We start from the raw sequence: 56151 nt of genomic DNA on the forward strand, positions 1-56151 counted from the left end.
TTCACTCCAGCCTCGTGCTCACGCAGCACGCCTATGATCTGATCCTCGGTAAAACGGCCTCGCCGCATCGCTCGTCTCCATCTGACCAGCTAACTTACCAATGGCATGATTTCCGGGGAGCAGGTCATGACGAATGCGCGTGCCTTACCGAGTGAGGTCCGCAAGACCTCAGACCAGTTCTTCGGATGGCTCCGCGACTATGATGGCTGGAGAGGTCATTGGACGAATAATCCAGAAGGTTCGGTCGACGTGACCGAACTTAAGCTTTCCTCCCAGCCCTTCAGAATCGAGATCGATGATAGCGCGTCAGGTGAGATCGTCGGCACAATCGAGACTAGAGGCATCTGCGACAAGGTCCCTTACTTCGAAAGCCTCTTGGTGGACGGAAGCATCTCAAGTTCGAAGTGGGCCACAATCCGCGTCTTTAACTTTATCGGGGGCTATCGCCGCGAGTTCGCCGAACTACGTCTTGAGCGCGACGATCAGATCATGCGGGTAACGCCCCTAACTGACTTAGCCGGAACGTTCGCAGGAGAGAATCGTGTCGCGCTCGACCCAGAGGGGATTGGTGGCCCAGACAATCGAGAGGCGATCTGTCCAAATAAGGAAGAAGAATCCTTTGCACGCTTGTTGGAGAGGTCCGTAAAGTAACCTCTTAGCTCCGAAAGCGTCAGAGAAGCGGTGGCATTCATCTGATCCGGTTTCACCAAGTTGCAATTTTGATCGCCGGGAAGTGTCGGTTAGGTCGATTAAGCGACATGCCTACCAACCTGAGCGTAAACTTAATTGCGTGAGTGTGCGTTCTATCTTGAGAGCGCAGGCTGGGCGCCGACGGTCTAGCCAAAGCGATATTGGTTTGATGCGCTCGTCGTTTACGCGACGTCAAAGCAACGTTCAGACGTTTCTCGGTTGAGCACCGCCTCCGGTGCGCCATCGATCTAGCCAGGACCAGCCCGCCGCGGCAAAGCCGCGTCGTCGGACGGGTTCGGCGGGGCCGACCCGCCGGCCGTGCCGGGCGCTGCGCTTTGCGCATCGGCCCGCGGGGCGGGCCTGCGCCCGTCAGTACATATGCTGCCCGCCGTTGATGCTCAGCGTCGAGCCGGTGACGAAGCCGCCCTCCTCCGAGCACAGGAACGCCACGCCGCGCGCGATCTCGTTGGCCTGACCGAGGCGGCCGACCGGGATCTTGGCGACGATCTTGTCGAGCACGTCGGCGGGGACCGCGGCGACCATGTCGGTGTCGATATAGCCCGGCGCAATGGCGTTCACCGTCACGCCGGCGCGCGCGCCCTCCTGCGCCAGCGCCTTGGTGAAGCCGTGGATGCCGCTTTTCGCCGCGGCGTAATTGACCTGTCCGTATTGGCCCGCCTGGCCGTTGATCGAGCCGATGTTGACGATCCGGCCCCAGCCGCGCTCGCGCATGCCGGGGAACACCGCCTTGGCCATGTTGAAACACCCGCCAAGGTTGGTGTCCATGACCTCCTTCCACATCTGGTAGGTCATCTTCAGGATCGTGCCGTCGCGGGTGATGCCGGCATTGTTGACCAGCACGTCGACCGGGCCGAGCTCTTCCGTCACCTTCGCCACGCCGGCGAGGCACGCCTCATGATCGGCGACGTCCCATTTATACGCCTTGATCCCGGTGCGCTCGGTAAAGTCTGCCGCCTTGGCATCGTTGCCGGCATAATTGGCGGCGACGGTGAGGCCCATGTCCTCCAGCGCAAGGCTGATCGCCTCGCCGATCCCGCGCGTGCCGCCCGTGACGATCGCAACCCGTGCCATTCACCGCTCTCCCAGAGGATCAATCCATGGTAACGCTACGAAAGGCGCACCCAGCCTTCAAGCTCACGCGCCAGTAAGGTGCGTAACAAATCGATGCCGACGCGGCTGTCGTTCAGACAGGGCAAATAGGCGAAATGCGTGCCGCCGGCGGCGAGGAACGTTTCGCGCCCCCGGATCGCCAGTTCCTCCAGCGTCTCCAGGCAATCGGCGGAAAAACCGGGGGCGACAATCGCGATCTTGCGCACGCCCTTTGCCGGCAGTGCGGCGAGCACCACGTCGGTGGCGGGCTCCAGCCATTTGGCGCGACCGAAGCGCGACTGGAAGGTGATCGTCACCTCGCGCCCCATTGCTTCGCCGAGCAGGCGCGCCGTCTTCTGGCAGTGGCAATGATAGGGGTCGCCCAGCTGCAAGGTCCGCACCGGCATGCCGTGGAAGCTGGTGATCAAGGCGTCGGGGGTGAAATCGAGCGCGGCCAGGCTCTCCTCGACCGATGACGTGAGCGCCGCGATATAGGCGGGGTCGTCGTGATAGGGCGGGAGCGTGCGCACCGCGGGTTGCCAGCGCATCGTCGCCAGCCGGGCGAAAGCCTTGTCGTTGGCGGTGGCGGTCGTCGCGGCGGAATATTGCGGATAGAGCGGGGCGAGCAGGATGCGCTCGCAGCCGGCATCCTTCAGCGCCTGGATGCGGTCGCCGATCGCCGGGCGGCCGTAGCGCATGGCGTAGTCGACCGTGACGTCGGGGCCGAACGCGCCCTCCAGCGCCTTGGCCTGCGCCTTGGTGATCGCGGCGAGTGGGGAGCCGTCCTCGCGCCACACCTGGGCATAGGCATGCGCCGATTTCTTCGGCCGCGTCGTCAGCACCGCGCCACGCAGGATCGGTTGCCACACGAGCCGCGGGATCTCCACCACGCGCCGATCGGACAGGAATTCCGCGAGATAGCGGCGCACCGCGGGTGGATCGGGCGCATCGGGGGTGCCCAGGTTAATCAGCAGCACGCCGACGCGGCGCGGCGGGATCGGCGGGTGGTCGGCAGGCTTGTTCATCATGATCCAAACGGCAGGCTGCGCGGGCGGTTGCCGGCCGCGGCGGTGAGGGCATTGGCGATGGCGGGCGCGACGGCGGGCACGCCGAGGTCGCTGACGCCACCGGGATCGGCGCGGCTGGGGATCAGCTCCACGGTGATCTCGGGCATGTCGGCGAGGCGCGGCAGGCGCAGGTCGCCGAGCGTTCGGGTGTCCGCCACGCCGGCGTTGAAGTGCGGCGCCCGGCCGGTGGCGAGCGCAATGCCGAAGACGATCCCGCCTTCGATCTGCTGGCGCACCACGTCCGGGTTGATCGCGCGACCGCAATCGACCGCCGCGACGATCCGGTCGACGCGCGGGCGGCCGGCGCCGTCATATTGCGCCTCGGCAAGCACTGCGATCATGCTGCCGGCCATGGCGTGGCAAGCGAGCCCCTGACCGCTGCCGGCACGCCCGCCGTCCCACCCGCCCAGCGACGCGGCGGTGGTGAGGCAACGCGCCAGCCGCGCGTCATGCCCCAGCATGCCGATGCGGAACGACATCGGTTCCGCGCCGGCGCGATGCGCGAGCTCGTCGATGAAGCATTCGGTGAAGAAGGCGTTGACCCGGTCCGCGCCGCCGCGCAGGTGACCAGTCGGAACGGCGATATCCGTGCGGTGGTGGTCGATCGCGAACGCCGGCAAGCGATAGGGCGGGGTGGCGCCGGACATGGCGTAAGCGTCGGCACCACCCGAGATGGCCCGCGCGATACCGGCGAGCGGATCGTCCGCGAGCAGCCGCTGCGTCAGCGCCATGCCCGTCGCGGGAGTGGCGATCTTCGCCTGCCAGCCGAGGATACGTCCGTCGCTGGCCAGCCGCGCGGCCATGTGCGCCCTGGCGGGGGCGCCGAACCGATCGCGAAGCGTCGCCTCGCGTCGCGTCCATATGACGTGCACCGGTCGGCGCAGCGACATGGCGAGGATCGCCGCTTGTTCGGCGGCATCATGCTCCAGCGCCTGGCCGAACGAACCGCCGATCAGCATCGGGTGAATCGTGACCTTGGCTTCGGCAACCCCGATGGCGCGGGCTGCGGCGGCACGAGCGAGGCCGGGGGCTTGGGTCGGCGCCCACAGCTCCAGCCGGTCGCCATGCCACCAGGCGGTGGCGCAGGGCGTTTCCAGTGCGGCGTGAACGCCAAGGCCGACCGCATAATCCGCCCGCGCCACATCGCCGCGAAGCACCTCGGCGATGTCGCCTTGCTCGGCGAAACGGTCGCCGTCGTTGGCGAGGGCGGCATCGAGCGCACCGGTGATCGTCTGGGCGTCGGCCAGCCGGCCGCGAGTTTCGAACCGCGGTTGCAGCGCGGCCATGCCCTCGACCGCTGCCCAACTGGTGTTGCCGATCACTGCCGCCCAGCGTTCGTTCTCCACCACCGCGGTGACACCGCGGACCCGGTCCGCGGCGGCGTTGTCCGTGCGGACCAGGCGGCTTTCGCCACCGACGGGGCCTTGCGCAATCGTTGCGAAAACCATGTCCGGCAGCCGCACGTCGCCGGTGAAGTTCGCCGAGCCATCGACCTTCGCTGGCGCGTCCAGGCGGGGGAGCGACTGACCGACGAGCCGCCCTTCGTCGCCGAAGCGGAGCGGCAGTTCCTCCGGCAGATCGAACCCGGCTGCCGCGGCGGCGAGTTCCCCGAAGCGCAACCGGCGGCCATTGCTGACCACAAGGCCGTCGCGCGTTTCGCATTGCTCCCAATCCACGCCCCAGCGCGCCGCCGCTGCCTTGGCGAGAAGCACGCGGGCGGCCGCGCCCGCCTCACGCAGGGGTGCCTCGAACATGCGCAGCGAGGTGGAGCCGCCGGTCAGCAGCAGTGCCGAACGAACCCAATGTTCGCGCTGGACGGCATCAGGAACGGGGGCGAGCGCGCCGCCGAACAACGTATCGGCGGCGAGCGGATTGGCGTACAAGGGGTTGGGCAGCGCGGCCTCTACCCCGATCGTGCGCCAGTCCGCGCCAAGCTCGTCGGCCAGGATCTGCGGCAGTGTGGTGTGAACGCCCTGACCATGCTCCGCCTGCGGCACGACAACGGTAATGCGGCCGTTTTCCGCGATCTTGAGCCACGCGCCGATCGGCGTTTCACCTTCCGCCGGTGCGAGATCCACGGCATACCGTCGCGGCCAGACCGCCCAGGCGAGCGCGAGGCCGATCCCCGCGCCACCAGTAACTAGCAAGGAGCGACGCGAGATCATCGTCCTCGCTTAGCCGCAGGCGCCGCCGCCGTCATAGCCCACTTCTGGAAAAACGAGACCGGCATCCTGTTAGTTCTTGAAATAGCGGCAGATTTCGATTGCAGTAAGGAACCATTTCGGAAATTGTGCGTCAGATTGCGTTGGTACGGCGATGGAACATGCCGTCGGATTGGGGGGCAGGAGATGGCGGTGAGATCAGACGACAAGCCGATCTTGGAGCGCATCGAAAAGGTGCTCGCGGAGCTTTCCAGGTCGATCTCGCCGACGCCATCGCTGCTCGACACTCCGACGCCGACGGTAGCGCTGGAAAAGAACATCAACGCGCCGGCCGCATCGACCGATGTGTCGGAGGCCGAGCGGCTCAACGTCGCCATTGCCTGGATCCGCGCTCGCGCGAAGCGGGACGAGGCGTTCGGAGACGATCTGTTCTTCGATCCGGCCTGGAGCATCCTGCTCGAGCTTTACGTCCATCACCGTCAACGTACCGCCATGTCGATCACCTCGTTGTGCGTGGCCGCGAAAATTCCTCCGAGCACCGGCCTGCGCTGGATCGCGCTGCTCGAAAAGCGCGGCCTGGTGAATCGGGAGGCTGACCCGTTCGACCGCCGCAAAAGCTACGCGATCCTCACCGACGAAGCGATCGAACGGGTGGAACGAGCGATGGACAATGTGATGGAAAGCAACCGCCAACTAGGAATTGAGCGGGTGCCGCGGATCAATTAGATCGATCGCTTGCTGCACATGGAGGGCGACGAGCGACAGCGATTGCGCGTCAGGCCCATCTTCCGCATGCGCCAGTCCGTCCAGGCAGTTCAGGACGCGACGAAGCAGATCGGCGCAGCCGGCCCCGGTGGAGGTGGAGGGAAGGCGTTCGTCGGTCATCGAGAAAATAGCGGACTAACGGGTATTTCGGTTCCGTGACACGGCTGGCAGGCCCGCTGCCGCCCTATCCGTTTAAAGAACGGGGCAGCGCATAGTGCGCCATGCGTTGACGGATCAGCTTCTTGTCGATCTTTCCAGTTGCGCCGAGTGGGATCTCGTCCACGAACACCACATCGTCGGGCATCCACCATTTGGCGATCTTACCGTCGAGGAAGGTGGTCAAGTCGCCCTTTTCCGCCATCGCACCGGGCTTGAGCTGGCATAGCAGGATCGGGCGTTCATCCCACTTCGGGTGCGCAACGCCGATCACTGCGGCCAACGCGACCGCAGGGTGGCCGGCGGCGATATTCTCGATCTCGATCGAGCTGATCCATTCGCCGCCCGATTTCACCACGTCCTTGGACCGGTCGGTGATCTGCATGTAGCCGCGGCCGTCGATCGTCGCGACGTCGCCGGTGTCGAAATAGCCGTCCTCGTCGAGAATCTCGCCGCCTTCGTTGCCGAAATAGGAGGCGACGATCGTCGGGCCTTTGATCTTCAGGTGGCCGAAGGTGGTGCCGTCGTGCGGCAGCGTCGCGCCTTCGTCGTCGGTGAGCTTGAACTTCAGGCCGCACATCAGCCGGCCCTGCTTGATCTTGTGCGCGACCTGCGCATCGTCGTCCATCGCCGCGACCTCGGCGCTGGGCGAGGAGAGAGTGGCGAGCGGCGAGGTCTCGGTCATGCCCCAACCCTGGACGACCTCCACGCCGAACTCGTCGCGGAACGCGCGCACCAGCACTTCGGGCACCGCCGACCCGCCAATCGTCACGCGTTGCAGCGTATCGAGCTTGCGGCCCGAGGTGCGCAGATATTGCAGCAGGCCCTGCCATACGGTGGGGACCGCGGCGGAATAGGTGACGCCTTCCTGCTCGATCAGGTCGCAAATCGATTCGCCGTCCATCCTGGGGCCGGGCAGCACGAGCTTGGCGCCGACCGCAGGGGCGGAATAGACGACGCCCCAGGCGTTGGCGTGGTACATCGGCACCACCAGCAGCACCGTGTCGCGCGAGGATAGGGCGAGTGCATCGGCCTGAAGCGTCAGCATGGTGTGCAGGTAATTGGAGCGGTGGGAATAGAGCACACCCTTCGGATTGCCGGTCGTTCCGGACGTATAGCAGAGCCCGCAGGCGAGATTCTCGTCGAAGCCGCCCCAGGCGTATTCGGCCGGTTCGCCAGCGATCCATTCGTCAAAGGCGGTGGCGGCGTAATCCGTCTGCGGTAGGTCGGCGGCGGCGCACAGGAAGATGACGCGCTCGATTCCCGGGGCCTGCGGCAGGAGCTGTGCGACGACGTCGGCGCAATTGGGGTCGGCGAGGAGGATGCGATCGCCGGCGTGATTGGCGATGTAGGCGATCTGTTCGAGGAACAGCCGCGGATTGAGCGTATGGAGCACCGCGCCCATGTTGGTTGCGCCGTACCAGGCGGCGACATGGCGATGCGTGTTCCAGCCCATTGTCGCGACCCGATCACCCCGCTTGATACCGGCGCGGGCGAGCGCGGCGGAAACTCGCTTCGCCATCGCATGAACGCCGGCGTAATCGGTGCGGGTAACGGCGCCGGTCCAGTCGCGCGAGACGACCTCGCGGCCGGGCGACCAGGTCGCGGCGTGATCGAGGAAGGTATCGACCGTCAGTTGCCCCGACTGCATCAGGCCCAGCATCGGCATTCTCTCCATCTGCGTCATGCCGAGCTTGTCCCGGCATCCACTGTTCCGCGTACCTCGCGGTCGTTGAGTTTGCGGCACGGTGGGTGCCGGGACAAGCCTGTCCTGAGCTTCGTCGAAGGGTCAGGTGAGACGATTGCCTGTCCCAGTTCGTCCCGAGCATCGTCGAGGGACACGTTGCGCCGCGACCCTATCCCTCGACTTCGCTCGGGACGAACGATGGGGATCACCCCTGCGCCGCCTTCCAATCGCGCTTCACCTTCTTGGCGAGGCTCCATTTGTGCACTTCGGTCGGGCCGTCGTAGATGCGGAACGCCCGGACCTCGCGGAACACCTGCTCGACAATCGTGTCGCCGCTGACGCCAGTGCCGCCCATCACCTGCACGCAGCGGTCGGCGATGCGCATCAGCGCTTCGGACACCGCGACCTTGGCCATCGAGCTTTCCACCGTGCCGAGGTCGCCGGTGTCGAGGACGGACGCACACCAGTCGATCATCAGCTCCGATTGCTTCAGGTCGATGAGGTTCTCGGCCAGCATGAAGCCGACGCCCTCGTGATCGACCAAGGGCTTGCCGAACGCATGGCGACGATTGGCGTAATCGGTCGCGATCTCGTGCGCGCGGACGCAGGCGCCGTGCCAGCGCATGCAATGGGTGAGACGTGCAGGCGCGAGGCGGACCTGCGCGAGCTTGAAACCGTCGCCTGGATTGCCGAGCATCTGGTCGGCCGGAACGCGAAGGTTCTCGATCGTCACCACCGAATGCCCGCCGGGCATCGATGAGTCGATCGTCTCCAGCACGCGATCGATGCGGATCGCGGGATCAGGCAGGTCGACGAGGAACATCGACGCACCTTCATCCGCCTTGGCCATGACGATACCGACCTTGGCGCCGTCCGCACCGGTGATGAAGGTCTTGCGGCCGTTGATCACCCAATGGTTGCCGTCGCGCACCGCGGTGGTGAGCATCATCGACGGGTCGGAGCCGGCGCCCCCGCCATTCGGGCCGTCGCCGGCGGGCTCGGTCATGAAGAACGCCGAGCGCGCGGTTCCGTCGACCAATGGCTTGAGGAAGCGCTCCTTCAGTTCGGGCGACGCCTTCTTGCCGAGGAGGTACATGTTGCCCTCGTCGGGGGCCATGACGTTGACGGCGAGCGGACCCAGCGGGGAGAGGCCCGAGGCGCGCAGCACGTCGGCGGTCTCGCGATGGGTGAGGTGGTCGCCGTCGGGCAGGATGTGCGGAGTGAGCAGGCCGGCGTCGCGGGCCAGGGCACGCATCTCCTGCACCAGTTCGTCGCTGGGGCCGTGCGACGTGGAACGCGGATCGCGCTCATAGGGAACGATCCGCTCGCGCACGAACGCCTCGACCCTGGCGGCGATCTCCTGGCCTCTCGTCATCCTCATGTCCCTGCTGCTTGTTGTCAGTCGGGCGCGGTCTTGTCGTGTTTCGCTGTGTGTCGCCAGTGGAAAGCGTGGCCGTCCGTTCCGAGCGGTATCACTTGCGGCCTGTGCCTCGACTTCGCTCCGCACGAACGGATCGGCGCGCTCCGTTCGTCGCCCCGGCCTTGCGCCGCGATCCAAGGTGCCGCGCGTGCTGCCGCTGGAGGCGAGAACGCAGCGTGCGGGGAGGGTTGGATCCCGGATCAAGTCCGGAATGACGGCGGTGGGCTGGGCGGGTACGCCGCGGCCGTTGGGTTTGCGTAACGGTGGATGCCGGCACGAGGCCGGCATGACGTTGCGGATTAGCCCACGAGCGCCAGCAGCCGCCGCGCGCTTTTCAGATGCGGTGCGTCAATCATCTTGCCGTCGAGCTGGAGCGCGCCGGCGCCCGGGTTCGCGTCGAAAGCGGCGATGACGGCTTTCGCATGGGCGATCTCCGCCTCGCTGGGCGTGAACGCATCGTTGATGACCGAGACCTGCGTCGGATGGATCGCCAGCATCCCCGTGAAGCCGTCGCGCTGTCCACGCGCGGCATAGGCCGCCAGCGCATCTAGATTGCGGAAATCCGGAAACACCGTCTCAATCGCCGGCACGCCCGCGGCATGCGCGCCGAACAGGGTGAGCGCGCGGACGACGCGATAGGGATCGGTGTAGCTGCCGTCATCCTCGCGTGCGGTGGCAGCGCCGATCGATGCGGGCAGATCCTCCGCCCCCCAGGTGACGCCCGCCAGCCGCCCGGCAACGCCCGCAAAGGTGCCGAGCTGGAACACCGCGGCCGGCGTCTCGCTGGCGACCGGCAGCACCAGATAGTCGCCCGGCAACCGATCGAGCAGCATCGCGACCGACTCGGCGCCTTCCGCCTTGGGCAGCACCACGCCGTCGAGCGACAGGCCGGCGAGTGCCTCCAGATCGGCGGCGACCTCGTCGCTGTCGATCGGATTGACCCGCACGAACACCGCCGGCCCATCCTCGCGCGGCGCCTCGATCCACGCGCGCACCGCCGCACGCGCCTCGGGCTTGCGCTCCGGAACCACCGAATCCTCTAGGTCGAGGATCAGCGCGTCGGCGCCGGTCGCGACCGCCTTGGGGAAGCGCTCCGGCCGGTCGCCGGGAACGAACAGCAGCGAGCGCAACTTCACTTGCCCATCTCCGCCAGCTTGCGCTCCCAGGCGAGCGCGTCACGCACGATGCCGTCGAGCTCAGCGCGCTTGGGTTGCCAGTCGAGCGCGGCGAGGATCGCGCTGTTGTCGGCGACCAGCTCGGCCGGGTCGCCGGCGCGGCGGCCCTCGACGCGACGTTCGATCGTCATGTTGGTGACGCGATCGACCGCGTCGAGCACTTCGAGCACCGAGAAGCCGCGGCCATAGCCGCAGTTGAAGGTGAAGCTCTCGGCCGGGGCGGCGATCAGCTGCTTCAATGCGGCGACATGCGCGTCGGCAAGGTCCGAGACGTGGATGTAATCGCGCACGCCAGTGCCGTCGCGGGTCGGGAAGTCGGTGCCAAACACGCCCACAGCGGCGCGCTTGCCGGTCGCGGCCTCGACCGCGATCTTGATGAGGTGGGTGGCGCCGACGGTGGATTGGCCGCTGCGACCCTCGGGGTCGGCGCCAGCGACGTTGAAATAGCGCAGCGCGCCATAATTGAGAGGGTGCGCCGCGGACACGTCGTGCAGCATCGCCTCGGTCATCAGCTTGGACATGCCGTATGGATTGATCGGAGCCTGGGGATCGCTCTCGGTGATCGGCACCTTGGTGGGGTTGCCGTAGGTCGCCGCGGTGGAAGAGAAGATGAAGTGCGGTACGCCTTCCGCCACCGCGCTCTCGATCAGGCTGCGCGTCGCGGCGGTGTTGTTGCGATAATATTTAAGCGGGTTGCTGACCGATTCGGGCACTACGACGGAGCCGGCAAAGTGCATGATCGCGCGCACCTCATGCTCACGAATCACGTTCCGCACGCCCGCGTCCTCGACGGCGATGTTGACGAAGGAGGCGCGTGGATCGACGGCCCAGTCGAAGCCGGTAACGAGATTGTCGATCACCACCACGTCGAACCCGGCATCGAGCAGCGCAAGCACCGCATGGCTGCCGATATAGCCGGCCCCGCCGGTCACCATCACCTTGCCGTCGAATGCTGCCATGCACGTGCTCCTTTGCGCGGGCCTTATCGGCTTCCTACATTGGTCTCCAACACAATCCGTTCGGGCTGAGCTTGTCGAAGCCCTGTCTTTCTTTCCCGCGGCGGGGAGAAGGGCAGCCCTTCGACAAGCTCAGGGCGAACGGGAAAGCGGAGATTGAGATGACCGAATATGCGACGCTGGCCGGTGGCTGCTTCTGGTGCACCGAGGCGGTGTTCAAGGACGTGATCGGCGTCGAGAGCGTCGAGAGCATCTATATCGGCGGCACTGTGCCCAACCCCACCTACAAGCAGGTGTGCGGCGGCGATACCGGCCATGCCGAGGCGATCCGCGTCGGCTTCGATCCCGAACAGGTGACCTATGCCGACTTGCTCGACATCTTCTTCGCCACGCACGATCCGACGCAGCTCAATCGCCAGGGCAATGACGTCGGCACGCAATACCGTTCTGCGATCTTCCCGATGACGGTGATGCAGGAGGAGCAGGCGAACCAGGCGATCGCCCGCGCGCAGGCCGACCAGACCAAGCCGATCGTCACCACCATCGAGCAGGCGGACGAATATTATCCGGCCGAGGATTACCACCAGGGCTATTGGGACGGCGAGGGCCAGCGCAATCCCTATTGCCTCGCGGTAATTCCGCCCAAGCTGCAGAAGCTGCGCAAGAGCTTCGCCGCGCGGTCGAAGGCGGCGGTGACGGCGTAAGTCGCACATTCCTCCTTCTGACGGAGGAGGAAATCTCAGCGATGCGCGGCGCGTCTCAAGCGATCGTTGATCGCCGCACCGATGCCGGCCGGCGGGATCGGCGCGACCGCGATCCTCGTTGCGGGAGACGCATCCGCGCGATGCAGCGCGTCGAACAGCCGCGCGGCGGCTTCGATCGGGTCTCCGGACGGCGACAGGCTTTCGTCACCTCCCACCCCGCCGAAGCCGATCAGCCACTCGTCGTCTTCTCGTGCGGTGACATTGAGGCGCAGCGGCTTGGCGGGCGCATAATGCGTGGCAAGCTGCCCCGGCGCGGTGACCGTTCCGCTCGGCACGGCAGCGGAAAGCCCCAGCTGCTCGGCGGTGATCGGCCCCGGGCGCAGGATCTTGCCGCCACCGACGATCGTCGATTCGAGCCCCGCGCTGGTCGGTCCGTCGTCCACGATTAACGGCACGCGCGCCCCAAGGCTCGCCGCGACATGCGCCGCGCGGGTCGGGCTGATGCCGTTGCTGGCGTTGGCGGATGGCGCGGCGAGCGGGCGGCCACTCGCGGCGAGCACCGCCTGCATCGCGCGATGCGCCGGCACCCGCAGCGCGATCGTGTCGAGCCCGGCGGTGACGAGCGCGGCGATGCCCGCATCAGGTCGCAACGGCAGCACCAAAGTCAGCGGCCCCGGCCACCAGCGCGCCGCCAGCGCACGCGCCGCCTCGTCGAACATCGCGATCCGCTCGGCCGCGGCGGGATCGGGGACGTGAACAATCAACGGGTTGAAGCTCGGCCTGCCTTTGGCAGCATAGATGCGCGCCACCGCCGCCGGGTCGGTCGCATCGGCGGCGAGTCCGTAGACGGTTTCGGTCGGGACCGCGACGATGTCGCCGGCGCGTAGCAGCCTTGCCGCTAGGGCAACCGCGCCTTCGTCAAAAGGCAGGATTTGCGGGAGTTGAGCCGTCATCAGGGGGCGGTATAGCGATCCGGACCAGGAGAAGAACATGCCTTACGCCGCCCCCATTGCCGAACAGCGGTTCGTGCTCGAACAGATCGTCGGGATCGGCGAGCTTGCGGGAACTGAGCGATTTGCTGCCGCCAGCCCCGACGTGATCGACGCGGTGCTGGAAGGGATCGCTCAGCTCGCCGAGGGAGAATGGGCGCCACTGGCGCGCGCTGGCGACACGGTAGGGGCGAAGTGGACGCCGAACGGTGTGGTGATGCCGGAAGGCTACAAGGCCGCCTACAAGGCGTTCGTAGAGGGCGGCTGGGGCACGATCGGAGTCCCGGAGGCGTTTGGCGGACAGGGGCTGCCGTTCGCGGTGCAATGCGCGGTGCTGGAGACGCTGGGGAGCGCCAACATGGGCTTCGCGCTGGCGCCGATCCTGTCGGTTGGGGCGATCGAGGCGTTGCAGCATCACGGCACGCCCGATCAGCAGGCGACCTGGCTCCCCAAGCTCGCCACCGGCGAATGGACCGGCACGATGAACCTCACCGAGCCGCAGGCGGGCAGCGACGTGGGCGCGCTGCGCGCCACCGCGACGCCGCGCGGCGACGGGACGTTCCTGGTCAAGGGGACCAAGATCTTCATCTCGTTCGGCGACCATGACCTCACCGACAATATCGTCCACCTCGTGCTCGCCCGAACGCCCGACGCGCCGGTCGGCACCAAGGGCATTTCGCTGTTCCTGGTCCCCAAGGTGCGCGCCGACGGCACGCCGAACGACGTGCGGGTGGTGTCGATCGAGCACAAGATGGGGCTCCACGCCTCGCCCACCTGCGTGCTGTCGTTCGGCGACAACGACGATTGCGTCGGCGAGCTGATCGGACCGGAGTTCGGCGGCATGCGCGCGATGTTCACGATGATGAATAACGCCCGCCTCAACGTTGGCCTTCAGGGCGTGCAGGTGGCCGAGGCGGCGACGCAGAAGGCGGTGGAATATGCCCGCGAGCGCGTGCAGGGCGCGCGCGCCGGCGCGGCGGCGGCGATCATCGAGCATCCGGACGTGCGCCGCATGCTGATGCGGATGAAGGCGCAGACTCAGGCGGCTCGCGCGTTGGTCTATTATGCCGCGGGCCAAGTGGATCGCGCCGGCCTAGGCGACGCCGCGGCGCGTGACCGGCTGGAAATCACGACGCCGCTCGCCAAGGCGCATGGCACCGATCTGGGCAACGAGGTCGCGAGCCTTGGCGTGCAGGTCCACGGCGGGATGGGCTATATCGAGGAGACCGGCGCAGCGCAGTATTTCCGCGATGCGCGGATCACGCCGATCTACGAAGGCACCAACGGCATCCAGGCCGCCGATCTGGTCGGGCGCAAGCTGTCGCTTTCCACCGGCGCGGCGTTCGCGACGCTGATCGAGGATCTGCGCGGGAGCACACATGAGGCGCTGGGCGACCTGGTGACGGCGTGCGAGGCGGTCGGGCGGCGGCTCCAGACCGCCGACGCCGATGACCGGCTGGCGGCAAGCTATCCCTTCCTGACCATGCTGTCGGTCGCAACCTGTGGCTGGCTGCTCGAGCGCGAGGCGGCAGCAGCGGGTGACGACGCGTTCGGACGGGCCAAGAAGGCGGTGGTCGCTTTCTACCTCGATCAAATCGTGCCGGAGGCGCTTGGCTTGCGCGCAGCGGCGGAGGCGTCCGCCGCTGCGCTCTACGCCCTTGATGCCGAGGCATTTGCGGCATGAGCCTGCCCTTCAACCTGCCCGCCTATCTGGAGCGGATCCGTCTTCCTGCCCGCCCGACGATCGATCACCACGGGCTGGCGGCCGTGCAGCGTGCGCATCGGCTGGCGATCCCGTTCGAGAATCTCGACGTCGCGCTCGGGCGCGGGATCGACATTTCCGCCGATGCGGTGTTCGGCAAGCTGGTGATCGCCGGACGCGGTGGTTATTGTTTCGAGCAGAACCGGCTCTTTCTCGATGCGCTCCACGCGCTTGGCTTCGAGGCAAGGCCCCTGCTTGCGCGGGTGTGGCTCAACGCCGAAAACGTGCCGCCGAAGACGCATACGGTCAGCCTCGTCACCATCGATGGGCAACAATGGATCGCCGATCCGGGGTTCGGCGGCAGCTATGCACCGCCCATGCCGCTGGTCGACGGGGCGGAGGCGGATGCGCCGGACGGGGCGCGCTTCCGGCTGTCGCAGGATGCGACGCATGGCTGGATGCTGTTCCGGCACGGTGAGCTCGGCAGCACCGATGGGCGAGGCGGCGCTGCTGGTGCCGGGTTCCAGCCGCAATATAGCTTCACGACCGACATGGTCTGGCCGGCCGATCTGGCGATGGGTAATCTTTGGACGTCAACGGCACCGGGTACGCGCTTCACCACGTTGAAGGTGGTGAGCACCGTTCTGCCGCACGGCTTCGCAACGCTGACCGACCGGCACTATCGACGCCGCGTGGGTGAGGAAGAGACAGCGACCGAGATCGCCGATCCGCGCGTGTATCGCATGCGGCTGAGCATGATGTTCGGCATCGATCTGTCGAAGGATGAAGTCGCGGCGCTCGGGTTGTTCTAGGCGTCCGCACCCCCTCCCCTTGCCCCGAAGCGGCGGCGAAGGGGGGCGCTTGCGCTCAGACGAACAATTCGGCCAGAAAGTCGCTCATCGCCTTCCAGCTACGGCGATCGGCACGTTCCTCATGGCCGAAGCCTGAGCCCTCAGCCATGGGCATGCCCGCGTCGGTAAAGGCGTGGCCCGCATTGCCATAAGCGTGAATCTGCCAATCGGCCTGACCTTCGGTCAGCTCGCGGCCGAGCGCGACCATCGTATCAGGCGGGCACAGCGGATCTTCCCAGCCGTGGCAGACAAGCAGCTTGGCCGCGATCGGCGAAACGTTGGCGTAATCGGGGCGATCATATACGCCGTGGAAGCTCACCCCGCCCAGAAAGGGCAGGCCAGCGCGGGCCATATCGAACACGCATTTGCCGCCGAAGCAGAAGCCCACCGCGGCCACCTTCGCCGGATCGACGGCGGCGAAGCCGCGTAATGCCGCCAGCGACGCGTCCAATCGATCGCGCAGGAGCATGCGATCGGCGTTCAGCGCATCCATATATTCTGGCACGTTCTCGCTTTCGCGCGTCTTGCGCTTGCCCTGACCGTACACGTCGCAGGCAAGTGCGACATAGCCGAGCTTGGCGAGATCCTCCGCCTTCCGGTTATCCGATTCCTTTTGGCCGAGGATGTTAGGGCAGACCAGCACGCCGGGGCGCGGGGTTTCGACCTCGTCCTCCCAGGCGATCACGCCTTCGAAGGGGCCACCCGGGCCGTCGTAGATCAGGGTCTGTCGGACGATCGCCAATGCCTCTCTCCATTTCGTTCGCCCTGAGCTTGTCGAAGGGCTGCCCTTCTCTCTATCAGCGCGGCGTCAAAGGAAAGTCAGCGCTTCGACAAGCTCAGCGCGAACGGGAGATACCTAACCCATGCCCAAGCTCGTCCTGATCCGCCACGGCCAGTCCGCCTGGAACCTCGAGAATCGCTTCACCGGCTGGTGGGATGTCGACGTGACCGAGAAAGGCGCTGCCGAAGCCAAGGCCGCGGGCGAGCTGATGGCCGCCAAGGGCCTCGATTTCGACCTCACCTTTACCTCGCTGCAAACGCGGGCGATCAAGACGCTGAACCTGGCGCTGGAGGCGATGGGCCGGCTGTGGCTGCCGACCGAAAAGCACTGGCGGCTCAACGAGCGCCATTATGGCGGCCTTACCGGGCTGAACAAGGCGGAGACCGCGGCCAAGCACGGGGATGAGCAAGTCCATATCTGGCGGCGCAGCTTCGACATTCCACCTCCGATCGAGGAAGTTGGCGGCCCCTATGACATGACCTCTGACCGTCGTTACGCGGGCATCGACATTCCCAAGACCGAGAGCCTCAAGGACACGATCGCCCGCGTCCTGCCTTATTGGGAAGAGCGGATCGCGCCCGAGCTGCGCGCCGGCCAGCGCGTGCTGATATCCGCGCACGGCAATTCGCTGCGCGCGCTGGTCAAGCACTTGTCGAACATCCCCGACGACGAGATCACCGGACTGGAGATCCCGACTGGCCAGCCGATCGTCTATGAGCTCGCCGACGATCTGTCCGCGACCGACCGTTACTATCTCAGCGAACGCTGATCCCGACTCCGGAGATACCCGCCGTGACGAACAATGCCGCGCGTGGCGGGCTCCTGCTGGGCCTTGGCGCCTACGCGATGTGGGGCGTGCTGCCGCTCTACTTCCGCTGGCTTGGCGGCGTGCCGGCGCTGGAGGTGCTGGCGCATCGCGTGGTGTGGTCGCTGGCGCTTCTGGTGATCGTGGTCACCGCCATGCGGCGCTGGACCACGATCCGGGCGGCGGTGACCGCGCGGACGCTGGCGATGCTGGCGGCCAGCGCGCTGCTGATCGGCACCAATTGGCTGATCTACATCTGGGCGGTGAACAACCACCAAACGCTGGCGGCGAGCCTTGGTTATTTCATCAATCCGCTGGTCAACGTCGCCCTTGGCGTTGCGGTGCTGGGCGAGCGGCTGCGGCGGTGGCAGGGGGTGGCGATCGGGATCGCCTCGGTCGGCGTCTTGGCGATGGCGCTGGGCGCGGCCGACACCTTGTGGATTTCGCTGATGCTGGCTTTATCGTTCGGCCTGTACGGGCTGGTGCGAAAGACGGTAGCGATCGATTCGCTTGGCGGGTTGATGATCGAGACGTTGCTGCTGGCGCCGCCGTCGCTGATCTATCTTATGCTGGTGGCGCAGGATGGTGGCGGCGCGTTTGGCGGCGACCTGATGCTCAACGCCAAGCTGGTGATGCTGGGCGGGATCACCGCTGCGCCGCTGCTGATGTTCGCCGCGGCGGCGCGGCGGCTTCCCTATTCATCCCTTGCGCTGCTGCAGTATCTCGCGCCGACCTTGCAGTTCATCGTTGCGGTGGCGGTGTTCGGCGAGGCGCTGCGATCGTTGCACTTCCTGGTGTTTGGGCTGATCTGGGCCGGATGTGCGCTGTTCGCGTGGGACAGTGTGCGCGCGGCGCGGGCGCGGCGCTAGCCAGATTCCCCTCGCTCAAGCGGGAGGGATTAAGGGTGGGCTTGTCCGCGAGCGCTGTGGCCGGTGACAGCCCCACCCCCAACCCCTCCCGCAAGCGGGAGGGGAGTTCAGGCCGCAAACAGTTCCAACTGTTGCTTCTTGGGGGCCACCAACGGTTTCAGCTCCGCCTTGTCCGTCAGCGCCACGGGGCGCCAATCCTCTGCAACGATGAACGGGCGGATCTTGGCGATCGACACGGTCAAACGCGCCACGTCGTCGAGGCGCAGCTTGCGCCAGCGACGGCTTGTGAGGATGTTCGCCACCGCCTTGGTTCCGAGCCCGGGCACGCGAAGCAGCAGCTCCTTTGGCGCGCGGTTCACGTCGACGGGGAAGCTGTCACGGAACTTCAGCGCCCAGGCGAGCTTGGGATCAATGTCGAGCGGCAGCATGCCGGTTGCATCATCCGCGGCGGCGACGACTTCCTTCGGCTGAAAGCCGTAAAAGCGCATCAGCCAATCGGATTGGTACAGCCGATGCTCGCGCATCAGCGGCGGGCGTTGGAGCGGGAGCACCGCGGATGCGTCGGGAATCGGGCTAAACGCCGAATAATAGACGCGGCGCAGTTCGAAACGGTCGTAGAGTCGAGCGGCCTTGGTGACGATGTCGCCGTCGGTCGCCGCGTCGGCACCGACAATCATCTGCGTCGATTGGCCGGCGGGCGCAAAGGCGGGCGCGGACTTGTAGCGCGCCTTGGCATCGCGGGTATCGAGAATTGACGTTTTCAGGCCATTCATCGCGCCTTCGATGCGGCCGTTATCCTTTTCGGGGGCGAGCCGCTTCAATCCGCTGACCGTCGGCAGTTCGACGTTGATCGACATGCGATCGGCATAAAGACCCGCTTGGTGGATCAGTTCGGGATCGGCGTCGGGGATGGTTTTGAGGTGGATATAGCCGCGAAATTCATGATCTTCGCGCAAAGAGCGGGCAACTTCGACAATCTGCTCCATCGTATAATTTGACGAGCCGATGATGCCGGAGGAGAGGAACAGGCCTTCGATATAGTTGCGTCGATAGAAGGACAGGGTGAGGTTCACCACCTCCTTGGCGGTGAAGCGCGCACGGCGGACGTTGGAGCTTTTGCGATTGATGCAGTAATGGCAGTCAAAGATGCAGCTGTTGGTCAGCAGGATTTTGAGCAGGCTGATGCAGCGGCCGTCGGGCGCGTAGGCATGGCAGATGCCCATCCCTTCGGTGGAGCCCAGCCCCTTGCCGTCGCGCGAATTGCGCTTCGCCGTGCCAGACGAGGCGCAGGAAGCGTCATATTTCGCTGCATCCGCAAGGATTTCCAGCTTCTGTCGGACGTCTAGCTGCGCCATTTGTTCTATATAAGTTCCCGAGCCGTCATTGTCGACCTTGTCACATCCCGAGGGTACCGACGAACCATGCGCTTACTCCGTTCCGCCGCTGGCCCCTATCTGCTGCTGGCGGTGACGTGTCTCGTCGGCTGGCTGTTCAAGGCGCATTGCGGCGCAGGCTGGACCGGCGACGAGCAATATCTGACGGGCTGCTATTCGGATGCGGTGCCTTTCTGGGGGCTGCGCGAGGTTGCGGCGGGACAGTTGCCCTATGTCGAGGCGCGGATCGAATATCCGGTGCTGACCGGCGCGCTGATCTGGCTGGAAGGGCTGGTTGTGCGCACGATCGGCGGTACGCGCGGCGATGCGATCGACTTCCTGCTGGTGGTATCGATCGTCAATGCTGCGCTCGCCTTTGCGGTGCTGCACATGATGGAGCGCGCGGGCGTGCCGCTGATCCGCCGCTGGTGGTGGGCCGGCGCGCCGCCGCTGGTGCTGTACCTCGGGCATAATTGGGACATGCTGGCGGTGGCGTTCGCGGTGGCGGCGCTGCTCGCGGGGCGACGCGGCGAGGCGCTCGCCGGCGCGGCGCTAGCGGCGATCGGGACGGCGGCGAAACTCTTTCCCGTGCTTCTGCTCCCGCTGCTCGGGCTGGGCGCCTTGTTCCGCCGCGACGCATCGTGGCGCGACCGCCTGATCGGTGCGACGGCGCTGACGGCGACGGCGATTGCCTTTTGGGGCGTGCTCAACCTGCCGATCGCGCTTCGGGCGTTCGAGAATTGGAGCGAGTTCTACACCTTCAGCAGCGCGCGCAGCGGCACGGCCGCGTCGGTTTGGGAAATCATGGCGGTGCAGGGCTGGTGGGCGACCGACATCGCCGCGCGTAACCTGTGGTCTTTCGTTGCCTTCGTTGGTGGCGCGGCGGCGATCGTGCTGCTCGGCTGGCGGCGGCATCGCGATGTGCTCTGGGTGTTGTTCACCCCAGTGCTGGCCTGGTTCCTGCTCACCAACAAGGTCTATTCGCCGCAATTCGACCTGTGGCTTTATCCGTTCCTGTTGCTGACATCTCGGCGGCTGTGGCCCGTGGCTTGGTTCGTGGTCGGGGATCTGGCGGCGTATTGGGCGGAATTCTGGTATTTCGCTTCGCCCGGTGGCGCAGGGATGGGGGTGACCCAGGGGCATATCGCCGTGGCGGCGGCGCTGCGCGCGGGCGCGATGCTGTGGGTGATCGTTGATGGCGTGCGTGGCCCGACGCCGGCGTGGGTCGGCCCTTACTCGGCCGCGAGCAGGGTCTCCGCGGCCTGAAGGTCGACCGACACCAGCCGGCTGACGCCGCGTTCGATCATCGTGACGCCGAACAGGCGGTGCATTCGGCTCATCGTCACCGCATTGTGGGTTACGATCAGATAGCGCGTCTGCGTCTCGCGGCTCATGCGTTCGAGCAGGTCGCAGAACCGCTCGATATTGGCGTCGTCGAGCGGCGCATCGACCTCGTCGAGGACGCAGATCGGCGCTGGATTGGTGAGGAACAGGCCGAAGATCAGCGCCACCGCCGTCAAAGCCTGCTCGCCGCCCGACAGCAATGTCAGCGATTGCAGCCGCTTGCCCGGCGGCTGCGCCATGATCTCCAGCCCGGCTTCCAGCGGATCGTCCGAATCGATCAGTTCGAGGTGTGCCTGCCCGCCGTCGAACAAGGTGGTGAACAGGCGGCGGAAATGGCCGTTCACTGCCTCGAACGCGGCCAGCAGCCGCTGGCGACCCTCGCGGTTCAAGGTGCCGATTGAGCCGCGCAGGCGATTCACCGCTTGCCCCAGTTCCTCGCGCTCGGCGGCATTGCCACGCGCGCCCGCTTCCAGCTCGGCGAGTTCCTGCTCGGCGACGAGATTGACCGGCCCGATCCGCTCGCGCTCGCGGGTCAGCTTGTCGTGCGCTGCCGCTTCCTCTTGCGGGGTGCGCATGTCCGCGCTGGCGAAGCCGATCCGCTCCGGCAGGACGGGAGCCGGACATTCGAAGCGCTCGCCGGAGACGCGGCCGAGCTCGACACGGCGCAGTTCCTGGTTCTCCGCGCGCGCGATCGCACCGGCGCGGGTTTCGCGCGCTTGCGACAGCGTCTCACCGGCTAGCCGCGCCGCCTGCTCGCTCTGCCGCAGCGCGATCTCGGCAGCGCCTTCGGCAGCGGCGAGCGTTTCGTTGGCGATGCGGGCAGCGTGATGTTCGGTCGCAGCGGCTTCAATCGCGGCGGCGAGCGTGGCGGGCCGGTCAGCAAGAGTCGCGATCTCTGCGGCGATCTCTGCTTCCCGCTTGGCCATGTCGGCGATGCGGCGAGCAGCGTCGCCAGCGCGGGCGCGCCAGCTCTTCACCTCAGCCTGTGCGGCGGCGAGGCGAGTTCGAGCGTCTTGGCCGGCGCGCTCGGTCGTGCTGCGGGCTGCGCGTGCGTCGGCAACGGCGGCGCGGCGCGTTTCCGCCTCGCGCTGGAGCGTCGTAACGGTGGCGGCCGTGGCACTGGTGTCCGGAAGGGCGATGAGCGCCGCGTGCGCGTCGGCCTGTTCCCGCGCGGCCTCGTCGTGCTCGGTCGCAATGCGCGCCGCACGGGCATCGAGATCGGCGCGCAGGCCGGCAAGGCGCTCGATCTGCGCGGCGGCGCGGTCCTGCCGGGTGCGGGCGTCGCGAGCGGCGGCATCCGCATGGGTCAGCTGATCGCGCGCCGCTCTGGCCGCGCTTCGGGCGGCAACGATCCTGCTCTCCTCGGCAGCGAGGTCCTGCTCGGCGGCGCCGACTGCCGCCGTTGCACGCGGGAGCTGAGCGTCGATCGCGGCTAGGCGATTGCGCCGTTCGAGCCGCTCGGCTGCGGCGGCCCCGCTCTGCCTGGCGACAAAGCCGTCCCAGCGGCGCAGGAAGCCGGCGCGCGTGACGAGGCGCTCGCCCGGGGCGAGTGGGCGGCTGTCATCCGCGTCAACGACGATGACATGGGCGAGGCGAAGGGCAAGGAAGGGCGGGGCGGTGACATGGCCGCCCAGGCGATCCGCTTGTTTGGTTCGGCCTAAGCTGGTCGTGGGCTTTGTTGAGGGGCAGGTGTCCGGCTCACGCACTTCGACAAGCTCAGCGCGAGCGGGGTCAGGGGTGTGGTCCTCGCGCGCTGAATCCGACCAATAGGCGTTCGCGCTGGGGTCGAGCCCCACCTCAAGATCGTCGCCGAGCGCGGCGGCGAGCGCGCGTTCGTAGCCCGGAGCAGCGCTGACGTGGTCGAGCAGGCGGTCGCGGCCCTTGCGCTCGGTGGCCTTGCGCAAGGCGGCGGCTTCGCTTTCCAGCGCGGCGAGTTCGGCGCGCGCCGCCGCGCGGGTGGCCTGCGCGGTGTCGCGGGCGGCCACGGCGGCGCGTTCATCGTTCTCTGCGCTTACCTGCGCGGTTCGAGCAGCATCGGCTTCGTCAAGCGCCGCTGCGAGTGCCTGTTCCGCGGTGGCGCGCTCCGCGTGGATCGGCGCTGCCTCGCCAAGCGCGCTGATCTGCGCGGTGATCTGCGCCACGTCGCGCGCCGCGCGGTCGAGCCGCGCACGTGCGGCGGCGGCGGCGGCTTGGGCGACGCGGGCGTCGGCTGCTTCGCTCGCCTGACGTGCCAGTGCTTGCGCCAGTGTCACCTCGGCATCGCGCGCAAGCCGCTCGGCTTCGCCCAGCGCGGCCTCACGCGCGGGTAGTTCCTCGACGGCGCGGGTGATCGCCGCTTCCAGCGGCTTGCGTTCGCCGTCCAGCCGGGCGAGCGCTTCCGCCGCGTCATTGGCTAGCGCGCCCTCGCGCGTGCGGTCGTCGGCGATCCGTGTCGCGGCCTGGGCCAGCTCGGCGAGCCGGCGCTGCACGCCGCGTTGCTTGCCGTGCAAACCTTCGAGCCGGTGCGCGATCTCGCCGCTGCGATCCCGCGCGGCGAGCGCCTGGGCGCGCGCCCTCGCCAATGCTTCGGTCGCCTGCGCCTGATCGGCCGCCGCGACGCGCTGAGCCTCCGCCGCTTGGGTAACACGCGCCTCGGCAGCCGCGGCTTCGGCCTTGGCGGCATCGGCAGCGGCGGCCGCCTCGCGCCAGCGGGCGAAGATCATGCGCGCCTCTGCAACGCGGATCTGCGTGGAAAGTGAACGGTACTTTTCCGCTTGGCGCGCCTGCCTCCGGAGTGCCGCGGCGCGCGCGCCCTGTTCCGCGATCACCTCGTCGAGCCGCGCGAGATTTGCCTCGGTCGCGCGCAATTTCTGCTCGGCATCGCGGCGTCGCACATGCAGCCCTGCGATCCCCGCGGCTTCCTCCAGCATCGCCCGGCGATCGGCGGGTTTGGCGGCGATCACCGCGCTGATCCGCCCCTGGCTGACGAGCGCCGGGGAGTGCGCGCCCGTCGCGGCATCGGCGAACAGCAGCGACACGTCCTTGGCGCGCACGTCCTTGCCGTCGATGCGATAGGCGCTGCCCGCGCCACGCTCGATGCGGCGGACCACTTCCGTTTCCGCGCCGCCGATCTCGGCCAGGATCGACACTTCCGCGAAGTCGCGCGATGGGCGGGTCGCGGTACCGGCGAAGATCACGTCCTCCATGCCCGCGCCGCGCAGCGATTTGGCGCTGTTCTCGCCCATCGTCCAACGCAGCGCTTCGAGCAGGTTGGATTTGCCGCAGCCATTGGGGCCGACGACGCCGGTCAGCCCTGGCTCGATGCGCAGATCGGCCGGGTCGACGAAGCTCTTGAAGCCGGAAAGGCGCAGCCGCTTGATCTGCACGATCCGCGCGTCTTGGCGCGATCAGCGACAGGTGTGCAAGAGGAACGAAGTCCTGAACATCGCTACCGTCGTCACCCCGGGCTTGACCCGGGGCCCCGCTGCCTTGCTGCGCCAGACGAAGAATCGGGACCCCGGATCAAGTCCGGGGTGACGAAGGGAGGCTCAATTTCGCGCCGACACCAGCCCGCGCGCGATCACCTGCGCCTGGATCTCCGCTGCCCCCTCAAAGATGTTGAGGATGCGCGCGTCGCACAGCACGCGGCTGATCTCGAATTCCAGCGCATAGCCGTTGCCGCCGTGGATCTGCAGCGAGGCATCGGCATTGCTCCATGCCGCGCGTGCGGCGAGGAGCTTCGCCATCCCCGCCTCGATGTCGCAGCGCTTGCCCGAATCCTTGGCGCGTGCCGCGGCATAGGTGAGCTCGCGCGCGGTGATCAGATCGACCAGGCTCATCGCGAGCTTGTCGGACACGCGCGGGAAGCCGATGATCGCGCGGCCGAACTGCTTGCGGTCGAGCGCATAGGCGAGCCCCAGCTCAAGCGCCCGCCGCGCCACGCCGACGGCGCGCGCCGCGGTCTGGATCCGCGCGCCCTCGAAGGTGCGCATCAGCTGCTTGAAGCCCTGGCCCTCCTCGCCGCCGAGCAGCGCGTCGTCGGGCGCCGCCATGCCATCGAACGACAGCGCATATTCGCGCATCCCGCGATAGCCGAGAACTTCAATCTCGCTCCCCGACATGCCGGGGGCGGGAAAGGGGTCGCCCTCCGTTCCGCGTGGCTTCGGCACCAGCAGCATCGAAAGGCCCGCATAGCCCTTGGCGTCGGGGAGCGTGCGGGCGAGCAGCGTCATCAGGTCCGACCGGGCGGCATGGGTGATCCACGTCTTGGCGCCGTCAATCCGCCAGCCGTCACCTTCGAGTCGCGCTCGCGTCTGCAGCGAGCCAAGGTCGCTGCCCACATCAGGCTCGGTGAACACCGCCGTCGGCAGCACCTCGCCGCTCGCGATGCGCGGCAGCCAGGCGGCCTTTTGCGCTTCCGTCCCCGACCCCGCGATCAGCTCACCCGCGATCTCGGACCGCGTGCCGAGCGACCCGGCCCCGATCCACCCGCGCGACAGTTCCTCGGTGACGATGCACATCACCAGCTTGGACAGGCCCAGCCCGCCATAGCTCTCCGGAATGCACACCCCGAACGTGCCGAGATCCGCCATCTTCGCCACCGTCGTGTCGGGGATCAGAGCGTTGGCGAGGTGCCAGCTATGCGCATGCGGGACGATCTCGGCGGCGGTGAAGCGGCGGAACTGGTCGCGAATCGCGTCGAGTTCTGGGTCGTGCAGCGTCTCGCTCGGCCATTCGCCAGCCGCGAGCCGATCGGCCAGCGCACGACGATCGGCCGCGGAATCGCGATCGAGCAGGTCCGCGCAGGCATCGGCGAGCGTGCGCGCCTCGGCGCCCAGCCCCAAGTCGGCCGGCCGGAACAGCTCGTTCTGCCCCATCGGCAGTCCGCCGACGAGCTGCGCCACGCCCTCCTGAAACGCCAGCCGCGCCACCAGCGTGTCGATCGGGCTGTCACTCGCCCATCCGTGCACCGCCTCCAGCGCCGCCACGGTGGTCGCGACCCAGGCGAAGCCATGGCCGGCGCGCTGCTCGGCATCGATCGGTGCCGCCTCCAGCCGCGCCGCCAGCGCCGCGCGGGCGTCGTCGCGATAGCGCTGCGCCGCCGCCAGCGCCGCCTGCAGCATCACGCGCGCTCGAAGATCGCGGCGATCCCCTGGCCGCCGCCGATGCACATCGTCTCGAGGCCATAGCGGCCGTCGCGGCGCACCAACTCGCGCGTCAGGTTGGCAAGGATCCGCCCGCCGGTCGCACCGATCGGGTGGCCGAGCGAAATGCCCGAGCCGTTGACGTTGAGGATGTCGTTGCGGCTGTCGTCCTTGCTCCAGCCCCAGCCCTTGAGCACCGCGAGAACCTGCGGCGCGAAGGCCTCGTTGAGCTCGACGAGGTCGATATCGTCCCAGCCGAGGCCGTTGCGCGAGAACAGCCGCTCGACCGCCGGCACCGGCCCGATCCCCATGCGCGACGGGTCGCACCCCGCCGCCGCCCAGGAATGGAACCACGCGATCGGCTCCAGCCCAAGTTCCTCCAGCTTGTCCTCGGCAACGACGAGGCAGGCGGCGGCGGCGTCGTTCTGCTGGCTGGCGTTGCCGGCGGTCACCACGCCGCCCTCCAGCGCGCGCAGCTTGCCCAGCGACTCCATCGTCGCGTCCGGGCGATAGCCCTCGTCGCGGTCGAAGATGATCGCCTCGCCCTTCTTCTGCGGCACCGCGACCGGCACCAGCTCGTCGGCGAACAGCCCCTTCTCCCACGCTGCGGTGGCGCGCTGGTGCGAGCGGACGGCATAGGCGTCGGCTTCCTCGCGGGTGATTTCGTAATCCTTGGCGAGATTCTCTGCCGTCTCGATCATGCCCGAGATGACGCCGAACCGCTCGACCGGCTGGCTCATCAGCCGCCCGCGCGTCAGGCGATCGTGCAGCGTCAGATTGCCGGCGCGCATGCCCTTGCGCACATCGGTGGTGTAATGTTCGACGTTGCTCATGCTCTCGCAGCCGCCAGCGACCACCACGTCGGACGCGCCGGTCTGCACCATCATCGCCGCATCGATCACCGCCTGAAGCCCGGAGCCGCAGCGGCGGTCGAGCTGATAGCCCGGCACCTCCAGCGGCAGCCCCGCGGCGAGCCACGACCAATGCCCGATCGCCGGCGCCTCGGCATTGCCATAGCCCTGCGCGAAGACGACGTCGTCGACGCGCGTCGGATCAATCTTCGTCCGCTCGATCAGCGCCTTGATGATCGTCGCGCCCAGCTGCCCCGCGCCGAGTGAGGACAGGCTGCCGCCGAACTTGCCGACGGCGGTGCGGATGGGCGCGACAATGGCGGCGCGGCGCAGTCCGGTGCTGGGGGTCATGGGCGTTAACTCCTGCAAGGCGGAGATGCGGCCGGGGATGGTGTTCCGCTCTCCTTGTTGGCGGCGGGCCTATCGGATGCCCCACCCGCTTTCAACAGCGAGGATTGGTTTTCAACGGGCTGAACTTCCCACCATTCCCGTCACCCCGGGCTTGCCCCGGGAGCCCGCTACCTTTCGCCCCGCCGAAAGAAGAAGCGGGACCCCGGATCAAGTCCGTGGTGACGAAGAAGGGAGGGCAAGCGCTCCCTCACCAACACCGCACGAAAGCACCACTTTCGTGCGCCAGGCTATTCCGCCGCCACTTTCGTCGCTTCGCCTGCAGCCTCAAGCTCCGCCGCCTTGGCCTCGACCAGCCGGACGATATGGTCGATCATCCCCTCGTCCTGCACGACATGGTCGGTCACACCCGACAGATACACCATATGCTTGCCATTGCCGCCGCCGGTGAGGCCAATGTCGGTCTCGCGCGCCTCGCCTGGCCCGTTGACAACGCAGCCGAGCACCGACAGCGACATCGGCGTGCGGATGTGCTGCAACCGTTCCTCCAGCGTCTGCACGGTGCGGATCACGTCAAAGCCCTGTCGCGCGCAGCTTGGGCAGCTCACCACGCGCACGCCGCGATTGCGGATTCCGAGCGCCTTCAGGATCTCGAACCCGACGCGCACTTCCTCTTCGGGCTCGGCCGAGAGCGAGACGCGGATCGTGTCACCGATGCCGTACCACAGCAGCGAGCCGATCCCGATCGCGCTCTTCACCGTGCCGCCGACGAACCCGCCCGCCTCGGTAATGCCCAGGTGAAGGGGGCAGTCCACCGCTTCGGCGAGCTGCTGGTACGCCGCGACCGCCAGGAAGATGTCGGACGCCTTTACCGCCACCTTGAACTCGTGGAAGTCGCGATCCTGCAACAGCTTGATATGGTCGAGCGCCGACTCGACCAAGGCTTCGGGGCAGGGCTCGCCATATTTCTCGAGCAGGTCCTTCTCGAGGCTCCCGGCGTTCACCCCGATGCGAATCGAGCAGCCATTGGCCTTGGCGGCGTTGACCACTTCGTTCACGCGATCGGCCGATCCGATGTTGCCCGGATTGATCCGCAGGCAGGCCGCGCCAGCGTCCGCCGCCTCCAGCGCGCGCTTGTAGTGGAAATGGATGTCCGCGACGATCGGCACGCGCGAGGCGCGCACGATCTGCTTCAGCGCAGCGGTCGAGGGCACGTCGGGGCAGCTGACGCGGATGATGTCGACGCCGGCGTCCTCGCAGCGCCGAATCTGGTCGATTGTGGCGCGCACGTCGTCGGTCGGCGTGTTGGTCATCGTCTGCACGGTGACGGGCGCATCGCCGCCGACGGGAACATTGCCGACCATGATCTGGCGGCTTTGGCGGCGGTGAATATCACGCCAGGGGCGGATCGACATCTAGGCTTCCTATCGGCTTTGCCGGGGATATAGCGTTGCGCGACCATAAACGGAAATTGGGGGCAGGACGATGACGCTTTCGCTTTATGACGCAGTGATCCCGTCGAATTTGCAGATCCTGGGTGCCGTCGATGCGCTGCTCGACAAGGCTGAGTCGTTTGCGGGCGATTGCGGGATGCTGCCGGCGGAGCTGATCGACGCGCGGTTGGCGTCCGACATGCTGCCCTTCGGCTATCAGGTGAAATCGTGTGCGGACCATTCGATCGGCGGCATCGAAGGGGTGCGCGGTGGAAACTTTTCGCCGAGCATGAAGCCTTGGCCGACTGGTTTCGCCGAACTTCACGCGCTGATCGGCGATGCGATCGCCACTTTGCAGGCCGTCGACCGTGCCGAATTCGACGCGCTGGCTGAACGCGAGACGCAGTTCTCGATGGGCGACCTGAAGCTGCCGTTCACCGGCGGACAGTTCCTGCTCTCCTTTTCGCAGCCCAACTTCTATTTCCACGCCACCACCGCCTATGCGATCCTGCGGGCGCAGGGCGTGCCGCTCGGCAAGAAGGATTTCCTGGGGAAGCTGCGCATCAAGCGATGAGCCGATCACCGGTTCGCACGCCAGAGTTCGGGCCGAGATCCATCGCGCTGCAGGCGCTGATCGCCAAGCCTACCGTGGGTGACAGGGGCGGCTTGGTAGATTCGCGCAGGAAAGACAGCGGAGGTGGCGGAGACGGAGGGATTCGAACCCTCGGTACGGTTTCCCGTACGACGCTTTAGCAAAGCGTTGGTTTCAGCCACTCACCCACGTCTCCGGGCCTGGCGGAAGCGCGGCTATAGCGAGGCGTGCGGGGTCGATCAACACTTGCCGGCATCATGCACGACGATTCACTCCGGCGCATGGTCGACTCCGCCCGCCGCGCCGTTCATTGCCGTGCAAGCTGGCACTTGTTTATAGTGCGCTGAAACGGGGCCTGCCCGGGGGAATGTACGATGCGCAAGTTCATGATCGCCATGGGGCTGATCGCCACAATGGTGAGCGGGGCCGCACCCGCGCAGGTCCGCACCATCGATCCCAATCAGTCGATCGACGGCGATCTCGATGGGCCGCGTGTCCCGCCGGCGCCGACACGCGCGCAGACGCCGGCCGAGACGTACCGCGAACCAACCTACACGCAGGACACGCCCGATCAGGACGCGCCGCCGCTGGAGGCGCCATTGCCCGCGCCTGTGCCCGCCCCGGCGCCCCGCACGCCCGGCGCGGAGGCACGCGCGGAAGCGACCACTGATGCCGCCACCACCTTCAAGCGCGACGATCTGATCGGTGCGGGCGAAGGCGTGTTCGGCAAGGGCGCCGAAGGCTTCGCCTCGATCATCGAAAAGATCCTGTCCGAACAGGGCGAGCCCAACGCCTATATCGCCGGCCGCGAGGCGGCAGGCGCGTTCGTCGTGGGGCTGCGCTACGGCTCGGGCATCATGACGCACAAGGTCGAGGGGCAAATGCCGGTCTATTGGACCGGGCCGTCGATCGGCTTCGACGTGGGCGGCGATGCCAACAAGGTGTTCGTGCTGGTGTACAACCTGTACGATACCGCCGATCTTTACCGCCGGTTCCCAGCTGCAGAGGGCCGGCTGTATTTCGTCGGCGGGTTTGCCGCGACCTACCTGCGGCGTGGCAATGTCGTGCTGATCCCGGTGCGGCTCGGTGTCGGTTATCGGGCGGGCGTCAACGTCGGCTATATGAAGTTCACCCAGAAATCGAACTGGCTGCCGTTCTGACGCGTCGACCGGCGGCAGGGCGGCGGTACGAAACGCAGCGTCTCCGTTCGCCGACTTGGTGCGGCGCGGCCGTCGCCCATATCATCCCCGAGATAGCTTGGCGCACCGGCGCCGGCACGAGGATGATTCCATGAAGAAGATCGGTTTTCTGTCCTTCGGCCACTGGTCGAACAGCGCGCATTCGGCGACGCGCTCGGCCAGCGACGTGCTGCTCCAGTCGATCGACCTAGCGGTGGCGGCGGAGGAATTGGGCGTGGATGGCGCCTATTTTCGGGTCCACCATTTCGCGCAGCAGCTCGCCTCGCCCTTTCCGCTGCTCGCCGCGGTGGGTGCGCGCACCAAGCGGATCGAGATCGGCACGGGCGTGATCGACATGCGCTACGAGAATCCGTTCTACATGGCGGAGGATGCCGGCGCCGCGGACCTGATCAGCGGCGGGCGGCTGCAGCTCGGCATCAGCCGCGGCTCGCCCGAGCAGGTGATCGAGGGCTGGCGCCACTTCGGCTATGTGCCCGCTGGGGGCGAAAGCGACGCCGACATGGGGCGGCGGCATGGCGAAGTGTTCTTCGAGCTGCTCAAGGGCCAAGGCTTCGCCCGGCCCAACCCGCGGCCGATGTTCCCCAACCCCCCAGGGCTGCTTAGGCTGGAGCCGTTCTCCGAAGGGCTGCGCGAGCGGATCTGGTGGGGCTCCGGCGCGGATGCCACCGCCGTGTGGGCGGCGAAGAAGGGCATGAACCTGCAAAGCTCCACGCTGAAGGCCGACGAGAGCGGCGAGCCGTTTCACGTTCAGCAGGCGAAACAGATCCGGGCCTATCGTGCCGCGTGGCAGGAAGCGGGGCACAAGCGCGAGCCCCGGGTGTCGGTGTCGCGGTCGATCTTTGCGTTGGTGAACGATCAGGATCGCGCCTATTTCGGGCGTGGCGACGACAGCGACCAGATCGGCGTGATCGACAATATGCGGGCGGTGTTCGGGCGTTCCTACGCCGCGGAGCCGGACCGGCTGATCGAGCAGTTGCGCGCTGATGAGGGGATTGCGGAGGCGGATACGTTGCTGCTGACGGTGCCCAACCAGCTCGGCGTGGATTACAATGCGCATGTGCTGGAGAGCATCCTGACGCAGGTGGCGCCGGCGCTCGGGTGGCGGTGACGGAACCACGCCCGTCATGCCAGGCTGGCCCCGGCATCCAGCCGTTTGCGAACCCTCCCGCCGGTGAATAGACGGCACCCTGGGTGCCGGCACAAGGCCGGCATGCGATAGGGACGCACCTTCGCTCAACACACCATCGTCATCCCGGGCTTGACCCGGGATCCATGGCTCCCGCGGGCGCTGGTGCTCGACAATGAGCGCCAGCGTTCGCGGCACGTCGGATCCCGGCGCGAGGCCGGAATGACTGACGGCCTTAGGCCGCCGCCGCGGCCTCCGTGGCCGCCAAGGCGCGGTACTTCGTCCGCAGGCTCACCTTGTCGATCTTCTCCGTACCCAGCCGGGGTAGCGCCTCATCGGCCAGCCAGATGCGCTGCGGCACCTTGAAGGCGGCGATATGCTGGGTCAGGAAGGCGCAGATATCGTCCACCGTCACAGCGCCCGGCGTTGACAGATGTACTACCGCGCCAGGCACTTCGCCGTAGCGCTCGTCCGGCAGGCCGAAGACAGCGGCTTCGGCGACGTCGGGATGCTGGTACAGCGCATCCTCCACCTCCTGACAGCTAATGTTTTCGCCGCCACGGATGATGATGTCCTTTTTGCGATCGACGATGAAGAGATAACCATCCTCATCGAGATAGCCGATGTCCCCGGTGCGGAAGTAACCATCGGCAGTGTAAGCCTCCGCGGTCGCTTCCGGCTTGCCCCAATATTCCTGGAAGCAGGCTACCGAACGAATCGCCACTTCGCCGCGCTCGCCCTGCGGCACGGGCGCCCCGGCATCGTCGAGGATCGCAAGATCGACCAGCGGCATCGAGGGACGCCCCGCGGAGTTCGGCTTGGCGAGGTAGTTGGTGCGCCAATTTCCGGTGCCGACGCCATTCGTCTCGGTCAGGCCATAGCCGATCAGCGGCTTGCCCTCCATTTCCTGCTCAATACGGTTGACGTGCTCGACCGGCCGTGGCGCGCCGCCGGCGGCGAAATCGGCGACGCTCGACAGGTCATACTGATGCCGGTTGGGGTGGTTGAGGATCTCGAAGCTCATCAGCGGCACGCCGACGAAATAGGTGATCTTCTCCCGATCCATCAGCCGCATCGCCTCTTCGGCGTTCCACTTGGGCATCAGCACCAGCTTGCGGCCAATGGCAAACGACTGGAGGAACACCGGCACTTCGGCAGTGACGTGGAACAGCGGCAGGTTGAGCAGCGTCGAGGGTTGATACTGGTTGGTCACCACGCCTTCCTGCGCACCGATCGCCATCATCATCAGCGCGGAGCCGAGATAGTTGAACACACCCTGCGTTACCTGGCGGTGGGTCGACAACGCGCCCTTCGACTGGCCGGTCGAGCCCGAGGTGAAGAGGATGGTGGCGTGATCGTCCGGGCCGACCTGCGGCAGATCGGCAGCGCCATCACCCACCTTGGCGAGGATCGGCGCAAGTGCGGCGTCGATCGGCTGGAGGTCGTCGAACTCGACCACCGTCGCCTTGAGTCCGGCAAGATCCGCGAGCCGCTTGCAGCGCGGCGGATCGGCGAAGACCAGGGTGCAGCCGACATCGTCGACGCCCGCCTGAAGCTCCTCCGACTGCCACCAGCCGTTGAGCAGCGTCGCAACGCCGCCGGCCATCAGGATGCCCATGTAGAGGACGATCCACGAGGTGGAGTTGCGTGCGGCGATGCCGACGCGGTCGCCCTTCTTCACGCCGAAACCGCCGACCAGCGCGGCCGCAACCTTCTCGGCACGAGCATAGACATCGGCGTAGGTCAGCCGCTCGTCGCCCGAGACCAGGAATTCGGTAGCGGCATGCTGCTGCGAATAATGCGCGAAATAGGCCGGCAGCGTCGGCGGCGCGCCCGCGATCATCGGCAGCGTCTGGCCGAACCGTTCGGTCGTACCGAGCGCAAGCGGACCGCCCTCTCCCGTCAACGCGGCCATGGTCGCGTCCATCTTGAGGTCCAGTTCGGTCTTCATTCTTCTCTCCGCTTGGTCTTGGTCTTGGTCTTGGCCTTTGGCACCCTTATGGAGGCGTGACGCCGAAGGGAAAAGCCTTGATCCTGCCTCAAATGATTGCTGCCGCGGCAGCCGCTGGCCACATTCGCTTCGAGGACCTGGGGCTGCACCCGGATGTCTTCTCGATCGGCTTCTTTACGCTGCGCTGGTACAGCCTGGCCTATATCGCCGGCATCGTCATCGGTTGGTGGTATCTGCTCAAATTGCTCGACCAGCCAGGCGCGCCGATGGCGCGGCGGCATGCTGACGATCTGGTCTTCTATGCCACGCTCGGCATCATCCTGGGCGGGCGGGTCGGCTATGTGCTGTTCTACGCGCCCGACATGATCCTGCACCCGTTGCGGATCTTCAGGCTGTGGGATGGCGGCATGAGTTTCCACGGTGGGGTGATCGGCACCAGCCTGGCGATCATCCTGTTCGCGCGAAAGAACGGGCTCAACTGGCTGCGCATCCACGATTACGTCGCCTGTGTGGTGCCGTTCGGCCTGTTCTTCGGTCGGCTGGCGAATTTCGTGAACGGCGAATTGTGGGGCAAGCCCGCGAACCTTCCCTGGGCCATTGTGTTCGACCGTACGGTGCCGACGGGCGTGCCCGAGCCGGCGCGCCACCCGAGCCAGCTCTATGAGGCGGGGCTGGAAGGGATCGCCCTGTTCACGTTGCTGTGGTTCTTCTTCTGGCGGACCAATGCGCGGTATCAGCCCGGCAAGCTGACCGGGCTGTTCCTGCTCGGTTACGGCCTGGCGCGGTTCACCGTGGAATTCTTCCGCGAGCCGGATTCGCAATTCGCCGGCACGATCTTCGCGACGACGATCCATATGGGGCAAGTGCTGTGCCTGCCGATGATCGCGGGCGGCCTGTACCTGATCGCCACCGCGCCGCGGCGGCGCGAGCGGGTAGAGCCGATCGCGGGCGGCACCAGCGTGGCGTAGCGAGCGGCAGGCACTTCGCCCGGACTGGCTGGGCAGTAGGGTGCGGTCTGAAGGGCACAGTGGTGCACAAAATCGTGCGGTGATGGGTCTTCTGCGCGCTTCCGTCGTTACACCGGCGCGTCGCACGGGCGACGCTGGTGGATTGGAGACTGGGAATGGTTCCAAAATTTCTTAGTGGGCTGGCGGCAAGCGCGCTTGTCCTTGCGCCGGTCGCGGCATCGGCGGCACCGGCGGCCTCGCCGGCCTCGAAGCTGTCGGTCGCCAAGTCGGTGCGCGCCGGGACGCCCACCAACAAGGCCGATCGGCTCGCAGGCGGTGCGATTCTGCCGGCCCTGCTGGCCGCCGTGATTGTCGCTGGTGGCATCTATCTCGTCGTTGATGACAATGACGATGATTCCGACAGCAACTGACCGGTAGCGGCGGGCTCCCGGCCGCCGCCCGCGCGCCGTCTGCCTCTACGGGGGTAAACGCCGGACGAGCGGATGGTTGGCGCTGGTCAGGCACCGACCGGAGGCGCTTGCGCAGGCGGCGCGTCATGTGGCGCTTTCAGCCTGTCTGCTCGCGCCTACCGTGCCGCGCTACACCAGCTACCCCGCCGCGGCCGGGTTCTGCCCTTCGGGCAGTGACAGGGACATGGCGGCGGCCCTCGATGTGATCGAGCCGGACGCCGCAGCTAACGCGTCGCCGTTCGGTGGATTGCTGTTCTGCCAGTCCGTTCCCGTCAATCGCCTTGCGCGAGGATGGCGGCGATGTCGTCGACCGGCACGTCGAATGCTGCGGCGATGCCGGCGGGCGAGGCGCCGCGCTGCGCGAGGGCGCGAACGCGATCGGGGTTGAGGATCATCGCGTAGCCGCTCGTATCGCGTTGTTCGCGCACGATGTCCTTGCGCCCGGAGCCGCGACAGCGTTGCGCGGCGGCGCGATGTGGATCGCTGGCAGCCAGCTCGGCATCGGCCTGCCGCTTGGCCTGGCGCGCGGCTTCGCGTTCACGTGCCTGTGCCTCGCGGGCCGCGGCGCGCGCTTCCAGGCGGGTAAAGGTGGCGTCGGTGCGCGTCGGCGGCGCGGAGGGAAGTGGTGGGGGGCTGCCCCAGCTTTTGTGGACCATGTGTTATCAGGCTTCGAGGCGGGTGAGGCGCGCTTCGACGAGGTCGAGATCGCGGCCGAGCTGGTCGGCGAGGCTTAGGCCGACCTCGCGCCGCTGCGCAAGGTCGAGCAACGTGCGGCGCTCGGCGCGGACGCCTGCCAAGTGCAACTTGCGTTCGATGACACGCGCTTGCGCCTGTTCGTCCCGATGTCCCTGGTCGGCGCCGATGCTGTCGATCCGTTCGCGATATTGCGCCATCAGCCGGGCGGCGACATCGGTGTACCGATCGGCATCGTCGCCGTCTCCGCACAATTCGTGCTGAGCGCGTTCGATTTCGGCGATCGCCGCCTTGGCGGTCAGCGTGCGTACTCGGTCGCGCTCTGCCGCTGCGCCTTCCTCGGGTGGCAGGCGCAGGTTGCGGAGCGACAGCGGCAGGCCGACGGCGGCGATGATCAGCGAAGCGAGGATCACGCCCGAAGCGAGCAGGATGACGAGATCGCGCGCCGGAAAGGGCGTGCCGTCGGGCATCGCAAGCGGCAGCGTCAGGGCGCCGGCGAGAGTGATCGCGCCGCGCGCGCCGGCGACCGACATGGCGGCGACCACCCGGCGCGGAGGGCTGGCCGCCGCGTCATTCCCCTGCCGGCGTGCGCGAAAAAGCGTGAGTTTCAGCGAAACCCATACCCACAAGTAACGAAGCGCGGCGAGCACGGCGACGATGGCGGCGACATAAACGAGCAACCACCAGCGATTGTCGTGCCCGGTGCCGGCCAGCGCTGCGGCCGCGCCTTCGAACAGGCTGGGCAATTGTTCGCCGAGCAGCACGAAGATGACGCCGTTCAGGGTGAATTGCAGCATGTCCCACACCGCGCGGCGGCGGATGCGGGTGGCGGCACCAACGGCGGTGCTGGTGCCGACGAACGTCATGGCGATGCCGGCCGCGGCGGCGGCGAGCACGCCCGAGGCATGGACATGTTCGGCCGCCAGATAAGCGCCGAACGGGATCAGCAGGCTGACCAGCACGTTGGACCCGACATCGTCGCCGAAATGGCGTGCCACCAGGAACTTGCCGTTGATCGCCAGCCAGGTGACGCCGACACCAGCGGCGACGCCGCCCAGCGCCATCCAGGCAAAGGTGCCAAGCGCCGCAGGGAGCGAGAAGACCCCGCTCAACGCAGCGGCGATCGCGAAGCGGAGGCAGACCAGGCCCGACGCATCGTTGAGCAACGATTCCCCCTCCAAGATATGCATCATTCGGTTGGGAATCGACACCTTTTGCGCAACGGCGCCGACCGCGATCGGATCGGTGGGCGAGACCACGGCGGCGAGCGCAAAGGCGACGGCCAGCGGCATGGCGGGGATCAGCCAGTGGATGAACAGGCCGAGCCCAAGCACCGTGAGGAAGACCAGGCCGAGCGCCAGGCCAAGCACAGCCCCGGCATCGCGGAACAACTCGTCCTTGGGAATGCGCCAGCCGTCGAGGAACAGGAGCGGCGGGACCAGCAGAAGGAAGAAGAGTTCGGGATCGAGCTCAACCTTGATGCCTGCCGCCGTGCCGATCAGCGCGCCGAGCCCAATCTGGACCAGCGGGCGCGGCAGCGCGGCGGGCAACACACGCGACAGCACGCCACTGACCACCACTGCGAGCAGCAGAAACAGGCAAAGGGTGACGATCTCCAAACGTGCTTCTCCTCCTGCGTGCCCCGGATGGGGGTGAGCCGCGTGCCACGACAAATCGGATCGGGGTGCGGCCAAGTGGCTGCGTCGTGGCGGCTCATTGCCGCGGGCACGGTCCCGCCGGGGCACGTGTGGTCGAGAACGCGCCGGATGACCACCCTATTTGACGCGCGATTTAGCTGTGCGCGATCACCGGTCCTGCCCGCCGTCGACAGGCAGGATTGCGCCGGTGATGAAGCTGGCTATCGGGCTGAGCAGGAACGCCGCCGCGCGGCCGATTTCCTCGGGGCGGCCGAAGCGCTGCATCGGGACTTCGCGACGAATCCAGCGCCACCAGGACTCGGCACGCGCGCCAGTCGATCGTTCTTCCCAGTCGCCCCCGGGGAAGATGATGTTGCCAGGTGCGATCGTGTTGACGCGCACGCCGCTCGGCCCGGCAATCACCGCCAGTTCCTTGGCGAGATGCCCCATCGCGGCCTTGGCGGTGCCGTAGGTGAGCGGCGTGCCCTTGGCAGCAAGGCCGGCGATCGAACCGATCATCAGCACCGATCCTTCGCCACGCGCCGTCATGCGGCGCAACGCCGAGCGGGCGAGGAAGAAGGCGGAATCGAGGTTTTGCGCCATACCGCCCCGCCATGCTGAATCGGATACGTCGAAGCCGGGCGGGCAGGGGTGAAGACCGACGTTGGCGACGGCGCCCCACAATGGACCAAGCGCGGCCTCGGCGGTGGCCATTGTTTCCTCCACCACAGCCGGATCAGTCATGTCTCCCGCGGTGCTCCACACCGCTTCGGCGCCGAAGCGATGGGCGAGATCGGCGTGTGTCGCGGCCAGCGCCGGCGCCCCGCGGGCGGTGAGCGCGACTCGTGCCCCTTCGGCCAAGCATGCCTCGACGATTCCGAGCCCGATGCCGCGGCTACCGCCGGCAACGAAAATCGTTTTTCCCGCAAGTTCGAGGTCCATGGTTCATCCGCTCCCGACAAGGCTTTGTTGTTACCCGGCTTTATGCTGCAACCACACGTGAGGCGCTTCTTTTGCGCCACGCGAGCATAAGAACTGGGGAACCGAGACAGCGCAAGCCGAACTGCTCGCCTGCTGTCTGGCGGGTCAGGGTGACCCATCATCACTCCGCGATGACATCTTCTGCCACCGGTTGGGCGCAAGCGGCGCGAGATCGCCGGCAGCCATCTGCTTGACCTGACGCACCCGCTAGACCGGCGGCTGAACGGCGTTCTGCCTAGTTGGCGGCGAAAGGCGGCGGCGCCTTGTCGATCACCAAGCATGTGCTGATCGTGACGTTGGATCTTGAAGGAGGGGCTCAAACTACGGCCTACTTTCGCAAGCCGCGGCCGGGCACGGCACCCTAGCGGCGCTGACGACGGATGCGCAGGCCGACGAACAGCACGACCGGCCAGAACAAAGTGTTGGCCGTATCCCCGATCGTGTCCGGCCAGCGCCATGATCCATGATTGTACCGATCGATACATTCGTTGAGCAACTGAAGCGCAATGACGCAGGCGAGCGGGACGGGGGTGGCGAGCGAGCGACGGGTGATCAGCCGTGCGAGAAGAAGCACCGCCATGCCGCCATGGACATGAGCGAGCGCATCGGTGTTCGCCGGCGTGATCAGCGAAGCGACGAAATTCTTCAGGGCCACATAGTCCATGCCGCGCTTCTGGGCCGGACATACGGCATCTGCAACAAGCGAGCGTGGCAAGCGACCGCCTGTGCGCTGCCGTTCTACACAGTGCGTGCCGACGGAGGGCTGGGCGCTCCGGGTGCTTACGCGATGCCTGCGCCTGGGAAGATCATGCGATGACGCCTGAATGCGGGTGAAGAAACGCGGGCGATGACGCGAACAGGCATGGTCGCATGCGGTGTGTGCACATGAAGTAGATCAATTCAGAGAGATATGTGAACGGATAGTTCATGCAGTTGGATTGGAACCTACCTGTTACGCGCGCCGTTTTGAGAACCTGTAGAAATGGTAAGCGGAGTAAGGCGTATGAAAACCATGGCTGCACTGGCCATCGCCGGCCTGACGATTGTGGTTGCGGCACCGGCATCGGCCGACCGCATTGGTGGATCTCGCGCGGAGATCTATAGCGATAGCAACTCGCACTATCTCGACTATAAGACTGACCTGAGTGAGGCGCGGCGCGAATTGCGGAAGGATCTGGCGCGGGCCGACGATCCCGCCGATCGAATCGATGCCTGGGCCGAATATAGGCGCGAGGTCGCCGACGCGCGTCATGACTTCCGGAAGGAGATGGCGGAGCGTGGCGTGATCGTCCGCGGGCGGCCTAGCGTGAGTGTGGAGCCTTATTGATCGGGCGCGGCTGCTAGCAAGCGCCGCGACGCGTCCAGAGACGCTTTACGCCGGTAGATTCCGGCAACCGGACGGGGCGAGGCACGGTGGCGTGTGCCCGTCCTCGTCGGTTGCTTCGGGCCCGAGCGTCACGACGTGCTCAAGCCTCACCGTTGCCGACCCGCCAGCCGTCCCAGGCGAGCAGGACGGCGCGGCCCTCGGCATACCCGTCCTCGTGGGTGTCGAGCGCTTCTAGATCGGCGCGGCGGCGGTCGATCATCGCCAGCCATTTGGCGCGTACTGCCGGCACGCGATCGGGCAGTAGATAGCGATGCCACAGCCGTGCCACCCGCCGATCGCGCCACAGTCGCTCTAGCGCCGGCCGGATTGCCTCGGCGGGCACGCTCGGCGCGCGGCGGCGCAGCTCGCCGACTAGGTGAGAAGGATAGATTTCGGTGCGCTCGGCCAGCACGCCGAGGATTGCGAGTTCAGTCAGGGCGTCACGCATGCGTTGTTGCTGAGTGTGAGGTGCGACGGAAACGGTCATGAGTCTGTCTCATTTGGTAAGAGCGATAAGTTGAGCGAGGCCGTTGGCGCCGGTCTTGGCGAGCACGGCCGCGCGATGGTCCTCCACCGTCTTGGGGGACAAGCCGAGCCGGTCGGCCACCACCTTGTTGGGATGGCCCTGCACCAGCAGATCGAACACCTGACGCTCGCGCGGCGTAAGGTTGGCGGTCCGCGCATGAGCGGTGCGCCGCGCCTTGCTCCAAGCGACGCCCTCCGTCACCGCAGCGAGTAGGCGATCCTCGTCGATCGGTTTTTCCAGATAATCTAGCCCACCGTAGCGGCGCACGGAATCGACCGCGTTGGCAGTGGTCGGCCAGGCCGTCATGAACACGATCGCCACGCCATCGTCGATTGCGCGTACCCGATCGGCAAAGGCGAAGCCGTCCAAATCGCCCATCATCACGTCGGTCACGATGCAATGCGCCGGCGCGATGTCATAGACGGCGAGCAGCGCGGCGGGATCGACGAAGGGCTCGGCGGCAAAGCCGTGGCGGCGAAGAAGGCGCGCGACGCTGGCCCCGAGATCGGGATCGTCATCCACCACATGGACGATCGGGTCGTTCATGGTCGGTCTCCGATAAGCGGAAGGGCAATGGTCGCGCGCACCGTGCCGGCTGGATCGGTGATGCGCGCCAGCGTGCCGCCATGTGCTTCCACGATCGCACGTGCCACCAGGGTGCCGACGCCCATGCCAGGCTGAGGCGGCTGATCCGGCGCGCAGTGGTTGAGCACGGTAAGCGTCGCGTTCGTGCCCTCCCGCGCAGCAGTCAGCGTGACTTCGCTACCCGCCCCGCACGCCTGCGCGGCGTTGCGAAGGAGGTTCATCAGCGCCTGGGCGAGTTCGACCTCCTGCCCTAGCACGACGAGATCGCCGTCCACGGTCCCCACCGCCAGCCCGACCCCCGCGGCGGACAGTTCGGGGCGGGCGAGCGCGAGCACGCTTTCCATCAGGATGCTGATCGGCAGCGGCGTCGGTTCATCCACCGCGCGCCCGCCATAGCGGCGCAGGCGGCGGACCAGATCCGACAGCTGCGTTGCCTTGGCGTGGATCAGCGCGGCAGTGGCGGCGACCTCAGGCGGGGTGTCACGCGCGGATTCGTGCAAGTGGCGCGCTTCGATCGACAGCGTCGAGAGCGGCTGCGAAATCTCATGGATTACTGCGACCGACATGGCGCGCAATGTCTTGAGCCGTTCGGCCTGGAACAGCAGCCGGTCGCGCCGGGCAAGATCGTCGCGGGCGCGCGCCTGCGCGTCGGCGAAGCTGCCGGCGAGATAGCCGGTGACGACGATCGTCGCGAGGCCAAGATGCAGCTGGAGCCGGGCGGGCGTAGTCATGTCGTTGGCCGAAATCGGCAGAACGATCGCGGCGACCAGCAGCAGCGCGCTCCAGGCGCCGACCCGGCCTGAACGCAGCCCGATCCAGGCGATCGCGACCAGCACCGGCGCGGGTTGCAGGCCAAGGTCGATCCAAGCGAGCCCGGCGCCGATCGCTAGCCCAACGGCGAGCACCCCGGCAGCCTCCATCAACAGCGCCATGCGCGGGGCGCGGAGCGGCGCGCGCTGGCGGCCGCTCAGCCGGTCCACCGCCCACAACAGCGGCGGGGCAACCAACAGCACGCCGAGCAGATCGCCGATCGCAAAGGCGTTGAGCGACAGCACCATGGCCTGCACATCGGTGATGCCGGTGAGATCGGGCCGCAGCAGCGCCTGCGGAACGGCAGCAAGCGCGGCAGCGACCGGCGCCAGCACGCTGGCGAGCGCGAACGGCATGGGCGCGGTGAACAGCGCGCCACCGCGACCGGCACGGCGCGACAGTTGTTGGCGGATTGCGAACACGGTGACACCATAGGCGATCACCGGGCGAACCGCGCCAAACACCGCCAGCGGCCAATCGGGCGTGGTCACCACCACCGCACCGGTGGCGAGATCGACGGCGAGCTCGACCAGCGCGATCGGCAAGGTGAACCGCGCGCCCACGCGCCACAGCAGCGCAAGGCGAAGGCCGGCGGCAGGAAACCATAAGGAATAATAGCCGTGGCCGCCCCAGGCAGCCGCAAGCCGGTGCGTCAGGACGAAGCCAAGCGCGTAGAGCGCCAGCAGCATCGCCGCGCGTGCATAGCGTTCCGCCGTGCGCGACGTGGGTGCCTGTCGCGATAGCGCGTGATCGAGCGAATGGCTGGCCATCGTGTTATCGGTGTCTGCGGGCCGGCGGCGGGGCCGACAAGCCGGGAAATACCCGGTGATGGCGGTGGCTACCGGGTTTTTCCCGGATGGCGCGCAAGCCCGGGAACGGCTGGAGCAGGCCTCGCGCGCTGGCGAAATGCCAAGCGGGGCGCGGATGGGCGGGCTGTTCAAGGGAGTCGGTTTCGCCACCCGCGGCGCGGTGCCGGGCGAACGGGGGGCGGCACCGTGCCAAGCGGTCGCTCTGAGCACATGCGACGAGGACGAATGATCGGTTCCGCTGTCAGGGAAGGGGGCGCGCCTCTGCGGTCGCCCGTGTTGTCGCTCTTCCCGCTGAGCGATCCCCAATCCTTCCCGTCGATCGATGAAGGCTATTGTCGTCGTCCTTTTGCCGACATAGCCGCCGCCGGCCTTCTATACTCGGTTGCAGCAAGCTGCCCCGCGCGGGCGAACATTCGCCCTTGCGCCCGCCTTGGTGTCGGCGGTGGCCTCGGCCTTCACCTTTTCACACACAGCTTGGGATCGTCATGTTCGGCGGTGTCGCTCATCGGTCGATTCTAAGGGGCGGGGCGCTCTGCCTGTGCCTGGGCGAGGTAAACCGCGAACAGGCCCTTGGGGTCGGTCCATTCGGCGATGGGTGTCCACCCACCGGCGCGCAACAGGATGCGAGCATCGCGGGGGCCATATTTGTGGCTGTTCTCGGTGTGGATCGTTTCCCCTGCGACGAGGGTGAACGGCTGACCTTCGACGGTGAAGGAGACGTCGCGCGTCGCCTCCAGGTGCATTTCGATGCGGGCGCGCTCGTCGTTCCAGATCGCGCGATGGCGGAAGGCTTCGATCGGAATCGTGCCGTCAAGCTCGCGGTTGATCCGGGCAAGAAGGTTGCTGTTGAACGCCGCAGTGACGCCGGCCGCATCGTCATAGGCGCGTTCGAGGACGGCGACGTCCTTGATCCGGTCCATGCCGATCAGGAGGTGCGCGCCCAGGCCCAGCGAGGCGCGCATGGCGCGAAGCAGATCCACCGCGGCGTGGGGAATGAGGTTGCCGATCGTCGAGCCGGGAAAGAAACCGAGCTTCGGAGCGGCCGCTATCGTCCTGGGCAGGCTCAGCGCGCGGGTGAAATCGGCTTCAAAGGGGAGGACGAACAGATCGGGGTATCGCGCTGACAGCGCGCGCGACGAATCGCGCAGGAAATCGCCGGAGATATCGATCGGGACATAAGCGGACGGTTTGATCGCATCGAGGACGAGCGGGGTTTTGGTGGAGGAGCCGGAGCCGAATTCGACCAGTGCCGATCCTGCGGCAACGAGCGCCGCAAGCTCGGGGGCGATCTGCGCAAGGATGCCGGTTTCGGCACGAGTGGGGTAATATTCGGGCAGGCCGGTGATCTGTTCGAACAGTTCGGAGCCGCAGCGATCGTAGAACCAGCGCGCAGGGATCGCGCGCGGGCGCCGATCAAGGCCGTTCAGCACGTCAGCGCGGAATCGTGGATCGGCGAGCGATGCCTGGCCACCTTTGACCTCCTGCTTCAGCATCGTGGCTCTTTCATGCTCGTCATGCGGCGTCGTCACACATCCTTGGCCAGCCGGACGCCGGTGAACTGCCAGCGCTGATGCGGGTAGAAGAAGTTGCGGTATGAGGCCCGAACGTGGCCGCGCGGGGTGACGCAGGAACCACCGCGCAGCACGAACTGCCCGCTCATGAACTTGCCGTTATACTCGCCGACCGCGCCGTCGGCCGGCACGAAGCCGGGATAGGGGCGATAGGCGCTGCCGGTCCATTCCCAGACGTCGCCGAAGAAAGCCGGGCCGCCGGGTGAGGGGCGCGGCTCGACCGGACCCGCGGCGTCCATCTGGTTGCCAGTGGCGGGATCGTGCGCGGTGGCGGCCGATTCCCATTCCGCCTCGGTCGGCAGGCGAGCGCCGGCCCAGCTGGCATAGGCGTCCGCCTCGTAAAAGCTGACATGCGTGACGGGTGCGGCGGGATCGATGGCGCGGCGCCCGTCGAGGCCGAAGCGTGTCCAGGTGTCGCCCTGCTGCTCCCAATAGAGCGGCGCGGCGATCCGCTCGCGCTGTAGCCAGGCCCAGCCGTCCGACAGCCAGTGGCGCGGATCGCGATAGCCGCCATCGGCGATGAACTGCTGCCACTCGCCATTGGTGACCGTGCGATCGGCGATGGCGTGGGGCGCCAGCAGGGTGCGATGGCGCGGGCCCTCGCAATCAAACGCGAAACCCGCGCCGGCGTGGCCGATCTCCGCGATCTGCTCAGGCCGTTCGATCCAGCCGATCGGGCCGGGCATGGCGACCGGAACCTTGGGCGGGGCGGGCCAGATCGCCGGTTCGAGCGGATTTTCGGAAAATAGGTGGAGGATGTCGGTAACGAGCAGTTCCTGGTGCTGCTGTTCGTGATGGCAACCGAGCTCCACCAAGGCACGCGCGTCGCTGGAGAGCAAGGGGAACGCGGCAAGCAGCGCGGCATCGACCGCTGCGCGGTAATCGCGCACCTCGTCCAGCGTTGGACGGGTAATCATGCCACGGCGTGCGCGCGCGTGGCGGCGGCCTTCCGCCTCGTAATAGCTGTTGAACAGGAAGGGGAAGCGTTCGTCGTGCAGCTGATAACCGGAGACGTGATCACGCAAAACGAAGGTTTCAAAGAACCAGCTGGTGTGCGCGAGATGCCATTTTACGGGCGACGCATCTTCCATCGATTGGACGGTGGCGTCAGCGTCGCTGAGCGGCGTCGTCAGCGCGGTTGTGAGGGCGCGTACGTCCTGAAAGCGGGTGGCGCGAAAATCGCGCCCGGTTGCCTGATACAGTCGCATGCCGTCCTCTCTTCCGGCAGGCGTGGGCGATCGACATGACCGTCATCAGACGCACGCTGGATGCAGCGAAGGACATGATCCCCCGACGGCCGGTCGAACGCACCGGCCATCCTGTTTGTTTCAACCCAGGTTAAACGTCAGGTGCGGCCGGCCGCGAACAGCAGCACGACAACGATCAGCACGGCCAGCGCCTGGAACAAGATGCGCTGCTGCATCATGCGGTTCGACTTGAGCTGGCTGTCGGTAGGACCGGTGCCCGTCCCACGCGCCTCCGCGCTGGCGTTCTGCAAAAAGGCGACGATGCCGCGCACCAGCGCGACGAGCGTCGCAATCAGCGCCGCGACCAGAAGGATGACGAGGAACGTCTGCATGCCTCCCATCTAGGTACTCGCGGGGTGATTGGGAAGGCGTCCCGCACGAAGCTCCGCGGCGATCTTGCGGCCCTCCACGCCTGCCTCGCGCAAGGCGGCTAGTGTGGGGGCGTTGTGCCGCTTGGCGAGGCGAACTCCGTCCGGTCCGGTGAGCAGATAGTGATGGTGGTAATGCGGCGTGGGCAGGCCGAGCAGCGCCTGGAGCAAGCGATGGACATGGGTGGCCGCGAACAGATCGCGCCCGCGCACCACATCTGTGACGCTTTGCCACGCATCGTCGATCGTCACCGCGAGGTGATAGCTGGCGGGCGCATCCTTGCGCGCGAGGACGACGTCGCCGGTGGCGAGTGGATCAGCGGGGATCGCCCTCCCATGGTCTTGCCACGTCAGCGCGCCCGCGCGAGCGACCGCCGCCGCCATGTCGAGCCGCCAGCAATAGAGGCGATCGGGCTCGTCACTGCGGCCGCGACAGGTGCCGGGGTAGAGCGGCTCGGCGCCGTGCGGGGCGGACAGGCTGGCAGCAGCGATTTCAGCGCGGGTGCAATAGCAGCGGTAGAGCAGGCCCATGCCGCGCAGCTGGTCGAGCGCGGCAGCATAAGCGGGCAAGCGCTGCGACTGGTGGATCACGGCGCTGTCCCACGCCAGGCCGAGCCAGGCGAGATCGTCACGGATCGTCTCAATGTGTTCAGGCCGGCTTCGAGTACCGTCGATATCCTCGATCCGCAGGAGGAATTTGCCGTCGCGGGCGCGGGCGAAATCGTGCGCGAGGATGGCGCTGTAGGCGTGGCCGAGGTGGAGGCGGCCGGTGGGGGAGGGGGCAAAGCGAGTGACGGTCACGCGTGCGGATGTGCGGGGTGCAGGCGTGGTGGGCAAGGGCGGCGACTCGATCTCACTTCGCGTCATTCCCGCGGAGGCCGGAATCCATACGCGCAGGTTCCTCGATCGAGCCGCAGCGGTCGCGTCTATGGATTCCCGCCTCCGCGGGAGTGACGGGGGAAGCGACGAAGAGCGCTACTCTACCGCCCGCTGAACACCGGCTCCCGCTTTTCCATGAACGCCGCCACCCCTTCCTTATGGTCCTCCGTTGTCATCAGGCGACGGATCGTCTCGATCGCCCAGCCGCCGAGCTCGCGCGCGTCGCCATACGCCGCCTTGCGCAACCCTTCCTTCATGTACCGCAGCGCGAGCGGCGGATTGGCGGCGATACGCCCAGCCAACGCGCGGGCCGCGGGGAGCAGATCGCCGTGCGGCACCACTTCGCGCACCAGCCCGATGCGCGCGGCCTCGGCCGCATCGATCACATCGCCGGTGAAGAGCAGCTCCGCCGCCTTCGCCGGCCCGACGATCGAGGGCAGGCGATAGAATCCGCCGACGTCGCAGACCAGCCCGCGCTTGATGAACAGCTCCGCAAATTTCGCCTTGTCGCTGGCGATGCGAATGTCAGCATAGAGCGCCAGCTCCATGCCCCAGCCGACCGCTGCGCCGTTCACCGCCGCGATCACCGGTTTGTCGCATTCCAGCGCGGCAATGGCGGCAGGGGTGGGCTGGTGGCGCACCACCGGCGGTGCCTTGCGCTTGGCGAAGGCATCCGGCCCGGCCATGATCTCGCCCACGTCGTCGCCTGAGCAGAAAGCGGGATCGGCGCCCGTCACGATCACGCAGCGCGCGTCTTCGTCCGTCACCGCGCGGCGGAACGCCGCCTCCAGCTTGGCATAGGCATCCCAGTTGAGCGCATTGCGCCGTTCCGGCCGGTTTAGCGTGATCGTGGCAATGTGATCGGCGACTTCATAGGTGACGGTTTCGCTCATTCATCCTCTCCCCTTGACCCGGCGTTTTGCCGGCTGTCATCATGACGTCATCGCTTGGCGCATAACGACCGGCGACACGGTATCGAAGGGGAGCGCGCTTGTTCCATCCCGATCTGATCCGGCACCCGGATTCGTGCCCGACGTTGGTCCTCAACGCGGATTACACGCCGCTTTCCTATTATCCGCTCAGCATCTGGCCATGGCAGACCGCGGTCAAGGCAGTGTTTCTCGATCGCGTCGACATCGTCGCCCATTACGAGCGCGAGGTGCGCAGCCCTAACCACTCGATCCGGTTGCCGTCCGTGATCGCGCTGAAGCAATATGTGCGGCCGTCGCAATTCCCGGCCTTCACCCGCTTCAATCTGTTCCTGCGCGATCGCTTCGCCTGCCAATATTGTGGCACGCACGAGCGCGATCTGACGTTTGACCATGTCGTGCCGCGGGCGCAGGGTGGGCGGACGACCTGGGAAAACGTCGTCACCGCCTGTTCGCCGTGCAACCTCAAAAAGGGCGGACGGACCCCGAAACAGGCTGCGATGCCGCTGCATGTGGAGCCGATTCGACCGACCAGCTGGCACCTGCAGGAGCATGGCCGCAGCTTCCCTCCCAACTATCTCCATGAGACATGGCACGATTGGCTCTATTGGGACGTTGAGCTCGAAGCTTGATCTTGAGGGAGGTTAAACGGGGATGCGATCGTTGATCGTGCTGGCGGCGCTCGTGCCGCTGCTGGCAGCGTGCGGCACGTCTGAAGAAGACCATGACGAAACGGCTGCGGCGGCTAATTACATGCCGCCTACCGTCACTTCACGGCTGGACTTCGGCAGCGAAATCGAACGTCGTTTTCATGCCTTCGACACCAACCGTGACGACAAGATCACCGCCGACGAATTGCCTGAGCGGCTGAAGCCAATGATCGCGCGCGGCGACGAGAACGGCGACCGCGCGCTCAGTTCGCAGGAGTGGAGCGAGTTGCTGCTCGACTGGTTCGACCGCAACGACCTTAACAAGGATGGCACGCTGACCAGCGAGGAACGCGAGACCTATCGCGAGCGCCACCCGCGCCCTGTCCAGACTGCGCGTTGACGCGGACGGCTGGTGCGGTGCAGCATGGCGGGATGAGCACCCTTCCTCCGATCACCAACAACGATGACATTCGCTATCTCGGCCGTGTGCTGGGAGACGTGATCCGCGAAATGGGCGGGACGCGGCTGTTTGCCGCGACGGAGGCGATCCGTTCCGCCTCGGTCGAGCGGCATCGCGACGGTGGCGCGCCGGTGGATCATCACCTGGAGGCCTTGTCGCTTGACGAGACACTGGATTTCGTGCGCGGCTTTATGCTGTTCTCGATGCTGGCCAATCTCGCGGAGGACCGCCACGGCATCGCCGCGGAGGAAGGCGCCGATGTCGCCTCCGCGCTGGAGCGGTTGGCGGGCGAGGGCATAGACCAGGACGCGGTTTGTGCGTTGCTTGAGCATGCGCTGATTGCCCCCGTGCTCACCGCCCACCCAACGGAGGTGCGGCGCAAGAGCATGATCGACCATCGGAATCGTATCGCCGAGCTGATGGCGATGCGCGACATGGGGGCGGAGGAGACACCGGACGGCGACCGGATCGACGAGGCCATCGTGCGGCAGGTCGCCCTTTTGTGGCAGACGCGGGTGCTGCGACGCGAGCGATTGTACGTCACCGACGAGGTGGAGACTGCGCTTTCATATTTGCGCGACGTATTTCTGCCCGTGATTCCAGCGCTGTACCAGCGGTGGGATCGGGCCATGGGGCGGCGGTTGCCTGCTTTCCTGCGGCCGGGAAGCTGGATCGGCGGCGATCGCGACGGCAATCCCTTCGTGACGGCGGATTCGCTGCGCGCGGCACTCGCCAAGGCGGCGGCGGCGGCGATCGGTTATTACCTCGACCAATTGCATGCGCTTGGATCGGAACTATCGATTTCGGCCGATCACGCGCCGGTCGATGCGGCGGTGCTCGCGCTTGCCGAGGCGAGCGGCGATAATGCCGAAAGCCGGATCGACGAGCCGTACCGCCGGGCGCTATCGGGCATTTATGCGCGGCTTGCGGCCACTTACGAGGCACTTGTGGGCACGCAGCCGCCACGGCCGGGGGCGCGGCGGGCAGAGCCCTACCCGGATCCGCATGCGCTGCGCGCCGATCTGGTGGCGCTTGCCAAGCCGCTGGCGGCGGCGGCGGGCGGGCTGCTCGCCAGCGGCGGGGCGATCGGGCGGTTGATCCGCGCGGTGGAGGTGTTCGGCTTCCATCTCGCCACGCTCGACTTGCGGCAGAACAGCGCGGTGCATGAGCGGGTAGTGGCCGAGCTGCTGAAGACGGCGGGCGTGTGCGAGGATTACCTGGGACTTGATGAGGATGAGCGGGTCGCGTTGCTCAATCGCGAGCTCGCCAGCGCGCGGCCACTGACCAGCCGATACATCGATTATTCGCAGGAGACCGCGGGCGAACTGGCCATCGTCGCTGCAGTGGCTGAGGCCCATGCCGCCTACGGCCCGGCGTGCATTCGGCAGTATATCGTGTCGATGTGCCAGTCGGTCAGCGATCTGCTCGAAGTGCATCTGCTGCTCAAGGAAGTGGGGCTCTACGTGCCCGGCGATCCGCCCCAGGCCGCGGTGATGGCCGTGCCGCTATTCGAGACGATCGGCGATCTGGAGGCGGCGCCCGGCATCATGCAGGCGTGGTTCGCGCTGCCCGAGGTTGCCGCCATTGCCACCGCGCGCGGCCATCAGGAAGTGATGATCGGCTATTCCGATTCCAACAAGGACGGCGGCTATCTCACCTCGGGCTGGCAATTGTCCAAGGCCTCGACCGCGCTGAAGCCGGTGTTCGAGGCGGCGGGTGTCGGCATGCAACTGTTCCACGGCCGCGGCGGCGCGGTGGGGCGCGGCGGCGGATCGGCCTTTGCGGCGATCCGCGCGCAGCCACCAGGCACGGTGCAGGGCCGCATCCGAATCACCGAACAGGGCGAGGTGATCGCCGGCAAATATGGCACGCGCGAAAGCGCGATCACCAATCTGGAGGCAATGACCTCCGCGACGCTGCTGACCAGCCTGTCGCCGGCGCCGCTGTCCAATGCCGAGAACGAGTCCTTCGCCAAGGCGATGGACCGGCTGTCGGACACCGCGTTCCACGCCTACCGCGATCTTGTGTACGGCACCGAGGGGTTCAACGCCTTTTTCCGGCAGATGACGCCGATCGCGGAGATCTCCGGGCTGAAGATCGGCAGCCGGCCAGCGAGCCGCAAGAAATCGGCCAAGATCGAGGATCTGCGCGCGATCCCCTGGGTGTTCAGCTGGGCGCAGGCGCGAGTGATGCTGCCGGGTTGGTATGGTGTCGGCCATGCCATCGCGGCGTTCGAGGACAAGGCGCTGCTCGCCGAGATGGCGGAGGGCTGGCCGCTGTTCGCCGCGACGCTGGCGAACATGGAGATGGTGCTGGCGAAATCCGACATGGGGATCGCGGAGCGCTACGCGGGTCTTGTCGAGGACGACAAGCTGGGCGCGCGGATCTTCGGGCGGATCAAGGACGATTGGCAAGCGACCTGCGACGGCTTGCTTGAGGTGACCGGGCAATCACGGTTGCTGGACAAGCATCCGGCGCTGGATGCCTCTATCCGGTTGCGGCTGCCGTATATCGAGCCGCTCAACCTGTTGCAGATCGAGCTGATGCGGCGCCATCGTGCGGGCGAGGATGATCCGCGGATCGCCGAGGGCATTCTGCTGTCGATCAATGCGATTGCGACGGCGTTGCGCAATTCGGGTTGAGGCTTGATGGAAGCAGGCGCTGTTTGGCACGTGCTTCGACAGGCTCAGCACAAACGGGGTTGGGCGATTGTGGTCTTCATCGGGCCGTTCGTGCTGAGCTTGTCGAAGGACGTGTTCCACGCGCTCCTCTCGCAAGCCAAATGCCGTATATGCTGTTGCGAATTATTCGCGATTGATTTAGCTGCCGTTGCACGAGGCGTGATTGGTCGCGCGGGGGTGGTGCATGCAGGCGAGCGAGGTGGAAGCGGTACGCGAGCGGCGAGTGTCTAGCGACACGCCGGCCCCGCGTCGCGCCGCCGCGCCCAAGCCGAAGAAGAAGGTCCGCGCCTTCTGGCTGAAGCAGTTGCACACCTGGCATTGGGTGAGCGCGGCAGTGTCGCTGGCGGGCATGTTCCTGTTCGCCATCACCGGCATCACGCTCAACCACGCCGCGTCGATCGGGGCGGAGCCGCAGGTGACTCGCGCCGAGGCGACACTGCCGCCGCCGCGGCTGGCCGAGTTACGCGGCGATCATGCCGAAGGGGCGCCGCTGCCGCCGCGCGTGGCGCAGGCGGTCGCCGGGGCGGTTGCGCTCGATCCGGCGGGGCGCGCCGGCGAATGGACCGACAAGGAAGTCTATGTTGCCATGCCCGGGCCGGGGCGCGATTCCTGGATCAGCATCGACCGCGACACTGGCGCGATCAGCGCAGAGACGACGTGGCGCGGCTGGATTTCCTACCTCAACGACCTGCACAAGGGGCGCAACACCGGTGACCCCTGGTTCTGGTTCATTGATGTCTTTGCGGTTGCCTGCATCGTCTTCACGCTGACCGGGCTGGTGCTGCTCCAACTTCACGCGCGGCATCGCCCGTCCACCTGGCCATTGGTCGCCACGAGCCTGATCGTGCCGCTGCTGCTGGCCGTGTTCCTGATCCACTAGAGAGGTTTCATGCGCCCAGCCTATCTGCTCGTTGCCGGTGCGATCAGCGCGCCAATTGCTGCCGACAGGGCCGCCGCCCACACCGTCAGCGTTACCGTGCCGCAGCTGAAGGTGGCCGAATATCACCGGCCGTACGTGGCGGGCTGGCTGGAGCCGGCGGCGGGCGGGCCCGCGCGCACCGTGTTCGTGTGGTATGACGTAAAGAAGGGCGGGGCGGAGCCGGGCACCAAATGGCTTGCGGATCTGCGCAGCTGGTGGCGCAAGGGTGGGCGGACCATGAAGCTGCCCGCCGATGGCGTTAGCGGCGCGACCCGCGCACCCGGCACGTACCAGATCCCGCTGCCCAAGGGGCTGCCCGCCGGCCAATATGTGCTGAACGTCGAGGCTGCCCGCGAAACCGGCGGGCGCGAACTCGTCCGCGTTCCCATCACCGTTCCCGGCCGCGGGGGCTCTGCCAAAGGCGGCGCCGAGCTCGGCACCGTTATCGTTCGTTGAGGATCATGCCCATGCGCTTGAAAACCGTCCTGCTCGCCGCGATCGGTGCCGCTACCCTCGCCGCGCCAGCGCTGGCGCATCGCCAGTGGCTGTTGCCGTCAACGACGACGCTGTCGGACACCAACCAATATGTGACGATCGACGCCGCCATCTCCAACGACCTGTTCTACCCTGATCACGTCGCGATGAGCCCGGAGATGATCAAGGTGTGGGCGCCGGACGGCAGCGCCGGGACGATGGAGAATGCCGCGAAGGGGCGGCACCGCACCACCTTCGACGTCAAGGTCGACAAGCCGGGCACGTGGAAGATCGGCACGGAGATGTCTTCCGTGATGGGCAGCTTCACGCTGAACGGTGAACAATGGCGTGTGGGTGGCCGCCGAGGGCCGCCGCCCGCCGCGGGAGCCCCGGCGCGGCCGATGCCAAAGTTCGTCGCCACGCCCGCCGACATCCCGGCGGGCGCCACTGACGTGAAGCTGACCGAGGTGATGGGCCGCAATGCGATCTTCGTCACGGCAGGTGCGCCGAGCGAGGATGTGTTCAAGCCGACTGGCAAGGGGCTGGAGTTCCAGCCGATCACGCATCCGGGCGCGCTGGTGTCTGACGAGGAGGGGCAATTCCGCTTCCTGGTGGACGGCAAGCCGGCCGCGGGCGTGAAGGTGACGGTGGTGCCCGGTTCCAAGAAGTTTCGCGAGACGGAGGGCGCGCAGGAGCTGACCACCGGCGCGGATGGCGTGCTGCGGGTCAATTGGCCTGTCGCGGGCATGTACTGGATGAGTGCTTCGCTTACCGACGCGAAGGTGACGGCACCGCGGGCCACCGAGCGGCGGATGAGTTTCACCACCACGCTGGAGGTTCCGGCGCCCTGATGGGCGTCGCGTGTTCGCACCGTCCCGCCAAGTCGATGCGGCTGGCCGTGCCAGCGATCGATCCGGCGGCGCTGGCGGGATGGGACCCACATGCGGCAGTGATGGAGTTCGACGGCGCGACGATGGGCACGCGCTGGCGGGCGCGCTTCGCCGCGCCGGCGCAGCTCGACCTGCCGAGGCTCACGCGGGCGATCGACGCGATGCTTGGCGAAATCGTCGCCGAGATGAGCCACTGGGCGCCCGATTCGCTAATCAGCCGCTTCAATCGTGCGCCGGCGGGGCGCTGGCTGGCGCTGCCGCCGGACTTCGCCACGGTGATGGCGGCCGCGCTGGACGTGGCGGCGAAATCGGATGGCGCGTTCGATCCGGCGATCGGCGCGCTGGTCGATTTGTGGGGCTATGGCCCGGTGTCGCGGCCTCAACCCCCGGATGCGGCAGCGATCGATGTCGCCGCAGCGCAGGGCGGGTGCCGGCAGCTGCGCTTCGATCCGCATGCGCGCCGGTTGCAGCGGCTGGGCGAGGTGCAGCTCGACCTGTCCGGCATTGCCAAGGGCTATGCGGTCGATCGCTTGTCGGCGGTGCTGGCGGCGCATGACGTGCGGCACAGTCTGGTCGAGATCGGTGGCGAATATGTCGGGCGTGGCCTGCGGCCCGATGGCGACCCGTGGTGGGTCGAGTTGGAGACGCCGGGCGCGCTGGCTGCGCCGATCCGGGTGGCGCTGCACCAGCACGCGGTGGCGACATCGGGCGATTATGTGCGTGGGCGGCATACGATCGATCCGCGTACCGGGCGGCCGGTGGCGCACGCGCTGGCGGTGAGCGTGGTGCACGCCTCGGCGATGCTGGCGGATGCCTGGGCGACGGCGCTGGGCGTGGCGGAGCCGGACGAAATGATGGCGCTGGCGGAGGCACACAGCCTGATGGTGCGCGCGCTGCTGCGGCGGCGTGATGGGGTGAGCGAATGGATCAGCCCGGCGTTGGCGGCGCTGGTGGCGGGCTGAGGCTCACCGTTCGTCCCGAGCATCGTCGAGGAACAGCCGCTAGCGCTACGGCTGTGGCGTGTGCCTCGACTTCGCTCGGCACGAACGGGTGGGATGGTTCGTGACCTCCCGACACCCAAGGATGCGGACCCCTTGGGCCTGTCGTCGCGTTGAGCAGCGATGATCGGCCGCCTAGCCTCTGCCCTCGATTCGCGTGCGGCCTGCCGCATGGCCTTCGCCGATGTGCTTGCGGCGTTCGATGCGGCGCGACCGATTGCCATTCTCTCGCATTTCGATGCCGATGGGCTTGCCGCGGCGGCGGTCCTGTCGCGCGCGCTGGAGCAGGCTGGTTGCCGCGTTGTCGTGCACCTCACCGGCAAGGGCGAGACGCCGTGGGACGACAGCGTTGCCGCGCGCCTGTCGGCGGAACAGCCTGGTGGGTTGATCCTTGCCGATCTCGGCACGCGCGCCGAGCCGGTATTACCGGGCTGCCCGACCTTGGTGATCGATCATCATGTGCCGACCGGTGAGCCGAAAGGCGCGATCACGCTGAGCGGCAATGGCCTGGCGCCGGAGCCGACGACGGCGCTGCTGGCGTGGTGGGCGGCGGGAGCGGTGGGCGATGTGGATGATCTGCTGTGGCTGGCGGCGATCGGGCTGATCGGCGACATGGAGGAGGGGCGCGACTTTCCGGAGCTTGCGGAGGCGCAAGCGCGCTGGGGCAAGACGGCGTTGCGCGACGCCGTGTCGCTGATCAACGCACCGCGCCGGACGGCGGCGGCGGATGCGGGACCGGCGCTTCGCCTGCTGCTGCGCGTCGACGGGCCGAAAGCAATCACCAAGGGGACGGACGCTGATGCGGAGGCGCTGCGTGCCGCCAAGGCGGAGGTGCGCGCGGCGATGGATGTCGCCAAGCGCGCCGCGCCGATCGTCACTGGCGACGTGGCGCTGATCCCGCTCGATACGCCGTGCCAGATTCACCCGCTGATCGCGCAGCAATGGCGCGGGCGGCTGAAGGACAAGATCGTGATCGCCGCCAACCGCGGATATCGCCCGGGCTGGGTCCATTTCGCGGCGCGGTCAGCGAGCGGGCGTGACCTCATCCGCTTTCTTGCCGAGCACCGGCCGCCCAACGCGGATTCCCGCTACGGCAATGGCCATGCGCAGGCGACCGGCGGCGCGCTTCGCGTTTCAGACTGGAACGGCTTCATCAGCGATCTTGGCATTCCTCAGGCGCAGGTGCTTTCATGACCGACAACAACCGCCCTCTGCGGCTGGGTTTTCCCGTCAAGGTGATGGGCAAGCCGGGGCTGAAATCCGGCGATACGCGGCGCTGGCAGAACAACCCGCACCTCAAACATTCGCTTGAGCTGCTCGATGAGGTACTGGAGTATCTCAAGAGCGAGAAGCTCGACATGTACCGGCTGTCGTCGGACATTGCGCCTTACGCAACTCACCCGGATATGCCGCAATTCCACAACATGGTGGCGGAAAGCGATGCGGAGCTGCGCGCGTTCGGGGCCAAGGCGCGCGGTTATGACATTCGCCTGTCGTTCCATCCGTCGCAATACGTGCTGCTCAACGCGCCCAATCCGGAGCTGACCAGGAAGAGCATCTGGGATCTGTCGAGCCAGGCCGAGATGTTGGACCGGATGGAGCTGAACGACGAAGCGGTGATGATCACCCATGTCGGCGGGGTCTATGACGATCACGAAGCGAGCCGTGCGCGCTGGATCGCGGGCTGGGAGCAATGCCCCGAACACGTCCGGCGGCGGCTGGTGCTGGAGAATGACGACATCCGCTTTTCCGCCGCCGACGTCTTGTGGATTCACGAGCGAACCGGCGTTCGCTGCGTGTTCGATTATCAGCATTTCTGGTGCCTCAACCCCGAGCGGCTCGACATGCGCGAGACGCTGGAGAAGTTTCTTGCCACCTGGCCGGCGGGCGTCCGGCCCAAGATCCATTTCTCCTCGCCCCGCACCGAGTTGCGCGAGATCAAGCAGAAGATCACGCCTAAGCAGCGCGCTGCCGCACAGGCCGGCACCGCCAAGGCTAAAAAGGGCGAGTTGCTGAAGGCACCAGTCAAGGC

General features: G+C 66.9%; 51 protein-coding genes and 1 tRNA gene (1 of these 52 only partly in view). 23 read left to right on the forward strand and 29 right to left on the reverse strand.

All coding sequences use genetic code 11. From position 1 onward, the window contains the following. Window positions 1–126 precede the first annotated feature (126 nt). Window positions 127–651, forward strand: coding sequence for a hypothetical protein (locus SPHI_RS10220; RefSeq protein ID WP_076744841.1), 525 nt, complete (start codon window positions 127–129; stop codon window positions 649–651). A 408-nt stretch (window positions 652–1059) separates the two neighbouring features. On the opposite strand, the gene phbB is transcribed toward SPHI_RS10220, so the two are convergent. Genes phbB through SPHI_RS10235 form a run of 3 tightly spaced genes read right to left on the reverse strand, consistent with a single transcriptional unit; the run spans window position 1060 to window position 5032 of the window. Further along, entirely contained in the window at window positions 1060–1782 is a 723-nt protein-coding gene (gene phbB, locus SPHI_RS10225; RefSeq protein WP_076744842.1) for an acetoacetyl-CoA reductase, read from the reverse strand. A 35-nt stretch (window positions 1783–1817) separates the two neighbouring features. Then, window positions 1818–2825 carry a ferrochelatase gene (hemH, locus tag SPHI_RS10230; RefSeq protein ID WP_076744843.1) on the reverse strand — a complete coding sequence of 336 codons (1008 nt, stop codon included), beginning with the start codon at window positions 2823–2825 and terminating at the stop codon, window positions 1818–1820. Next, window positions 2825–5032 carry a xanthine dehydrogenase family protein molybdopterin-binding subunit gene (locus SPHI_RS10235; protein ID WP_076744844.1) on the reverse strand — a complete coding sequence of 736 codons (2208 nt, stop codon included), beginning with the start codon at window positions 5030–5032 and terminating at the stop codon, window positions 2825–2827. The genes hemH and SPHI_RS10235 overlap by 1 nt, the downstream gene beginning before the upstream one ends. 189 nt (window positions 5033–5221) lie before the next feature. Here SPHI_RS10235 and SPHI_RS10240 point away from each other — a divergent pair, with 189 nt between their 5' ends. Then, window positions 5222–5755 carry a MarR family transcriptional regulator gene (locus tag SPHI_RS10240; protein WP_158049683.1) on the forward strand — a complete coding sequence of 178 codons (534 nt, stop codon included), beginning with the start codon at window positions 5222–5224 and terminating at the stop codon, window positions 5753–5755. Here SPHI_RS10240 and SPHI_RS10245 read toward each other — a convergent pair. From SPHI_RS10245 to galE, 5 genes are all read right to left on the reverse strand, one after another. Beyond that, a complete protein-coding gene (locus SPHI_RS10245) occupies window positions 5723–5914 on the reverse strand; it encodes a hypothetical protein (protein ID WP_076744846.1) in 192 nt (63 codons plus the stop codon). The genes SPHI_RS10240 and SPHI_RS10245 overlap by 33 nt on opposite strands. Window positions 5915–5978: 64 nt before the next feature. Next, window positions 5979–7613, reverse strand: a complete 1635-nt coding sequence (locus SPHI_RS10250; RefSeq protein WP_076744950.1) for a long-chain-fatty-acid--CoA ligase — start codon at window positions 7611–7613, stop codon at window positions 5979–5981. Window positions 7614–7842: 229 nt separating this feature from the next. Next, window positions 7843–9012 (reverse strand): acyl-CoA dehydrogenase family protein, encoded by a 1170-nt coding sequence (locus tag SPHI_RS10255; RefSeq protein ID WP_076744847.1) that lies wholly within the window; start codon window positions 9010–9012, stop codon window positions 7843–7845. Window positions 9013–9356: 344 nt separating this feature from the next. Then, window positions 9357–10193, reverse strand: a complete 837-nt coding sequence (locus tag SPHI_RS10260; RefSeq protein WP_076744848.1) for an HpcH/HpaI aldolase/citrate lyase family protein — start codon at window positions 10191–10193, stop codon at window positions 9357–9359. Then, window positions 10190–11191, reverse strand: coding sequence for a UDP-glucose 4-epimerase GalE (galE, locus tag SPHI_RS10265; protein WP_076744849.1), 1002 nt, complete (start codon window positions 11189–11191; stop codon window positions 10190–10192). Before galE ends, SPHI_RS10260 begins: the two co-directional genes overlap by 4 nt. 158 nt (window positions 11192–11349) lie before the next feature. Here galE and msrA point away from each other — a divergent pair, with 158 nt between their 5' ends. Beyond that, window positions 11350–11892, forward strand: coding sequence for a peptide-methionine (S)-S-oxide reductase MsrA (msrA, locus tag SPHI_RS10270; RefSeq protein WP_076744850.1), 543 nt, complete (start codon window positions 11350–11352; stop codon window positions 11890–11892). Between the two features lie 35 nt (window positions 11893–11927). Here msrA and SPHI_RS10275 read toward each other — a convergent pair whose 3' ends face one another. Next, window positions 11928–12845, reverse strand: coding sequence for an L-threonylcarbamoyladenylate synthase (locus SPHI_RS10275; RefSeq protein ID WP_096348754.1), 918 nt, complete (start codon window positions 12843–12845; stop codon window positions 11928–11930). A 37-nt stretch (window positions 12846–12882) separates the two neighbouring features. Between SPHI_RS10275 and SPHI_RS10280 the strand changes: the two genes are divergently transcribed. Beyond that, window positions 12883–14565 carry an acyl-CoA dehydrogenase gene (locus SPHI_RS10280; RefSeq protein ID WP_076744851.1) on the forward strand — a complete coding sequence of 561 codons (1683 nt, stop codon included), beginning with the start codon at window positions 12883–12885 and terminating at the stop codon, window positions 14563–14565. Further along, window positions 14562–15395: an arylamine N-acetyltransferase family protein gene (locus SPHI_RS10285; RefSeq protein WP_076744852.1), complete on the forward strand. Its 834-nt coding sequence runs from the start codon at window positions 14562–14564 to the stop codon at window positions 15393–15395. Before SPHI_RS10280 ends, SPHI_RS10285 begins: the two co-directional genes overlap by 4 nt. 55 nt (window positions 15396–15450) lie before the next feature. Here the strand turns inward: SPHI_RS10285 and SPHI_RS10290 are convergent, their stop codons facing one another. Continuing rightward, the gene (locus SPHI_RS10290; RefSeq protein WP_076744853.1) at window positions 15451–16176 is read right to left on the reverse strand and encodes a dienelactone hydrolase family protein; all 726 of its coding nucleotides are present in this window, start codon (window positions 16174–16176) and stop codon (window positions 15451–15453) included. A 121-nt stretch (window positions 16177–16297) separates the two neighbouring features. On the opposite strand from SPHI_RS10290, the gene gpmA reads away from it, so the two are divergent. Then, window positions 16298–16984 carry a 2,3-diphosphoglycerate-dependent phosphoglycerate mutase gene (gene gpmA / locus SPHI_RS10295; protein WP_076744854.1) on the forward strand — a complete coding sequence of 229 codons (687 nt, stop codon included), beginning with the start codon at window positions 16298–16300 and terminating at the stop codon, window positions 16982–16984. Between the two features lie 23 nt (window positions 16985–17007). Continuing rightward, window positions 17008–17889 carry an EamA family transporter RarD gene (gene rarD, locus SPHI_RS10300; protein WP_076744855.1) on the forward strand — a complete coding sequence of 294 codons (882 nt, stop codon included), beginning with the start codon at window positions 17008–17010 and terminating at the stop codon, window positions 17887–17889. A 107-nt stretch (window positions 17890–17996) separates the two neighbouring features. Here rarD and SPHI_RS10305 read toward each other — a convergent pair whose 3' ends face one another. Further along, a complete protein-coding gene (locus SPHI_RS10305; RefSeq protein ID WP_076744856.1) occupies window positions 17997–19244 on the reverse strand; it encodes a putative DNA modification/repair radical SAM protein in 1248 nt (415 codons plus the stop codon). 66 nt (window positions 19245–19310) lie between these two features. Between SPHI_RS10305 and SPHI_RS10310 the strand changes: the two genes are divergently transcribed. Further along, window positions 19311–20528, forward strand: coding sequence for a hypothetical protein (locus SPHI_RS10310; RefSeq protein WP_076744857.1), 1218 nt, complete (start codon window positions 19311–19313; stop codon window positions 20526–20528). Here SPHI_RS10310 and smc read toward each other — a convergent pair. The 4 genes from smc to ispG form a co-directional block, all read right to left on the reverse strand. Then, window positions 20495–23971 carry a chromosome segregation protein SMC gene (smc, locus tag SPHI_RS10315; RefSeq protein WP_076744858.1) on the reverse strand — a complete coding sequence of 1159 codons (3477 nt, stop codon included), beginning with the start codon at window positions 23969–23971 and terminating at the stop codon, window positions 20495–20497. The genes SPHI_RS10310 and smc overlap by 34 nt on opposite strands. 162 nt (window positions 23972–24133) lie before the next feature. Further along, window positions 24134–25708 (reverse strand): acyl-CoA dehydrogenase family protein, encoded by a 1575-nt coding sequence (locus SPHI_RS10320; protein ID WP_076744859.1) that lies wholly within the window; start codon window positions 25706–25708, stop codon window positions 24134–24136. Further along, entirely contained in the window at window positions 25708–26931 is a 1224-nt protein-coding gene (locus tag SPHI_RS10325; protein WP_076744860.1) for an acetyl-CoA C-acetyltransferase, read from the reverse strand. The genes SPHI_RS10320 and SPHI_RS10325 overlap by 1 nt, the downstream gene beginning before the upstream one ends. 287 nt (window positions 26932–27218) lie before the next feature. Next, window positions 27219–28343 (reverse strand): flavodoxin-dependent (E)-4-hydroxy-3-methylbut-2-enyl-diphosphate synthase, encoded by a 1125-nt coding sequence (gene ispG, locus SPHI_RS10330; protein ID WP_076744861.1) that lies wholly within the window; start codon window positions 28341–28343, stop codon window positions 27219–27221. A 70-nt stretch (window positions 28344–28413) separates the two neighbouring features. On the opposite strand from ispG, the gene SPHI_RS10335 reads away from it, so the two are divergent. After that, window positions 28414–28935 carry a DUF1993 domain-containing protein gene (locus SPHI_RS10335; protein ID WP_076744862.1) on the forward strand — a complete coding sequence of 174 codons (522 nt, stop codon included), beginning with the start codon at window positions 28414–28416 and terminating at the stop codon, window positions 28933–28935. A gap of 124 nt (window positions 28936–29059) precedes the next feature. Here the strand turns inward: SPHI_RS10335 and SPHI_RS10340 are convergent. Then, window positions 29060–29149 (reverse strand) — tRNA-Ser (locus SPHI_RS10340). Window positions 29150–29327: 178 nt separating this feature from the next. Here SPHI_RS10340 and SPHI_RS10345 point away from each other — a divergent pair. Then, complete coding sequence (locus tag SPHI_RS10345) at window positions 29328–30113, forward strand: DUF1134 domain-containing protein (RefSeq protein WP_076744863.1); 786 nt, start codon at window positions 29328–29330, stop codon at window positions 30111–30113. Between the two features lie 130 nt (window positions 30114–30243). Continuing rightward, window positions 30244–31260 (forward strand): LLM class flavin-dependent oxidoreductase, encoded by a 1017-nt coding sequence (locus SPHI_RS10350; RefSeq protein ID WP_076744864.1) that lies wholly within the window; start codon window positions 30244–30246, stop codon window positions 31258–31260. A gap of 253 nt (window positions 31261–31513) precedes the next feature. Here the strand turns inward: SPHI_RS10350 and SPHI_RS10355 are convergent, their stop codons facing one another. Then, on the reverse strand, window positions 31514–33229 hold the full coding sequence (locus SPHI_RS10355) for a class I adenylate-forming enzyme family protein (protein ID WP_076744865.1): 1716 nt from the start codon (window positions 33227–33229) through the stop codon (window positions 31514–31516). A gap of 92 nt (window positions 33230–33321) precedes the next feature. On the opposite strand from SPHI_RS10355, the gene lgt reads away from it, so the two are divergent. Both lgt and SPHI_RS10365 read left to right on the forward strand, forming a co-directional pair. Beyond that, window positions 33322–34197, forward strand: a complete 876-nt coding sequence (lgt, locus tag SPHI_RS10360; protein ID WP_076744866.1) for a prolipoprotein diacylglyceryl transferase — start codon at window positions 33322–33324, stop codon at window positions 34195–34197. Window positions 34198–34352: 155 nt separating this feature from the next. Further along, window positions 34353–34607 (forward strand): hypothetical protein, encoded by a 255-nt coding sequence (locus SPHI_RS10365; RefSeq protein ID WP_076744867.1) that lies wholly within the window; start codon window positions 34353–34355, stop codon window positions 34605–34607. A 311-nt stretch (window positions 34608–34918) separates the two neighbouring features. Here SPHI_RS10365 and SPHI_RS10370 read toward each other — a convergent pair whose 3' ends face one another. The 4 genes from SPHI_RS10370 to SPHI_RS10385 all read right to left on the reverse strand — a co-directional run bounded on the left by SPHI_RS10370 (window position 34919) and on the right by SPHI_RS10385 (window position 38621). Further along, window positions 34919–35302 (reverse strand): hypothetical protein, encoded by a 384-nt coding sequence (locus tag SPHI_RS10370; RefSeq protein WP_076744868.1) that lies wholly within the window; start codon window positions 35300–35302, stop codon window positions 34919–34921. 6 nt (window positions 35303–35308) lie between these two features. Then, the gene (locus tag SPHI_RS10375) at window positions 35309–36958 is read right to left on the reverse strand and encodes a Na+/H+ antiporter (RefSeq protein WP_198927858.1); all 1650 of its coding nucleotides are present in this window, start codon (window positions 36956–36958) and stop codon (window positions 35309–35311) included. Window positions 36959–37144: 186 nt separating this feature from the next. Then, window positions 37145–37918: an SDR family NAD(P)-dependent oxidoreductase gene (locus tag SPHI_RS10380; protein WP_076744869.1), complete on the reverse strand. Its 774-nt coding sequence runs from the start codon at window positions 37916–37918 to the stop codon at window positions 37145–37147. A 400-nt stretch (window positions 37919–38318) separates the two neighbouring features. Continuing rightward, the gene (locus SPHI_RS10385) at window positions 38319–38621 is read right to left on the reverse strand and encodes a hypothetical protein (protein WP_076744870.1); all 303 of its coding nucleotides are present in this window, start codon (window positions 38619–38621) and stop codon (window positions 38319–38321) included. A gap of 348 nt (window positions 38622–38969) precedes the next feature. Between SPHI_RS10385 and SPHI_RS10390 the strand changes: the two genes are divergently transcribed. Further along, on the forward strand, window positions 38970–39284 hold the full coding sequence (locus SPHI_RS10390; protein ID WP_144036187.1) for a hypothetical protein: 315 nt from the start codon (window positions 38970–38972) through the stop codon (window positions 39282–39284). A 139-nt stretch (window positions 39285–39423) separates the two neighbouring features. Here SPHI_RS10390 and SPHI_RS10395 read toward each other — a convergent pair whose 3' ends face one another. The 8 genes from SPHI_RS10395 to SPHI_RS10435 all read right to left on the reverse strand — a co-directional run bounded on the left by SPHI_RS10395 (window position 39424) and on the right by SPHI_RS10435 (window position 47011). Continuing rightward, the gene (locus SPHI_RS10395) at window positions 39424–39771 is read right to left on the reverse strand and encodes a hypothetical protein (RefSeq protein WP_076744872.1); all 348 of its coding nucleotides are present in this window, start codon (window positions 39769–39771) and stop codon (window positions 39424–39426) included. 48 nt (window positions 39772–39819) lie between these two features. After that, entirely contained in the window at window positions 39820–40395 is a 576-nt protein-coding gene (locus tag SPHI_RS10400; RefSeq protein WP_076744873.1) for a response regulator transcription factor, read from the reverse strand. Beyond that, entirely contained in the window at window positions 40392–42014 is a 1623-nt protein-coding gene (locus SPHI_RS10405; RefSeq protein ID WP_083719933.1) for a sensor histidine kinase, read from the reverse strand. The genes SPHI_RS10400 and SPHI_RS10405 overlap by 4 nt, the downstream gene beginning before the upstream one ends. 554 nt (window positions 42015–42568) lie before the next feature. Next, window positions 42569–43546 (reverse strand): L-histidine N(alpha)-methyltransferase, encoded by a 978-nt coding sequence (gene egtD / locus SPHI_RS10415; protein WP_076744875.1) that lies wholly within the window; start codon window positions 43544–43546, stop codon window positions 42569–42571. Window positions 43547–43578: 32 nt separating this feature from the next. After that, a complete protein-coding gene (egtB, locus tag SPHI_RS10420; protein WP_076744876.1) occupies window positions 43579–44832 on the reverse strand; it encodes an ergothioneine biosynthesis protein EgtB in 1254 nt (417 codons plus the stop codon). A 137-nt stretch (window positions 44833–44969) separates the two neighbouring features. Beyond that, a complete protein-coding gene (locus tag SPHI_RS10425; RefSeq protein WP_076744954.1) occupies window positions 44970–45203 on the reverse strand; it encodes a twin transmembrane helix small protein in 234 nt (77 codons plus the stop codon). Between the two features lie 9 nt (window positions 45204–45212). Next, complete coding sequence (gene gluQRS, locus SPHI_RS10430) at window positions 45213–46106, reverse strand: tRNA glutamyl-Q(34) synthetase GluQRS (RefSeq protein WP_083719934.1); 894 nt, start codon at window positions 46104–46106, stop codon at window positions 45213–45215. Window positions 46107–46219: 113 nt separating this feature from the next. Next, window positions 46220–47011 (reverse strand): enoyl-CoA hydratase/isomerase family protein, encoded by a 792-nt coding sequence (locus SPHI_RS10435; RefSeq protein WP_076744877.1) that lies wholly within the window; start codon window positions 47009–47011, stop codon window positions 46220–46222. A 98-nt stretch (window positions 47012–47109) separates the two neighbouring features. Here SPHI_RS10435 and SPHI_RS10440 point away from each other — a divergent pair, with 98 nt between their 5' ends. The 9 genes from SPHI_RS10440 to uvsE form a co-directional block, all read left to right on the forward strand. Next, window positions 47110–47679: an HNH endonuclease gene (locus SPHI_RS10440; RefSeq protein ID WP_076744878.1), complete on the forward strand. Its 570-nt coding sequence runs from the start codon at window positions 47110–47112 to the stop codon at window positions 47677–47679. A gap of 22 nt (window positions 47680–47701) precedes the next feature. Beyond that, a complete protein-coding gene (locus SPHI_RS10445; RefSeq protein WP_076744879.1) occupies window positions 47702–48097 on the forward strand; it encodes an EF-hand domain-containing protein in 396 nt (131 codons plus the stop codon). 32 nt (window positions 48098–48129) lie between these two features. Then, a complete protein-coding gene (gene ppc / locus SPHI_RS10450) occupies window positions 48130–50799 on the forward strand; it encodes a phosphoenolpyruvate carboxylase (protein ID WP_076744881.1) in 2670 nt (889 codons plus the stop codon). 223 nt (window positions 50800–51022) lie between these two features. After that, on the forward strand, window positions 51023–51718 hold the full coding sequence (locus SPHI_RS10455) for a PepSY-associated TM helix domain-containing protein (RefSeq protein WP_076744882.1): 696 nt from the start codon (window positions 51023–51025) through the stop codon (window positions 51716–51718). 9 nt (window positions 51719–51727) lie between these two features. Then, on the forward strand, window positions 51728–52213 hold the full coding sequence (locus tag SPHI_RS10460; RefSeq protein WP_076744883.1) for a DUF2271 domain-containing protein: 486 nt from the start codon (window positions 51728–51730) through the stop codon (window positions 52211–52213). An 11-nt stretch (window positions 52214–52224) separates the two neighbouring features. Next, the gene (locus SPHI_RS10465) at window positions 52225–53082 is read left to right on the forward strand and encodes a DUF4198 domain-containing protein (protein WP_096348752.1); all 858 of its coding nucleotides are present in this window, start codon (window positions 52225–52227) and stop codon (window positions 53080–53082) included. Beyond that, window positions 53082–54083 (forward strand): FAD:protein FMN transferase, encoded by a 1002-nt coding sequence (locus SPHI_RS10470; protein ID WP_233130871.1) that lies wholly within the window; start codon window positions 53082–53084, stop codon window positions 54081–54083. Before SPHI_RS10465 ends, SPHI_RS10470 begins: the two co-directional genes overlap by 1 nt. A 159-nt stretch (window positions 54084–54242) precedes the next feature. Continuing rightward, window positions 54243–55313, forward strand: coding sequence for a single-stranded-DNA-specific exonuclease RecJ (locus tag SPHI_RS10475; protein WP_076744887.1), 1071 nt, complete (start codon window positions 54243–54245; stop codon window positions 55311–55313). Further along, window positions 55310–56151: the 5' portion of a UV DNA damage repair endonuclease UvsE gene (gene uvsE / locus SPHI_RS10480; RefSeq protein ID WP_233130873.1), read on the forward strand. Its footprint extends 322 nt past the window's final position; the window shows 842 of its 1164 coding nt (coding positions 1–842); it begins with the start codon at window positions 55310–55312; the stop codon falls past the right edge of the window. The genes SPHI_RS10475 and uvsE overlap by 4 nt, the downstream gene beginning before the upstream one ends.

This window comes from Sphingomonas jeddahensis (assembly GCF_001981525.1).
GTDB lineage: Bacteria > Pseudomonadota > Alphaproteobacteria > Sphingomonadales > Sphingomonadaceae > Sphingomonas > Sphingomonas jeddahensis.

What these genes read in the sequence shown, in the direction of transcription:
- SPHI_RS10425 (WP_076744954.1), bottom strand. Translation starts at nt 45,203, where the DNA reads ATGCAGACGTTCCTCGTCATCCTTCTGGTCGCGGCGCTGATTGCGACG.
- SPHI_RS10465 (WP_096348752.1), top strand. Translation starts at nt 52,225, where the DNA reads ATGCGCTTGAAAACCGTCCTGCTCGCCGCGATCGGTGCCGCTACCCTC.
- SPHI_RS10285 (WP_076744852.1), top strand. Translation starts at nt 14,562, where the DNA reads ATGAGCCTGCCCTTCAACCTGCCCGCCTATCTGGAGCGGATCCGTCTT.
- SPHI_RS10400 (WP_076744873.1), bottom strand. Translation starts at nt 40,395, where the DNA reads ATGAACGACCCGATCGTCCATGTGGTGGATGACGATCCCGATCTCGGG.
- ispG (WP_076744861.1), bottom strand. Translation starts at nt 28,343, where the DNA reads ATGTCGATCCGCCCCTGGCGTGATATTCACCGCCGCCAAAGCCGCCAG.
- SPHI_RS10455 (WP_076744882.1), top strand. Translation starts at nt 51,023, where the DNA reads ATGCAGGCGAGCGAGGTGGAAGCGGTACGCGAGCGGCGAGTGTCTAGC.
- SPHI_RS10475 (WP_076744887.1), top strand. Translation starts at nt 54,243, where the DNA reads ATGATCGGCCGCCTAGCCTCTGCCCTCGATTCGCGTGCGGCCTGCCGC.
- SPHI_RS10370 (WP_076744868.1), bottom strand. Translation starts at nt 35,302, where the DNA reads ATGGTCCACAAAAGCTGGGGCAGCCCCCCACCACTTCCCTCCGCGCCG.
- SPHI_RS10395 (WP_076744872.1), bottom strand. Translation starts at nt 39,771, where the DNA reads ATGCGTGACGCCCTGACTGAACTCGCAATCCTCGGCGTGCTGGCCGAG.
- gluQRS (WP_083719934.1), bottom strand. Translation starts at nt 46,106, where the DNA reads ATGACGCGAAGTGAGATCGAGTCGCCGCCCTTGCCCACCACGCCTGCA.
- ppc (WP_076744881.1), top strand. Translation starts at nt 48,130, where the DNA reads ATGAGCACCCTTCCTCCGATCACCAACAACGATGACATTCGCTATCTC.
- SPHI_RS10335 (WP_076744862.1), top strand. Translation starts at nt 28,414, where the DNA reads ATGACGCTTTCGCTTTATGACGCAGTGATCCCGTCGAATTTGCAGATC.
- SPHI_RS10320 (WP_076744859.1), bottom strand. Translation starts at nt 25,708, where the DNA reads ATGCTGCAGGCGGCGCTGGCGGCGGCGCAGCGCTATCGCGACGACGCC.
- SPHI_RS10235 (WP_076744844.1), bottom strand. Translation starts at nt 5,032, where the DNA reads ATGATCTCGCGTCGCTCCTTGCTAGTTACTGGTGGCGCGGGGATCGGC.
- SPHI_RS10220 (WP_076744841.1), top strand. Translation starts at nt 127, where the DNA reads ATGACGAATGCGCGTGCCTTACCGAGTGAGGTCCGCAAGACCTCAGAC.
- SPHI_RS10310 (WP_076744857.1), top strand. Translation starts at nt 19,311, where the DNA reads ATGCGCTTACTCCGTTCCGCCGCTGGCCCCTATCTGCTGCTGGCGGTG.
- egtB (WP_076744876.1), bottom strand. Translation starts at nt 44,832, where the DNA reads ATGCGACTGTATCAGGCAACCGGGCGCGATTTTCGCGCCACCCGCTTT.
- lgt (WP_076744866.1), top strand. Translation starts at nt 33,322, where the DNA reads ATGATTGCTGCCGCGGCAGCCGCTGGCCACATTCGCTTCGAGGACCTG.
- SPHI_RS10365 (WP_076744867.1), top strand. Translation starts at nt 34,353, where the DNA reads ATGGTTCCAAAATTTCTTAGTGGGCTGGCGGCAAGCGCGCTTGTCCTT.
- SPHI_RS10325 (WP_076744860.1), bottom strand. Translation starts at nt 26,931, where the DNA reads ATGACCCCCAGCACCGGACTGCGCCGCGCCGCCATTGTCGCGCCCATC.
- SPHI_RS10305 (WP_076744856.1), bottom strand. Translation starts at nt 19,244, where the DNA reads ATGGCGCAGCTAGACGTCCGACAGAAGCTGGAAATCCTTGCGGATGCA.
- SPHI_RS10345 (WP_076744863.1), top strand. Translation starts at nt 29,328, where the DNA reads ATGCGCAAGTTCATGATCGCCATGGGGCTGATCGCCACAATGGTGAGC.
- egtD (WP_076744875.1), bottom strand. Translation starts at nt 43,546, where the DNA reads ATGCTGAAGCAGGAGGTCAAAGGTGGCCAGGCATCGCTCGCCGATCCA.
- SPHI_RS10355 (WP_076744865.1), bottom strand. Translation starts at nt 33,229, where the DNA reads ATGAAGACCGAACTGGACCTCAAGATGGACGCGACCATGGCCGCGTTG.
- SPHI_RS10460 (WP_076744883.1), top strand. Translation starts at nt 51,728, where the DNA reads ATGCGCCCAGCCTATCTGCTCGTTGCCGGTGCGATCAGCGCGCCAATT.
- phbB (WP_076744842.1), bottom strand. Translation starts at nt 1,782, where the DNA reads ATGGCACGGGTTGCGATCGTCACGGGCGGCACGCGCGGGATCGGCGAG.
- SPHI_RS10280 (WP_076744851.1), top strand. Translation starts at nt 12,883, where the DNA reads ATGCCTTACGCCGCCCCCATTGCCGAACAGCGGTTCGTGCTCGAACAG.
- SPHI_RS10350 (WP_076744864.1), top strand. Translation starts at nt 30,244, where the DNA reads ATGAAGAAGATCGGTTTTCTGTCCTTCGGCCACTGGTCGAACAGCGCG.
- SPHI_RS10275 (WP_096348754.1), bottom strand. Translation starts at nt 12,845, where the DNA reads ATGACGGCTCAACTCCCGCAAATCCTGCCTTTTGACGAAGGCGCGGTT.
- SPHI_RS10255 (WP_076744847.1), bottom strand. Translation starts at nt 9,012, where the DNA reads ATGACGAGAGGCCAGGAGATCGCCGCCAGGGTCGAGGCGTTCGTGCGC.
- SPHI_RS10380 (WP_076744869.1), bottom strand. Translation starts at nt 37,918, where the DNA reads ATGGACCTCGAACTTGCGGGAAAAACGATTTTCGTTGCCGGCGGTAGC.
- SPHI_RS10390 (WP_144036187.1), top strand. Translation starts at nt 38,970, where the DNA reads ATGGCTGCACTGGCCATCGCCGGCCTGACGATTGTGGTTGCGGCACCG.
- SPHI_RS10245 (WP_076744846.1), bottom strand. Translation starts at nt 5,914, where the DNA reads ATGACCGACGAACGCCTTCCCTCCACCTCCACCGGGGCCGGCTGCGCC.
- SPHI_RS10445 (WP_076744879.1), top strand. Translation starts at nt 47,702, where the DNA reads ATGCGATCGTTGATCGTGCTGGCGGCGCTCGTGCCGCTGCTGGCAGCG.
- SPHI_RS10405 (WP_083719933.1), bottom strand. Translation starts at nt 42,014, where the DNA reads ATGGCCAGCCATTCGCTCGATCACGCGCTATCGCGACAGGCACCCACG.
- hemH (WP_076744843.1), bottom strand. Translation starts at nt 2,825, where the DNA reads ATGAACAAGCCTGCCGACCACCCGCCGATCCCGCCGCGCCGCGTCGGC.
- SPHI_RS10385 (WP_076744870.1), bottom strand. Translation starts at nt 38,621, where the DNA reads ATGGACTATGTGGCCCTGAAGAATTTCGTCGCTTCGCTGATCACGCCG.
- SPHI_RS10470 (WP_233130871.1), top strand. Translation starts at nt 53,082, where the DNA reads ATGGGCGTCGCGTGTTCGCACCGTCCCGCCAAGTCGATGCGGCTGGCC.
- galE (WP_076744849.1), bottom strand. Translation starts at nt 11,191, where the DNA reads ATGGCAGCATTCGACGGCAAGGTGATGGTGACCGGCGGGGCCGGCTAT.
- msrA (WP_076744850.1), top strand. Translation starts at nt 11,350, where the DNA reads ATGACCGAATATGCGACGCTGGCCGGTGGCTGCTTCTGGTGCACCGAG.
- SPHI_RS10250 (WP_076744950.1), bottom strand. Translation starts at nt 7,613, where the DNA reads ATGCTGGGCCTGATGCAGTCGGGGCAACTGACGGTCGATACCTTCCTC.
- SPHI_RS10435 (WP_076744877.1), bottom strand. Translation starts at nt 47,011, where the DNA reads ATGAGCGAAACCGTCACCTATGAAGTCGCCGATCACATTGCCACGATC.
- gpmA (WP_076744854.1), top strand. Translation starts at nt 16,298, where the DNA reads ATGCCCAAGCTCGTCCTGATCCGCCACGGCCAGTCCGCCTGGAACCTC.